Origin of the sequence: Staphylococcus casei, from assembly GCF_030294405.1 — a bacterium.
Taxonomy (GTDB): Bacteria; Bacillota; Bacilli; order Staphylococcales; family Staphylococcaceae; genus Staphylococcus; species Staphylococcus succinus.
The window spans coordinates 1,153,429-1,211,099 of sequence record NZ_CP125718.1 but is presented as its reverse complement, the minus strand read 5'-3'; the positions used below and the strand labels follow the sequence as shown (position 1 = coordinate 1,211,099).

Below are 57,671 nucleotides of genomic sequence, written 5' to 3'. Positions count from 1 at the left end.
AAACGCTATACTAGCTGTCATTGTACAGTTATATAATAACATAACTTATTCAACAATCGTATTCTAATTTAGAAGTCACCGATTTTGAATTTAGTCTGCGTTGTTACTTAATATTTACGTATGCATTCAATTCTTGTTGCAATTGCTTAGTTCTATTTTCCAATTCTTTGGTTAAATATTCTAATTTTTCATTTCGTTTCATATCTTTTGGTAAATGTTTTGTCTCAATGGGTTCACCAAATTTTATAATAGCTTTACCAGTAATAAGTCCTTTAATTTCATTTGGCCCTACATATGCAGCTGGTAATATCGGCGCTTGGGCCATCATAGCAATGGTTACTGCTCCTCTTTTTAAAGGTGCACCCTCATCATATTTTTTACGTTGACCTGTAGGGAAAATACCTACCGTTTTATTTTCTTTCAATAATTTAATTGGTCTTTTTAAAGTACTTGGACCCGGGTTATCTCTGTCTACAGGAAAAGCATTTAATGACGTTAAAAATCTACCAAACCATTTATTATTAAATAATTCTTTTTTAGCCATATAATGGATTTGGTTAGGATATATAGCCGTTCCGAGCATGATTACTTCATTATAACTCTCATGCGTACAAGTAACTACATATCTATGTAACTGCGGTATGTTTTCTTTACCCTGTACTTCTAAAGAATTACTTAGTTTGACTATAATGAGCTTCAACAAGCCACTAATCAGTTTATACATTTCTCCACCTACTTCATTTTCCTTTTAATACCCTATTGATTTTATCATTTAGTTAACTTATGGACAAGAAAATTAATATTTCAGTCTAAAGTCGTATGGTGATATACTAGAAAAAGTATTCAAATCCTATCATAATAGGATTTAGAGAATGAATTGGAGGTTTACTATGTCTAATAATGATAATCACTCAAACGGAAATCAACATTATGAACAAGCACAACAGCCCTTTCAAGGTGAGCAGCGTTCGACAAACAAACCCAAATTTCCATGGTTTAAAACAATGGTCGTCGCATTAATTGCTGGAATTATTGGGGCCCTCATCGTGTTAGGGGTTGGGAAATTCATGGAGCATACCGTATTAGATGATGATGGTTCTTCTGTAAAAGAAACATCTAATAGTACGAATGCTGGTAACACACTTGACGGGAAAAGTGAAAAATATGATTCTGTTAACCAAATGATTAACGATGTATCACCTGCTATCGTAGGCGTAATAAACATGCAAAAAGCGCAAAATTTAGATGCTTTATTAAAAGGTAAATCATCTCAATCACAAGAAGCAGGCGTAGGTTCAGGAGTAATTTATCAAAAAACTAATGGTTCTGCATACATTGTAACGAATAACCATGTTATTGATGGTGCAAGTGAAATTAAAGTACAATTACATAATTCTAAACAGGTTGAGGCCAAACTCATTGGTAAAGATGCATTGACTGACATGGCAGTTTTAAAAATAGATGATACAAAAGGTACAAAAGCAATTGAATTTGCGAATTCCTCTAAAGTTAAAACAGGCGATAGTGTTTTTGCAATGGGTAATCCACTCGGTTTAGAATTTGCGAATTCAGTCACTTCTGGTATCATATCTGCAAGTGAACGTACGATTGATACACAGACTACAGCTGGCGCAAATAAAGTAAATGTATTACAAACGGATGCTGCTATTAATCCAGGTAACTCTGGTGGCGCATTGGTTGATATTAATGGGAATCTTGTAGGGATTAATTCTATGAAAATTGCTAATGAACAAGTTGAAGGGATTGGCTTTGCAATACCTAGTAACGAAGTAAAAGTTACGATAAAAGAACTTGTAAAGCATGGTAAAGTTGAACGTCCTTCAATTGGAATTGGTTTACTCAATTTAAGTGAAATTCCAGATGAATATAAAGCGCAACTTGATACCAAACGTAAAGAAGGTGTTTATATTGCCAAAGTTGACGAGAATAATGGGCTCAAAGAAGGCGACATTATTACCGCTATCGATGACAATAAAGTAAAAGAAGATACAGATTTACGTACGTACCTATATCAACAGAAAAAACCAGGCGACACAGTCAAACTCACTTTAGAAAGAAAAGGTAAAGTACAGACTGTTAAAGTCGATCTTAAAGAACAAAAATCTGCTTCAACACAATCAAGCAGCGAAGATAGTGAAGATAGTTCTGAAAGTACAAACCCTTTTAATTAACGATTCTAAATCAATAAACCATGGGTAAAATAGCTTAATGTAATGCAGATAAACCAAACACTGAAAAGTGTTTGGTTTATTTTTTATTTATTAAATTAAAATTCAGAATAATAACGGTTGTTTTTAGATGATTTGAGCAGACGCTTTCACAAAAATATCTGTTTAAGACCACGTCCCTAAACATGTGCAACAAAAAACTGTCAACAAAATCCTCGACTTTGTTGACAGTTTGAAAGAATTAATGCATTAACTGCAAATCATCATTTTATTTATAGTTAATCATAAAGTATTTCTTTTTGCCTCGACGAATAATTGTAAATTCATTTTCAATTTTATCGTCTGCCGACAACTCAAAGTTTACATCTTGTTGTCTTACACCATTCACGTAAATCGCTCCATTATTCACATCTTCACGCGCTTGACGTTTAGATGGTGAAATACCAGTTTCAACAATAGCTTCTACAATATTGGTAGTATCATTACTTAATTCAACTTGAGGTACGTCTTTAAAGCCTTCTTTCAATTCTTTAGCAGAAAGTGCTTGTAAATCACCAGCAAACAACGCTTTTGAAATACGCATCGCATCATCTAAAGCATCTTGACCATGAATAAAACGTGTCACATTTTCAGCTAAAGCTTTTTGTGCTTCACGTAAATGTGGCGCTTCATTTAATGATTGTTCTAAAGTTTCAATTTCTGCTTTGCTTAAGAAAGTAAAGTATTTCAAGAATTTGATAACATCTTCATCAGTAGTATTAATCCAAAATTGGTAGAATTCATATGGGCTTGTTTTGTCAGCATCTAACCAAACAGCGCCACCTTCAGTCTTACCAAATTTCTTACCATCTGATTTTACAACAAGCGGAATCGTAAGGCCGTACGCTTCTGTTTGACCATACATTCTACGCATTAATTCTATACCGCTTGTAATGTTACCCCATTGGTCAGAACCACCTACTTGAATTTTACAGTTATATGTTCTATTTAAATGCCCAAAGTCTATAGCTTGTAAAATGGTATAAGTAAATTCAGTGTATGAGATACCATGTTCTAAACGTGTCTGAATAGAATCTTTACCCAACATGTAATTTACACCTACGTGTTTACCATAATCCCTTAAAAAGTCTATCAACGATATTTGACTAAGCCAATCTCTATTGTTTACAAGTTTAGCACCTTTATCAGTATCAAATTCGAAAATTTTATGCATTTGCTCATTGATACCTTTCACATTTAATTCAACTTGTTCTTCAGTTTGTAATGTACGTTCTTCAGATTTACCAGAAGGATCACCAATCATACCTGTACCGCCACCAACTAACACAAGTGGTCTATGACCATTCTCTTGGAAACGTCGTAATGTTAAAAATGGTAATAAATGACCTATGTGTAAACTATCAGCTGTTGGATCCGCACCGCAATACAATGTAACCTGTTCTTTATTTAATAATTCTTCAATTCCTGATTCATCTGTCTGTTGATAAATCAAGCCTCTCCATTGTAAGTCTTCTAATAATGCGTTTGTCATTTTATCAACCTCCTATTTTACTTAAGATATCTCTTTGTGTAAGAATTAGTAACCTTTAACAACATTCATAACGTTTACGATGGAACGAATACCAAAAAACATAAAAAACGCCCTTACAAATTAATGTAAGGGCGCATGCGCACGGTACCACCATACTTAAGTCAAACAACTTTATTAATGATACGTTCATTAACTTAAACGTTTGGATTGTTAGATAGTCAAAGGTGTATTCGTATAGAAGAAAATGTTAGTTCACAGCTACCACTAACTCTCTGAAGATTTTCTATATATACTACTTTTCCTTTATCCAAAAACGATATCGAATTGATATTAATTATAAGTAACTCTATTTTAAAAGTCAACATCATAAATTATGTTATAATATTGCATACACAAGGAGGCTGCATATGGCGCACCAAACATATGATAAAAGTGTTCAAGAGAGCAACGAGATACGACCATTTCAGAGATATGAAGTGATTTATAAAAAAATAAAACATATATTCTTAGGCTTGTTTACAATTGTTACATGTACCTTTCTCATACTTATGGCGATCTCAGTATTTTATTTTCAACATTTAACTGATACAACGATTCATATGTCAGATAATGATTTGAGATTGAAATTGTTACATATTGTTGGCGACGAAGATATTGACAATACTAAAAATAATATATTAACAGAGTATAATCACTCAGCCAATACGCTTATTGTCGGACCTAACCAAGTTAGTCCACATGTCATCAAAGCACTTACCGCTTCTGAAGACAGCTTATTTTTTTACCATAATGGCATCTTACCGAAAGCCATAGTGCGTGCCGTTGGGCAAGATATCTTTAATACTGAAGCCCCCACCGGTGGTAGTACCATTACACAGCAACTCGTAAAAAATCAACTGCTGACTAATGAAAGAACTTATGACCGAAAAGCAAATGAACTTGTACTTTCTATGCGTGCCGAACACGTGTTAACCAAAGATGAAATTATTTATACGTATTTAAACATCGTTCCCTTTGGACGAGATCACCATGGGTCTGATATAACAGGTATTGCTTCAGCTTCATATAGTTTGTTTGGAAAATCAGCAACAAACTTGAATATTGCTGAATCTGCTTACCTTATCGGTTTACTTCAAAGTCCATACTACTATACACCTTATACAGAGGATGGTTCATTGAAACCTGATCAAGAGATAAAGATTAGTTTAAATCGTCAACATTATGTACTTAAACGCATGTTAGTCGAAGAGAAAATCACGCATGCCGATTTTAAACATGCTGAAAAATATAATGTGCAACAACATTTAATAACAAGATAAAAGGACGCATGTATTCATTACCATGCGTCCTTTTATCATAATGGTTTCAACTTTAAAATAAACCTACTGCATGTCCATCATCTGTAACATCCATATTTAATGCTGCTGGTTTCTTTGGTAGACCTGGCATCGTCATAATTGCACCTGTTAATGCAACTATAAATCCAGCACCTGTTTTAGCCTCTAATTCACGAATCGTAATTTCAAATCCTTCTGGCGCCCCTAATTGTGTAGCATCATCAGAAAATGAATATTGTGTTTTAGCCATACAAATAGGATAATTGTCCCAACCATTATCTTTAAACTGTTGTAATTGTTTTTGTGCCTTACTACTAAAGGTAACTTTAGCGCCAACATATATTTCTCGTACAATTGTTTCTATTTTCGTTTCAAGTGGTTGATTAAGTTCATATAAATGTTTGAAATTTTGAGGTTCAACAATTGCTTCTAAAACTTCATTAGCTAAATCAATACCGCCATTGCCACCTTTTTCCCAAACCTCAGTTAAGGCTAAACGTATACCATTGTCTTTGGCCCATGCTTGTACAAATTTCGTTTCTTCATCTGTATCATGGATAAATGCATTTAAAGCAACAACCGGCTCCAATCCATATTTCCTAACATTTTTAACATGACGCTCTAAATTAACAATTCCTTTTTCAAGTGCTAACACATTTTCTTCTTTAAGATTATCTTTCTCTACACCACCATGCATTTTAATAGCACGAATTGTTGCCACTACCACGACGGCTGAAGGTGCAAAGCCGGCCTCTCGCGCTTTAATATTAATGAATTTTTCAGCACCTAAATCTGAACCAAAACCTGCTTCTGTTACCACGATGTCTGCCAAATCTCTAGCAGTTTCAGTCGCTATAATAGAATTACAGCCATGTGCAATATTCGCAAATGGGCCACCATGTACAAGTGCAGGCGTGCCTTCAATTGTTTGCACAAGATTAGGTTTAATCGCATCTTTAAGAATCATAGCCAATGCACCTTCAACTTTTAAATCGGCAACTGTAACTGGCTGACGTTCACGTGTATAACCAATAGTAATATGGCTTATTTTCTCCTTTAAATCTTTGATATCATTTGCTAAACATAAAATAGCCATTATTTCAGAAGCAACTGTAATATTGAAACCATCTTCTCGTGGTACACCTTGCGTAGGGCCGCCTAAACCAACAATCACATTACGTAAAGCACGATCATTCATATCTAATACACGTTTCCACTCTATTCGGCGTTGATCAATACCTAATTCATTTCCTTGGTGTATATGATTATCTATAAATGCTGAAAGTGCATTATTTGCAGTCGTAATTGCATGAAAATCACCGTTAAAGTGCAGGTTGATATCTTCCATTGGTAATACTTGTGCATATCCTCCACCTGTTGCCCCACCTTTTATGCCAAATGTTGGTCCTAAAGCAGGTTCCCGTAATGCTACCATAACGTTTTTCTTAAGTTGATTAAATGCATCAGCTAACCCTACAGTAACAGTTGATTTTCCTTCACCAGCCGGCGTTGGGCTCATAGCTGTCACCAGTACTACGTTTCCCTTGCCATTATGCTGTTGAACTTGATTAATATCAATCTTAGCTTTATAGTGCCCATATGGTTCTAATGCATTTGACGGAATACCTGCCTTTTCAGCAATTTCTCCAATTGGTTTTAGTGTTGATTGATTCGCAATATCTAGATCAGATAAATGTGCCAAATTCACTCGCCCCTTCTTAATTTAAATATCCTTCGTATTTGTAACTAAAATGATAAGTCCTTATATCATTATACTAACCAAATTCAGATATATTGTCGATAATTAAAGATAGCGCTTCCATATAAATGATATATAAAATTGTAAACATTATACTATTTAGTATTTTTACTTAACATTTTACACAAAAACCTCTTTTGTACTATATACAAAAGAGGTTTTCTTAAAATAATTAAATACGACTATAGTTTATCTATCATTCGCCTTTAATATCGCTATATTATATTTTAGTCTTCCATCGTACTTAAATCTCCTGCCGGTAAGTCGAGTTCCCAAGCTTTAAGTACGCGGCGCATAATCTTACCTGAACGTGTTTTGGGTAATTTATCTTTAAAATCTATTTCTCTAGGTGCAGCATGTGCGGCTAAGCCTTCTTTAACAAATTTACGAATTTCTTCTTTTAACACATCACTTGGTTCATATCCTGGACGTAAAGCAACAAATGCTTTAATAATTTCACCTCTGATCGGGTCAGGTTTACCAATCACTCCTGCTTCTGCTACTGACTCATGTTCTACCAGTTTAGATTCTACTTCAAATGGCCCTACACGTTCTCCTGCTGTCATAATTACATCATCTACACGACCTTGGAACCAATAATAACCTTCCTCATCTTTATATGCAGAGTCTCCTGAAACATACCAATCTCCAATAAAATATGAATCATATTTTTCAGGGTTCTTCCAAATAGACACCATCATAGATGGCCATCCTTTTTTAATAGCAAGATTCCCCATTCTATTTGCTGGTAGTTCGTTCCCTTGATCATCTACAATTGCTGCTTCAACACCAGGTAAAGGTTTGCCCATAGATCCTAATTTCACATCCATCGTTGGATAATTCACAATCATATGACCACCCGTTTCCGTCATCCACCAGGTATCTAGCACCCGTTTGCCATACACATCTTTAGACCATTTTATAACTTCAGGATTCAATGGCTCTCCTACTGATAAAATCGTTTTAAGTGATGATAAATCATACTTTCCAACAATATCATCTCCTGCACTCATTAGCATTCTTAATGCAGTTGGTGCAGTATACCAAATAGTAACTTTGAACTCTTCAATCATGCCATACCATCCTTCAGGTGAAAATCTTCCACCTGCAATACAATTTGTTACACCATTTAACCATGGGCTAAAAATGCCATATGATGTACCTGTAACCCATCCAGGGTCAGCCGTACACCAATATACATCATCATCGTTAAAGTCTAATACAAACTTACCAGAAATATAATGTAATAACATGGCTTTTTGTGCGTGTAAAACACCTTTAGGTTGGCCAGTTGAACCAGAAGTATAATGTAATATCAGTCCGTCATCTAAAGTTAACCATTCCGTTTCAAAATCATCACTTGCTTTTGCAAATTCCTTATTAAAATCAATATATTCATTTTCAACATTGTCGTCCACGACAACGATAGTTTCTAAATTGGGTAATTGATCTTTAGGTATACGTGGTAATAAATCATTAGTCGTTATTATGACCTTTGCATCGCTATTTTCTAATCGATCTGCAACTGCCTTTTCCATAAATGCTTCAAATAAAGGACCTACAATCGCGCCAATTTTCAATATACCAAATAGAGCAAAATATAGCTCAGGCGTTCTTGGCATAAAGATAAAAACACGGTCTCCTTTTTCAACATTTGCTTGTTCTTTTAAAACATTGGCAGCTTTGTTTGAATTAGATTTCATTTCACTGAAAGTATAGCTTTCTTTACGTTTTTCATCTTTATAATGTAAAGCAATCTTATCACTTTTACCTTCTTCAACATGACGATCAATACATTCATGCGCCATATTCACTTTTCCAGTGTCATACCATGAAAACACCTTTTCAACTTCCTTCCAATCAAAGTTGCCATATGTTTTGTCATAGTCTTGAAGGTTAAAATTTCCGTTTTCCCCTTGATATACTTCTACTTTCATTTTAAATCCCCCTCTTAATGAAATCGTTTACTTAAAATTTATTATAACGAACATTTTCGGAATTTTCAAAATAATACCGTGTAAACAAATACATTTAATGTTATTTTAGCTTTAATTCACTTATAATATAGTTAATTAATATTGTTCGCTGTATTCATATGCGGTAGTTTGGAGTGAAAAAATGGAACATATAAAAACGTATCAATCTCAAACTTATCACTTGGATGAAGGTACCTTTGTTATAGAAGGGCCTATTTCACGCACGAAACTTGACTCAATGACTTTTGACGAGGGCCTAAATGCTTTTCGCCCTCCCATCGATCAGTTTGAAGCAGTAAAAGAAATTAGTGAATTAGACGAAGGAAGAATATTTGTGTTACACCATGAACAGCATATCGTCGGCTATGTCACCTACCATTATCCCGATCCATTAGAACGTTGGTCTACAGGAAATTTAGCATATCTGATTGAATTAGGTGCAATAGAAATTAGTTTACCTTACCGTCGTTTAAAATTAGGCAGTGAGCTCATTAAAATAAGTTTAAGTGCTGATGAATATGAAGATTATATCGTCTTAACCACTGAATATTATTGGCATTGGGACTTGAAAAATTCAAAGCTTGACGTCTATGAATATAAGAAATTAATGCAGAAATTGATGGGATATGGGGGGCTAGAAATTTTTGCAACTGACGATCCAGAAATTACAAGTCATCCAGCCAATTGTTTGATGGCACGAATTGGATCGCGTATTTCAATTGAACAATTACAAGCATTTGACAACATTCGATACATGAATCGCTTTTTCTTTTAAAGGGGAGTCTTATATGAATCATACGCAACAGAAAACGGGCTATGTATATTCAAATGAACTATTACAATATCGATTTAGTAATAGTCATCCTTTTAATCAAATGAGATTAAAATTAACAACTGAGTTACTCACTGATTTGGGTTACTTAAAACCAAACCATATCATTCAACCTAGGATTGCTAATGACAAAGAATTAGCTTTAATACATTCTTATGATTACATTCAAGCTATTCGACATGCATCACATGGCATTTTAAACGATAGTGAAGCCAAAAAATATGGTTTAGATGGCGATGACACATTACAATTTCGCATGATGCATAAGCACAGCGCACGAATTGTTGGTGGTGCATTAAATTTAGCTGACTGTATCATGGACGGTACAGTTACGAATGGTTGTCATTTAGGTGGCGGCTTACACCATAGCTTGCCTGGCCGTGCAAATGGGTTTTGTATTTACAATGATGTAGCCATTACTATTGCTTATCTTATCAAAAATTACAATCAACGTGTATTATGTATAGATACTGATGCGCATCATGGCGATGGTACACAGTGGAGTTTCTATACAAATGATCAATCTTTAATTTATTCTATACACGAAACTGGCAAATTCCTGTTCCCTGGTTCTGGTCATTATACCGAACGTGGTGCTGAAAAAGGATTTGGTTATACAGTGAATGTTCCCTTAGAGCCATATACAGAAGATGTTTCATTTCTAGAAGTGTTTAAAGAAACTGTTGAGCCGGTCGTTGCTTCATTTAAACCTGATATTATCGTTAGTGTGCATGGTGTAGATATTCATTATTTAGATCCCCTCACTCATATGAGTTGTACATTAGATGCGCTATATCAAATTCCATATATCATTAAGTCATTAGCTGATACATACACAGATAGTAAAGTACTTATGTTTGGTGGTGGTGGATACAATATTTGGAAAGTCGTGCCTCGCGCATGGAGTCATGTCTTTTTAGCGCTAATCAATGCGCCGCAACCATCAGGTGATTTACCAAAGAGATGGCTACATAAATGGCAACAATATGCACCTTACAAGCTCCCTATCTCGTGGAGCGATGATATGCAAGATTTCCAACATATACCTCGAACAGAAGAAATATCAGCAACAAATCTGAAACATGCACACCAAGTATGTAGTTGGTTTAAATCATAGCTACGCCAAAAGGGCTATGACCAATGGTCATCCTTCCTTCGAATCATAATTTTTATAAAAAAGAAACCTTATGACAATATCATAAGGTTCAAAGATAGACAAACCAATTGCTATAATTTAGTGTTTGGTTTGTTTTTTTGATTATATCTAAATTCCGACTCCTATCTATAATCTTTTAAAGTCTTTTAAAATGCTTATTCCATTTTATTCTTTGTAGTCGCGGTTAAGACTACTCCTTGAGGAACAGCACTACCCAAAAACATAGCATACGATAACACCTACGAAAACAAACGAAAAAAGTCAACACCATAGGAAGCTTTATCCATATATTGAAAGCAACCTTATTATTAACATAAGGTTGCTTTTTTATTAATTATTAGCCTATTTTTCAACTGACCACTATTTAGTTGTACCTCTATATTCAATTCTATGTGGTAGTATTACATTCGGCTCTTCAATTTCTTCTTCATTCATATATTTTGTTAACAATCTCATGCCTACCGCCCCAATGTCATAAAGTGGCTGAATCACACTAGATAATTGTGGTCTTACCATTTCAACTAATCTCGTATTATTAAAGCTTACAATTTGTAATGAATCAGGAATGCTTACCCCAACATCTTGCGCGGAGTGGACTAATCCAATAGCCTGTTCATCACTGATTGAAAGAATTGCATCTGGTTTTGATGCTTTTAATGTTTCAAAGGCACGCACACCATCTTTATACGTTTCATTACCATTAAATATATTTTCATCATTTAATGTAAGTTGATGTTGTGATAATACTTCTTTAAGACCAGCTAACACATCTTCTTGTGCTTTTTTAGAATAATCTCCACCTACAAAGGCAAATTCTTTAGCGCCACTTTCAATTAAGTGATTTGTAATTTCTTTAGCAGCTGATTTGAAATCGATATTAACTGAGGCTATATCCGCATCCTTACCGTTAGTTCCAGAAACTACTACAGGCACTGAAGATTTACTGATTAGGTCTTTAATCTCTTCAGAAATTGTACCACCTAAGAAAATAATGCCATCTACTTGTTTACTTAATAAATTATTAAAAATTTCTTTTTCTTTAACTGGATCGTTATCAGAATTAGAAATAATTGAATGGTATTTATACATTGTAGCTATATCTTCTAATCCTCGAGCAAGTTGAGAATAGTAAACATTAGAAATGTCTGGAATAACAACTCCAACTGTTGTAGTACGTTTACTCGCTAATCCTCGTGCCACTGCATTTGGACGATAATTTAATTTTTGAATCACTTCATTCACTTTATCACGTGTTTCAGGTTTAACATTTTGGTTACCATTAACTACTCGTGAGACCGTTGCCATAGAAACGCGGGCTTCTCTTGCAACATCATATATTGTAACAGTCATAATTTCCTCCTTGTAAGCGGTTTATTTATTATTATACTCTGTTTTCATAACTTTTCAAATTTTACCATATTTTTTGAATTTGTAAAACAATTTGTTTACAATGTCATAATTATGTCATTAAATATAATTGAATCTAGTTATTATTTATAATATTATTTTTTCATATATAACGCAAAATTTATTATCGAACTTATCTTTGTTAATATACATAGATAGTTTAATAGACGATTGCACTGTGCATTTTTACATATAAAAATGCCCCGATGCATATACTATATCCTAGTACGCGCATCAGGGCATTTATGTTTATCTTAGCTTTAATACTATTTTAATTGTTTATTATTGTACATATCCGCAAGTGGTTTAATTTCGTTGTAGAATTTTTCAAATTCATTGAAGTCCATTTGTTGACCACTATCACTTAATGCTACTGATGGATCAGGGTGAACCTCTGCCATAATACCATCAGCGCCAACTGCTAATCCAGCTTTAGCTGTTGGTAACATAATATCTTTACGACCAGTACTATGTGTAACATCAACCATAACTGGTAAATGCGTACCTTGTTTTAAGATAGGAACAGCAGAGATATCTAATGTGTTTCTTGTAGCATTTTCGTATGTACGAATACCACGTTCACATAAAATAATGTTGTTATTACCTTGAGATGCAATGTATTCAGCTGCATAAATAAATTCTTCAATTGTTGCTGATAAACCACGTTTTAATAATACTGGTTTATTTGAACGTCCTGCTTCTTTTAATAATTCAAAGTTTTGCATGTTACGTGCGCCAATTTGGAATACATCTAAATAATCGTCAGCCACTTCAAAATCAGCTGGATTTACAATTTCACTTACTACATTTAAACCGTATTTATCTTTAGTATTTTTAAGGATTTTCAATCCTTCTACACCTAAGCCTTGGAAATCATATGGTGATGTACGCGGTTTGAATGCGCCACCTCTAATAAATTTTTCACCTCTAGCTTGTAAATTAGCTGCTACAGCATCAACTTGCTCTTGAGATTCAACTGAACATGGACCAAATACAAATGATTTGTTACCATCTCCAATAATGCCACCATTATCAAATTGAACAATTGTATCTTCTGGTTTTAATTTTCTAGAAACATATAAGTGTTTTTCATTTTCAGATTTTTGTAAATCTGTAGAGGCTTTAAAAATTTCTTTAAATAATTGTTTGATTGTATTGTCATTGAAAGGTCCTTCATTTTTATCTAATAATACGTTGATCATTTCTTTTTCTCGTTGAGGGTCATATACAAGCGTACCTTTTTTACGTTTTTCCTCACCGATTTTTTGTGCTAACTTTCCTCTTCTAGATAAAAGTTTTAAAATCTCATCATTAATTTCTACAATTTCGTCTCTGTATTCTTGTAATTTGTCTGTCATTTATAGTCACCTCTATGAAAAATTTAAATTCGATATTTTATTCTGCTTTAAAGCGATAAAACATTTGTTAAACGTAATTCTAACAAGAACTCTATATAAGTTCAAGTCACGATTTTAAAAAAACACTTTTTTAAGTGAATAATTTCAATGATAACTGAATTTTCTGTAACTTACCACCTATATTTTACACTATTCTGACATTTCACTCTATATATTAAGCCCTTGTCACGTGCGGTTTTAAATAAAAAAGAACCGAACAAAACTATTGAACGGTTCTTTTTAATATTGAAACTATTAAGTCGTTATCATAAATATGCTAAATTATTAATTTCAGCCATTACTAGTCATTAAATGTTCTTTTATCGATTTTACTCTTGGCTTTTTCAACTTTTTTAGATTGCGCTCTATTTTTAGTATAAGTTTGTGCACTTTTACCTTGTTTAGGTTTACTGTCTTGAGTTGATTGCTTTTTCAAGCCATTTCCAGCCTGGTCATGCGCAATAATTCCATCATTAAACGTTACACTCTCATGAGTTTGTTTTACGCGCTGTTCAGCCGGTTCTGGTTTAGATTTAAACGTTTGGTTTTTTGATTTATCTGCAGAATTATCTACTTTATTTGTAGATTCCACAGCATGATCAACTTTACGCGTCACTAAGTGAGGAACTACTTTATTATTATTGGATTGTACTGCTTCAGGCTTCAATAAGTTGGCTGTATTATCAGCAACATTTTGATTTTCATTTATTGCTTTATTTTTATTTTTTGCAGCTAAAGCTAATCCAGTAGCTGTAACACTACTTGCTATAGCCGTTTTCTTTGATGATTGTTTTGATGTTGTTCCTTCACTTTCTTTTGAATCTTTAGTAACTAAATGAGGTGCTTGTTCTTTTGAGTTATTACTTGATTCTTCTTGTTGAAGGTTTTTTGTATTTTTAGCAACTTCTTCATTTTCGTTGAGTGCTTGCTTTTTATCACTTGCTGCTTTTGCGATACCAGTCGCTGCAATCGTACCACCTGTAGCTGCTGCAATCTTAGTACCTTTACCTGTAGAATCATTATCTTTATCTGTTACTTCCTCTTTAATCGCTGTTTGTTGTGCCTCGACCTCATCTTTGGTTGGTTGTGCTTCTGCATCAATATGTGTAGGATCTGTATTACTTGTAACAGCTGTAGTTGCCGCCTCATTATCCGCTACTTCTTCTTTAATCGCTGCTTGTTGCGCGTCAACTTCATCTTTGGTTGGTTGTGCTTCTGCATCAATATGTGTAGGATCTGTATCTTTAGATTCTACATTATCTACACCTTGTTGCTCTTGTGCTGCTTGCGCATTTGGTGACATATCCGCTAAATTATTATCTGAAGTTTCTTGTTGAATAGCATTTTTTTGAGCAGTCAATGCTGATGTAGAAACTTCATTATCTTGAGCACTTGCTACTGTTGACTTAATATGGCTAACTTGACGATCAGCATTAGCTTTTTCAATTTCTGATTGTTCAATAATGTGCGACTTGAATTGTGAAGCTTCGTCTGATTTTGGAGCAGCTTTATCATTTGCTTTTGTTTTACTTAATGATACTAACCCTATAGCTGAACCTATTACTGCCCCTACAATAAATCCATAGACAAACTCATTTCTTGCCCCTTTTGTAAAATACTCAGGAACTTCATAACTTTCTAGATTTCTTTCATAATCATCACGGTTGTAATATTTCATAATTGAAGGCCTCCTATAACAAATGCACTTAAATAAGTTTCAAAACCTCATTTAAGTGCATTTGTTTGTTTAAGTATATGATTTATTTGTTATCTACACGTGTAGTATAGCTATGTGTTGAATGATTTGACTCATTTGCATTTGCATCACTAGCTACGCTGCTCGCTTTGTAGTTTGCACTATCTCTACGATTTCTTCTGTTTTGCCATTTATCAGCAACTTCCATTGCTACGTTTGACCATTGAACAACTTGAGAGATTTTATCTTCATTTTGAGAAATATTGTGCGTAATTGAGTTTGTAACTCTATCAACAGATCCATTTAAAGTTTGTACTGAATCACCAATACCTTTAACAGCATCAATAACAGAGTTCAAACGATCTGATTTATCTTGAATATCTTCAGTTAAGCGATTAGCTTTATGAAGTAAGTCAGTAGATTCACGCGTGATACCTTGTATTTGTCCCTCAACCCCATCAAGAGTTTTAGCAACGTGATCTAAATTTTTCTTAACTGAAAGTAAAACTACTACGATACCAATGACTAATACTAGAAATGCAATCGCAGCTATAATTCCAGCTATAGGTAAAATCCATTCCATTTAAAACGCCTCCTAATAAACATATGTTGTTATTTAATATAAATACCCATCTCATTTTAACATAAACATATTAGAATGAGGTAGTGACACCAATATTTTCCATATATGCACGTTGAATTTTTTGAATATCTCCAGCGCCCATAAATAATATAACTGCATCATTATATTGTTCTAAATTATTCACAGATGCTTCATCAATAAGTTTTGCACCATCAATTTTTTGAACAAGGTCTTGAATTGTTAGATTACCACTATTTTCTCTTATTGAACCAAATATTTCACATAAGAATGTTTGATCTGCTACATTTAAACATTCAGCGAATTCATCTAAGAACGCTTTAGTTCTACTAAAAGTATGTGGTTGGAATACTGCGACTACATCTTTCGTTGGGTATTTCTTACGTGCTGTTTCAATTGTAGCACTTATCTCTCTAGGATGGTGTGCATAATCATCAACTAATATTTGTTTACCAATTTTTGTTTCGTTAAAACGACGTTTCACACCACCAAATGTTTCTAAAGCTTCTTTAATATTTTCAATATTAAGTTCTTCTAGATAACTAATTGTGATAACAGAAAGCGCATTTAAAATATTATGATCACCAAATTGCGGTGAAAGGAATGTATCATAGTATTTATTTTCAATATATACATCAAAATGTGTGCCTTTTTCATTAATTTGAATATTGTCAGCATACACATTATCATCTTTTGAGAATCCATAATAATATACTGGTACATCTGATTTTATATTACGTAGATGTGTATCGCCACCCCAAGCAATAATTGCTTTTTTAACATTATGTGCCATCTCTTGGAATGCATCAAAAACATCATTTACATCTTTAAAGTAATCTGGATGATCGAAATCAATATTTGTCATAATTGCATAATCAGGATGATAACTTAAAAAATGTCTGCGATATTCACACGCTTCAAAAGCAAAGTAATCACTTTCTGGAATACCTAATCCTGTACCATCACCAATTAAGAATGATGTTTTTTTATCGCCGTTCATTACATGAGATAATAATCCTGTTGTAGAAGTCTTGCCATGAGCACCTGTAACCGCAACAGATGTGTATTGGTTTATCACATGTCCTAAGAAATCATGATAACGAATTACTTCTAATTTTAATTCGTGTGCTCTTACTACTTCTTCATGTGTATCTGGAAATGCGTTACCTTGAACGATAACCATATCTTCCTTAATGTTATTTGCATCAAATGGTAATATTTCGATACCATTATTTTTTAAAGCTACCTCTGTAAATACGTAATTTTTTATATCTGAACCTTGAACATCATTTCCAAGATCATGCATGATTTGTGCTAATGAACTCATACCGGCTCCTTTAATGCCGACAAAATGATAATGTGTCATCGTAACACTCCTTAATCTCTATATTAATTTTTGTTTTTCTCTAAATTAATTACCATCTAAATCTGATTCTGTAATATACACATCTCTAGGTTTAGAACCATTCGCCCCGGAAACATAGCCAAGTTGCTCCAATTGATCTACAATTCTTGCCGCTCGATTATAACCTATTTGGAAATGTCTTTGTACTAATGAAGTTGAAATATGCCCCTCTTGTAACATAAAACGACATACATCATCGAATAAGTCATCTTGAGACTGAGTTTCAGTTTTCTTCAATAATTCTTTTTCTTCAAATAGATAATCTGGATCTCGTTGTTGCTTAATAAAATCAACGACATCATCAATTTCATCATCGGATACAAATGTACCTTGTACACGAATCGGTTTGTTCATGCCACTACCTAAGTACAACATATCTCCATAACCTAATAAGCGTTCTGCTCCACCACTATCTAAAATGGTTCTTGAATCCACGCTAGATGATACCATAAATGCTATTCTCGTTGGAATATTTGCTTTAATTAAACCTGTAATAACATTGACTGATGGTCTTTGCGTTGCGACTAACATGTGTATACCACAAGCACGTGCTTTTTGAGCTATACGTGCGATAGATTGCTCAACTTCTTGTGGTGCCATCATCATTAAATCAGCAAGTTCATCTATTACTATAACAATTTTTGGCATTCTATCATCGTATGTTGCCTTCTTATTATAAGCTGTAATATTTCTCACATGATATTTAGCAAAAACTTTATAACGACGTTCCATTTCTTCAACAGCCCACTTAAGACTTTGCGTCGCCGCCTTAACATCTGTAATTACTGGTGCTACAAGATGTGGTAAATCATTGTATGGTGCGAGTTCAACCATCTTAGGATCAATAAGTAATAATCTCAACTCTTCAGGGTGATTTTTATATAATAATGACATTAATATGCTGTTAATGCATACTGATTTGCCTGAACCTGTTGCGCCTGCAATTAAAGCATGTGGTGTTTTAGCTATATCCATCAGTAAAGGTTCATTATTAATGCCAAAGCCCATCGCAACATTCAATTTAGATTCTGAATTTTTAAAGCTAGGGGCTTCAATGATTGAACGTAAATTAACTTTGGTTGACGTGACATTTGGCACTTCAATCCCTACTAAACTCGTACCCGGTATTGGTGCTTCTATACGAATGTCCTTCGCTGCTAATGCCATTTTAATATCATCTTGTAGTGCAGTGATCCTAGACACTTTAACACCTTTCTCAACAGAAAGTTCAAAGCGTGTTACACTTGGTCCTTCTGTGACGTTTTGTACCTCAGCTGGTACATTAAAATAATAAAAGGCTTCGTTTAGTTCTTGTTTTTTCTCTTCTATCCATGAATTATCAATTTCATGTTCTTCAGGCTCGTCTAATAAGCTTGCGCTCGGCAATTTAATATTTGGTCCTCTTCTAATAGTTGGCTTATCACTATCGTTATTTGTAACACCCTCGCCTACTTGCTTGGTATCTATATCTGATGGTGATGTCTCTAAATTTTGTTGATCTGGATTTTGTTTGGCATCTTGCTGATGTGTTACTTCTTTTTTAGCAACTTCAGACTGACTCTGCAGACCACCCGTGTCCTGTGGCTGATTAATATTTTCAACTTGAATCGTTGTCTCTGCATGAATATGGGACGAGTCAGAAATTCGGGCATCAGTTTGTGATTCGTTCTCTTTGTCATTATGACTTGCCGCCAATACGTCTGCTTCATCTGGTGCCTGTTGTGTTTCATTCATTTCTGGTGCTTTGTAATCTGATTCTATTACCTCTGCTTCATTCATATCGCTATCTGATACTAGTGCTTTATTATTTGTTTCAGTAATAGGCTCAGTATGATTTTCGACATAACTAGACACATGTTGATCATTTTCTATATTAGATTTCTGAGGTTGTTGTTCTGATGTTTTGTGCATATCTTGTTGCTTCGTTGTATGTCTTTCATTTTGTGATACATCATGCGCTTTACTAGCATGAATGTGGTCAAGTTTGCTTTGCTTTTTAGCATCCATCATACGCTTTTTATCTGATGGAGTCATTACCACATTAAATGGTTTACTTCCTTTTCTAGTTGGCTGTTGAATACGATTTGTTTGGTTAGTACGACTTTCATCTGACTGTTTGCTATTTAAGTCTTGTGTATCTTGTACAGCAGACGCTTCATTTTCTGGATTTTCACTCATTTCAGATGAATGTTGTTCACTTGAAACATCATTTAATTGCGTAGTTACTGTTTCCTCTAATGATTCGTGAATGTTGTTACTATCTTTATCTTCACTGTCTGAAGTTAAATCATCTTCACTGCTAGAATTATTTACACCTTCTGATGTATGCACAGATGTTTCTAAATCATCCTCTGTTTCTGAATGATTATCTTCTTCTTGATTCGTTAATTCACTATGTGATTGTGTTAATTCTCTATATTGTGCATCTGTAAATGGCGTTTCTGATGCTTGATAATGATTAAAATCGCTTGCTTGTTCACTGTTTAGTTCATCTTCCGATAGTGATTGTTGCGGTACATTGTTTTCTTCAAATATAGTATTAGCTTGTTTATTAATTGACTTGTCAACATCATCGTTAGGACTATCGTATTCAGCGATTTCATCATCGTCTTTGTTGTTTATTTGTTCAGTGCTTACATCCACATATTCATCATTTATAGTATGTACATCACTTACTTGATCTAAATCAATTTCTTCATAATTAAATGGTGACGTTGCCCCTACTTGAGCATCTTCATTATTATCATTATTGAAATCTTGTGTATTAGTTTGAGTGTGTTCACTTTCTATTGTGTCTATACTGTCATATGCATCAGCTATCATATTACCTTCTTCATCGAGTGAACTTTCACCAATGTGATTTTGCGCTTGCTTTGCATACATTTCATCAATTGCTTTTTGAATATCATTCTCGTTATTTTCTTGTTGTGCATTTCTCTTTTGTTGTAACGCTTTTTTAAATTGACGCTTTTGTAATACCTTGCGTTCTCTTTCGCGTCGAATTTCTTCTACGATTTGAGAGGCATAGATATTTTCAATACTAATTTTATTATCTCGAGCAATAGACGAAGTTTGTTTAGTAGATTCCTTAGATTCGTCTTCTGTTGAAGTTTGAGATGAATCGTTATCCCAAGTACTTTCTACAGTGTTCGGACTGCTTTGTGAGGTAATTGGTTGCTCTTCATCAACTTGTGTACTTTGATGCGCTTCTGGTGTATTAATATAGGCATCATTATCGTGTACCTTTTCTGTTGCATTACTTTGTGTTTGAATGTTCGAATCATCAGGTTTAGATGTAGGTTGTTTATCTTCTTCTGATTGATCTGAAGTTCGAATTACGCCATTGTCTAAAGGACGTGGTTTTTGAGTGCCAAAAATTGCTGACGGTACTTCACTCGCTTTAAAATCACTATGCTGATAGCTTGGCGTTTTATGACTACTTTTAGTCTCGGCATTAGCTCTCAACACGTCTGTTTGAATTCTCATTCTAGTCCCTCTATGGGGCTTATGCTCACTCACAGCATCAGTAGGTGCAGATTGGTGTTGGGTTGGATGTTCACTTCTGTCTTGTTTCTTAACATCATTAGATTTCGTTGTATCATATGCATGTCTGCGTCTTCTTGGTTTATGATGTGTATGAGGTGCCTCTGAAGAGGGCTCATAGTGTTTTCTGTTTTCATGAGATGACTGATTATTAGAAGTAGATTGTTCTTCTGATTGACTTGCTTCTTCTAAAACACGCATAGGAAATCTGAATTTACCTTTAGGTCTTTCATAAACATCATTGTTCTGGGGAAGTAATGAATCTTGCTCTTCTTGTTGTGTAGCTTTTTGACGTCGTTGGCTTCTTTTATTGAGATAATCTTCTGTTGAGTCATTATCTTCTCCAAATAACTTGTCGAACCAGCTCATTCGCACATTACCTCCTTTTATTCTTCAAAAAATGCTTGTCCTACAGTGTAATCATCTGTTAAGACCATAATACCTTTTTCTTCTGGTGCATTAGGTAAATTTAATTCTTTCATTGAACAAACCATACCACTTGATGGCACACCTCTAAGCTCTGCGTCTTTAATAACCATACCGCTTGGCATCACTGCACCTACTTTTGCCACAACAACTTTTTGTCCAGCTTCAATATTCGGAGCGCCACATACGATTTGTAATTGTTCATTGCCCACGTCAATACGCAATACACTTAATTTATCTGCGTCAGGATGTTTTTCTTTAGTTTCAACATAACCTACTACAAACTTAGGAGAGAAATCTGCATTTAATTCAAAAGTAAATCCATCATTTTTGATAGCTTTTTGCAATGCTTCCACTAATGCTTCAGTTAACTTGATATGACCATTTCCAACGATATCAGCCTTTTTAGATGCATTGAAAATATTGTAGCCCACGACTTTGTTTTCATGTTTGATTTCAACTACATCGCCTTTTGTTTCGTAATTGAACTCACCATTAATAGTTTCAATTTGTAAAAATGCTACATCTCCAACTGCTTCTTTATTATAAAATAAATTCATGGTTATTAATCTCCTTAATCTTTATCTTTATTTTCGTATTTTTTTCGTGTTGCTTCTAATCTTTGTATTACATTGGGATCTCTTTTTTGCTTATTATTTTTACCTAATATAAATATAGGCTCAAAATGACCTTTGTCATAGCCAAGTGATAAAGAGGTAATAGGAACTAAACCTTTTGTAAAGAATTCCATCGTTAGGTGAGCCATTACATCGTAGCCTGTTTTATTGCGAATATCTGCAATAATCAATACATCTTGGTGCGGCACGGCTACCAGCATTTCGCCTTCACATTGGTCTTGGATTTCATTTAAAAAGGTCGTGTTCAAAATTCTACTTGCGTCATAACCATCATTAGAATTGACGAAATAAAATATATTTCCTTTCACTTCATCTGTTGTATATTTATTTTCTAGTTTTCTGATGTTAAATAAAGCCATTTCTTTTAATTGTTGCTTGGTTAATTTCATTTGTTCAAGCATGCGTTCATCAACTAAACGGTATGATTTACCTAAATCAACTGCATAATATATATTTGTTTCTGCAGTATGCTTTTCAATCACAAATTTATTACCATTTTTATCTTTTTTATCGAAACTCGGAGACCTAAGCACCGGCATGATTTGAATATCATCTATACCTGATAGTGTGTCCCCTTTCATTTGTTCAATTGCTTCTTCAACATAATAGACTATTTCATCTACTATTTTTTCTTTTTGGTTATTATATTTAGCTACTATTGTAGAAAGTTTAACAGTAACACCTTCACCATTATCTATTCTAAAAATACGTAGCGTTTCTTCTTCACGATTAAAGCTAAACTTCACGTTTAGATGACTCAATCGATCTTTTAATTTATCTCTCATTTGAAAGACATTCATCTTTAACACTCCTATTTACGTGCCTTATTACAGTTTACAATAAATATACCCTTAGGAACAGAAAAAAAGTAAGTTCTAAGGGTATATATTTGTATAAATCATTTCAAATGATTTTGTCTATTTTTATTTACAATGAAGCTAAAAATTCATCAATTTGTTCAATAGATTTGCGCTCTTTTCCAATATAACTACCAATTTGTTTATCATCTTTAAATACTAAGAAACTCGGTATACCCATAATGTCATGTTCTATACAAATATCTATAAATTTATCTCTATCTACAGATACAAATTTATAATTTGTATATTTATTTTCCAATTGTGGTAAATCGGGTTCAATGACTTTACAATCCGGACACCAATCTGCAGTAAATAAAAATACCGTTTGTTCTTTTTTTAATTCTTCAAATTGTTGAGCGTTTTCTAATTGTTTCATTCTAATCTCTCCTAAGTTATTTATATTGTAATGCTTCGATTTTGTCTTCATTCAAATGTGTGACAGATTGTGTTAATAGATGTCTAGCAGCTGTATAATCTCTCATATCAAACACAGCATCTGTACTGTGGATGTAGCGTGCACATACACCAATAACTGCAGTGGGTATGCCAATATTCGCCTTATGAATCTCTCCACCATCCGTACCGCCTGGTGATATATAATATTGATGAGATATATCAAATTGATTGGCTAAGTCTAGCAAATAATCTCTAAAAGTTGGCTTCAGTATCATTGTGCCATCTTTTATCCTTATCAATGTACCTTTGCCTAATTCTCCGGATAAGTGTTGCTGACCTTTCATATCATTTGCAGGAGAACAATCTACAACAAAAGCTACATCAGGATCTATTAATTCTGCAGAGGCACGTGCCCCCCTTAATCCTACTTCTTCTTGAACATTAGCACCTACATACAAGTCAAAGTTTAAATCTACATCTTTTAATAATTCTAATAATTCAATACCAATTAAACAACCATAACGATTGTCCCAAGCTTTACTTGCAAATCGGTGTTCAGATAATTGGATAAATGGCGTTTCTGGAACAATTGAATCTCCAATATTTATACCACGTGCTAAAACTTCTTCTTGATTTTCACAACCAATATCCAATAGTAAGTCTTCTATTTTAGGGGCACCTTCGTTCCCAGTTCTAAAATGCTTAGGTATATTGGCTACAATTCCAATAATTTCTTCGTTTTTACGTGATTTTACTTTAAGTCGCTGACCTTGCCAAATATCCGTTGCTACACCACCTAAATTTGTAAATTGTAGCATACCATTCTTAGTAATATGAGTAATCATAAACCCAACTTCATCCATGTGCGCAGCCACCATTACACGTTTAGGATTATCTCCTTTCGCACGTTTAACTCCGTAAAATCCACCCATGCGATTATAAACAAATTCATCTACATAAGGTTCCATTTCTGCTTTTAAATATGATTGTACTTCATCTTCAAAGCCTGGGGCACCGTGTAATTCTGTTAATGTTTTCATTCTTGATATTGTTTTATTCTTGTCTATATTCAACGTTGCTCACTCCTTAATATTTATTATATCATCTTCGTTATGGTAAACTATTAATATGACTTTATTGGGGGTAGATGCTGTTATGTTGAATAAAAAGAATTGGATTTTCATCCTATTTATTTCACTAACAACAATTATTGGAATATACTATTTTTATAAACGTCAAACTCATCAAAGATATCAAGATCCAGAAAAATTATTATCAGAAGTAAAAACATATTTTATGAATGTTGTAGGATCTTACATATTAAATGAAACGATAGCTTATAAAGATTCCACGAACAATAATAATATTGTTTTCCAGGGTGGTATCACTACACAGCACAATGGTAAACTAACTTATTATGACTTTTTTGCTGATGCAAAAACTGGGGAAATTATCGATATAATTGAATGCGATTAATATAAGGTTAAAGTTACGAGAAAATGATGTGCAGTGTCTTTTAAATGAAAAAGCCTACACAGTATTTTTGGAGTTACAACACCATGCTAGTAATAGATATCATTAGCATCATGTTGTAAATACTCTTTCACTCATAACTTTAACCTTATTAATTTCTAGTAATATAAGTTTCTATTTCTTTATTGTTGCCTTTATCAAATTTCACTGCGAAGTATGTCACATCATGATAATACAGGAACCAATAATCTTGTATGATAAAATTGGGTATCAAGCGTTCTTTCTCTCTTATAGATTGCATCGGATAATCATCGTACGCCGTCACCCATAATGGATTTCTATGTGCTATCGTTGGAAAGATATCTCCCATATGCACAGCTTTTTCTCCTTCACTTTCAATCATTACAATTGCATGCCCATAACTATGGCCCCCAGTATGGAAGAGTTTTATCCCTGGGTAAATTTCTATTTCTTTTTCAAATAAAATCAATTTGTCTTTAAAATCTCCATCATTCTTCGACCAATATGTAGACTTACTACGGATGTTTGGACTTTGAAATTCATGCCACTCATCTTGCTGTATAACGTGAATAGCATTTTTAAAAATAGCACGTCCTTCATTGTCTGTTAATCCAGCTGCATGGTCAAAATGTAAATGTGTCATTAATACATAATCTATATCATCTACTGTTAATTCTAAAGCCTTTAAATCTTTTTCAATTTTAGATTCATACTCGACACCAAAGTTTTTACGTTCTTTAGCCGTTAACTTATCAGTGCCTATACCAGTATCAATTAGAATAGACTTATCTTTCGTTTGTATAAGAATAGGATGTGTCGGTAAAGGAATTTGATTCTTATCATTCACCTCATATTTCCTTGTCCATAGTGCTTTGGGTACAACACCAAACATAGCGCCACCATCAATTTGTGTTATCCCACCATTTAAATAATGGATTTTAAAATCACCCAATTTCATTTTATTTCCTCCTTTACTCGCAGTAAATTATTTACTTAATTACCATAGTAATACAATACCCTATCTACTTTAAAGCAAGAAGTAAAATAACTGGAATATGCATTAATTTTCATGAAATTTAACTCGTTCACTCTAAATTAAAGCAAAAAAAATTGATAGAAACGAATGTTCTATCAATCAAAATTTATAGTATTTTTAATGAAATTTAGCTTCCATACGATAGATTCTCGAACCTTTCTCAGAAAACTTCGTTTCATATTCTGTCGCTATATTACTGCCATCATCTTCTTGATGGAGATTTAAGTTTATCTTGATAAAATACATACCAAATTGTGACATACTCTCTAAGCTATAGGCAAAGAGACCTCTATTGTCCGTCTTGAAATGCAATTCTCCATCTTTTTGTAAAATTTGTTTATATAATGCTAAATATGTGTGATATGTCAATCTACGTTTCGTATGCTTTTTCTTCGGCCAAGGATCAGAGAAATTCAAATAAACGCGTGCCACTTCACCATCTACAAAATAATCATTAAGTTCTGCAGCATCATTACAAATCAATTTAATGTTAGTTAGATTCTGTTCTAAAACTTTATCTAACACTTTTATCATCACACTACTTTCACGCTCCATTGATATAAAATTAATATCAGGATTTTGCGCAGCTAATGTAGTAATAAATTGGCCCATGCCTGAACCTATTTCAATGTATATCGGTTGGTCTTTATCAAACCATTCCGAGATTTTCCCTGCATGATGACCATCTAAATCTACAATATTTGGATGTGATTTTAAATAATCTTCTGCCCAAGGTTTGTGACGCATTCTCATTCTCATAACTCCTTATATAAACGCATTGTTGTTCATTACTTCATTCAAAAAGTTAAGCCATAAATTCATATCTTTGTAACGTTTCTGTTCTTCATACCATTGCACCATGCCAATAGATTGTATCACTGTATACCATTTCATTCTTTTTTGTAAGTCCATGGAATCTTTTGCACCATATACTTCTAACCATTGAGACCATTTTTTCTCTGGAACGTAATTGTATAGCAGCATGCCTAAATCAATTGCTGGATCAGCAATCATAGCACCTTCCCAATCAACTAGGTACAGTTCATCATGGTCTGATAATAACCAATTATTATGGTTAACATCACCATGAACCACTGTAAAGAAACGCGGATCTAAATTAGGCATATGATCTTCTAAATAGGTTAAAGCTTTTCTAACAACATGATGTGTCAAAACTTCTCTAGATAATGAAGCGTTTATTTTATTTAATAAAATATCTGGTGTAATAGGCTCCATTTCCATACGTTTCAACATATTTAATAATGTTCTAGAATTGTGTATTTTTTTCAATAAATGTGCGACTCGTTGTTCGTGCATTTCATTGAAAGTAAGCTCTCTACCATTTTTCCAATGTTGTGCCGTTACGACTTCTCCGGTTTCAATGCGCTTGGTCCAAACTAATTTGGGCACAATACCTTCAGCAGATAGCGCTGCAATAAAAGGGTTTGAATTTCTCTTTAAGAATAACTTTTGTCCATCTTGTTCTGCCATATAAGCTTCACCCGATGCACCACCTGCTGAATCTAGCGTCCATCCTAATTGATAAAACTGCTCCAACACGTTCACCTCACTTTCAATTAGAAAATGGCTCAAGAAAACAATTTTCGAGAGCCATATATAATAATTTTATTTCAAAATTATAAACTTCAACCAGAATTGTGTAGCCTCACGTCTTATGACATACACATTGTCCCTCCATGGTTCAAGTTCCATTTTTTATATAATATAGATACCATTCCATCCAATTTATAATAACTTATATAGCATATCACAAATCACCTTAGAACAGACCATTAAATTTAACATTTCTCTATCTTTTTTATGAAATTTTTCACTTCAAAATTTCATCGCTCATAAAGATTTTATATTGTTTAGCTTACTATTTCAACCAAAAATGAGAAACAAAAAGTCACATTTTACTTTCGTCATTTTATGGTATTCTTTTAAACGGCTCATTAAGAATTATAACATAATTTATCATCAATTTATGTTACATTTTCTATCCATTTATGGAAATTATGAACTAACCGTGTCAATATATCTATTAAATCCTTCTTGTAATTCTTTAGTTATTGGACCTACTTGACCATCACCAACAGAGTTACCATTTAATTTAATAACTGGTGTTACTTCTATTGAAGTACTTGAAACAATAATCTCATCTGCATTCGCTAAGAAATCTAATGTAAATGTTTCTTCATTAAATGGTATTTGTTTTTCCTCTGCTATAGATTTTATAACTCTACGCGTAATCCCATTTAAAATGTAATTATTAGTTGGATGCGTATAGATTTCGCCATCTTTAATCGCATAAACATTACTTGATGACCCTTCAGTTACGATATCACCACGATGTTGGATTGCCTCTTTAGCATTGTACTTTGTTGCAAGCTCTTTTGCCAATACATTGCCTAGTAAATTCAAACTCTTAATATCACATCTTAACCAACGTACATCTTCTGTAGTTACAGCATTGATGCCTTCTTCTAATTGTTTATATGGACGATCGTACGTTTTTGTAAACGCCATAATATTCGCTTCTACTGATGGAGTTGGGAAAGCATGGTCACGAGGTGCTGCACCACGTGTAACTTGAATATATACACCACCATTAACTACGCCATTCGCATTAATCAATTCTTGAACAAGCTCAATAATCGAATCCACATCGTGTTTCAAATCTAAACCAATTTCTGCAGCACTTCTTAATAGTCTTTCAAAGTGAGGTCTGGCAGTAAATAAGTGATTGTCATAAATTCTTACATATTCATATATACCATCACCAAAAACGTACCCTCTATCGTTATAAGGCACCTTAGCGTCATGCTCTTCTAATAATTGTTCGTTGATTAATACTTTTGTCATAGTTATCCCTCCACACATAATGCATACAATGATTCTAAATAAATACTCGTTGCATTAAATAATTGTTTTTTAGTAATGTACTCATTTTTTTGGTGCATTAAATCTTCTGAATCGCTGAACATTGCGCCAAATGCAACGCCTTTATCTAAATTACGTGCATATGTGCCTCCACCAATCGTATAAGGCTCAGTTTCATCACCAGTTTGGTTTCTATAAGCTTGAACTAGCGTTTGTACGAATGGATCATCCTTTTCTACATAATGCGGGACTTGATTTTTCCCTAATTTCATTGAAAATCCTAATTGTTGAATTTCATTTTCAAATCTTGTCATAGCTTCTTCAAACTCAAAGCCTTCTGGATATCTCAAATTAATACCAAATTTACCACCGTCGTTATTATTATATGAAATAATACCAATATTTGTAGTAACATCGCCCATAATCTCAGTATGATATTTCATACCCATTTTTTCTCCAAAATGAGAATTAAACAAGTATCGCTCACTGAAATTAACAAAGTTAGCTGCAGATTGATCTAAATCGATTGTAGCTAAGAAATTCAATAAATATAATCCTGCATTCACACCTTTAGATGGATCCATACCATGGACTGCTTTACCTTGAACTTTAAGCACTAACACACCACTATCAACAGCACTTTCTCCTTCTAAATGATTTTCATAAAGAAATTGTTCAAAGTTTTGAATTACATCAGTCATATTTTCTTTCACTGCAACATTAGCCACCGCTTCATCTGGAACCATATTATAACGTTGACCTGAAGTGAATGAACGTAACTCGTATTCTGGTTCATCTTGTGCTTCATCTTTTTCATTTTGAGTCACATCGAATGTGCTAATTCCTTTTTCGCCATGAATGGCTGGGAATTCAGCATCCGGAGCAAAGCCAAGCGCAGGCATTTCCTCGGTTTTAAAATATCGATCTGTACATAGCCAATCAGATTCTTCGTCCGTTCCGATTATAATATGTATACGTTTTTTCCAATTGACGTTCATGTCATTCAGAATTTTCACTGCATAATACGCTGCTATTGTAGGTCCTTTATCATCAAGCGTACCTCGTGCTATAACTTTGTCATCAGTAATGACTGGTTCAAACGGATTAGATTCCCAACCGTCTCCAGCTGGCACAACATCTACGTGACATAGAATCCCAAATACATCTTCTCCAGAACCCGCTTCAATTCTGCCTGCAATGTGATCCACGTCATGTGTCCCGAAACCATCGCGTTCTGCAATTTTATACATATAATCTAGTGCTCTACGCGGACCTGGTCCGACTGGGTTATCTGATGACGCTTTACTGTCATCTCTCACACTTTCGATTGATAATAAACCTTTCAAATCTTCAATGATGAGATCTTCGTATTCTTGCACTTTTTCTTTCCACATTTGAGATCAACTTCTTTCTTAAGACTAATGTAATTAATATTTTACATGAAGTAATGAAGAAACTACAGTGAGATGGCACTATTATTTTAAAATTCCGACTGTTTCTTTTTGGCTGAAAACAGTGTGACCGCTATAATATAGTATTTTACAAATGCTGTATTAATCTCAAAAAGCCTAGTTCAACAATTGAACTAGGCTCTTACAATCCACTTATATGATAGAAATATTATTTATCTTCGTGTTTATTACTATTATTTTTTAATTCTTCTTCAGTAACTACGCGAAGGTTATTTGAAGGATCAGCTGCACCTTCGTCAGTGAATCTTGCTTCTTCAATATGTTCATCATCTTTTTTAGCTGAACCTTTGAAGTGTTCTCTTTGACTATTGATAAATCCTTTTGGATCTTCTTTTACTTTAGAAGCATAACCTTTTGGATCACCTTTTACTTCGTTAAAAGTTTCTCCTGCCTTAGAGCTGATTTGGCTTGCAATGTCTTTGGCATTTTGTTTATATGATTCAGGATTAGCCTTGTATTTATTATACTCACCTTTTAATTTATCTCTATTTTCTTTTTTAGAAAGAACAACTGCTGCAGCTGCTCCACCAATTCCTACCACTGCTTTTAAAATTTTTGACATAATAGCACCTCTTCTTTATTTTAATCCTAATTTTTTGAAATCTTCTTGGGTTAATTGACGATACTCGCCTGGCGCTAATGATTGATCCAGTTGTAAATCGCCAATACGCATACGTTTCAATGCTATCACTTCATTATCTATAGCATGAAACATACGCTTAACCTGATGATACCTTCCTTCGTAAATTGTGACAAGTGATCTTCTTTCTTCATCACATCGAACCAAATCAGCAGGCTTCACCAATCCTTCATCCAATGCTATACCCGATTTAAACAATTCTATATCATTTTTTGTAATTGTTTTTTCAGAAATTACTTCATATGTCTTAGAAACGTGCTTTGACGGGCTCATCAAGTCGTGATTAAATTGTCCATCATTAGTAATTAAAAGTAACCCTTCGGTATCTTTGTCTAGTCGCCCTACAGGGAAAACATCCAAGTATCTATATTCATCTACTAAATCAATAACTGTCTTATGTTTATCATCTTCTGTTGCTGACACATAGCCTTGTGGTTTATTTAGCATTAAATAAATTTTATCTATATATTGTACGATTTCTTCTTGAACTTTAACTTTGTCTACAGATGGATCAATATGTGCTTTGGGTGATTTTTCTTTGATTTCATTGACTGTAACTTCACCCTTTTTTAATAATTGCCTCACTTCTGTACGTGTACCTATTCCCATATTAGCTAAAAACTTGTCTAATCTCATGAAGCAATTCCTAACTTACGTCTGATTTTATTTGGAATATCACCTAAAAATTCATCGGCAAGTCTTGTCTTCATTGTCATACTTGCATAAACAAGCATTCCAATTGCAACACTAACAATTATAATTGTTAACGAACCAAATTTTGATTGCACGGGAATGAATATTTTAAGAACAAAGAATACTGCTTCAACGACAATCATCATGATAAGTCCATATAAGAATATCTTACTAAAGTGTAACCAAGTCTCACTAAAGTTGAATTTAGCATATTTTTTAAGAATAACAAAATTACATGATATAGCGAATAGTAAAGCTAAAGCTGTACTTAACACTGCACCTTGTGAATGGAAAGCAACAATAAGTGGTGTATTTAAAATAATTTTTATAACAACTGCTGCTAAAATAACGTAAACCGTTAATTTTTGTTTATCAATACCTTGTAACATAGATGCCGTTACACTTAACAAGGCAATCAATATCGCTACAGGTGCATAATAGAATAAGACATTACTTCCATCAACATTATAACTATAGAAAACTGTGTAAATCGGTAAAGAAAGTGCCATAATACCTAAACTTGCCGGCACAGTAATAAACATTAACACACCTAAAGATGTACGTATCTGTCTATGCATTTCTTGTATTTCACCAGCTGCATACGTTTTTGTAATAAACGGAATCAAACTTACTGCAAACCCAGCCGATAAAGAAGTTGGAATCATCACAATTTTATTAGTGGTCATATTTAATATTGTGAAGAAATAGTCATGCATGCGACTTGGTACACCTGCAATATCTAAAGCACCATTATGTGTAAATTGGTCGACTAAGTTAAATAGTGGGAAATTCAAACTAACAATAACAAATGGAATACTATAAGAAATAATTTCTTTATACATTTTTCCATAAGATACATCAATACCTGTTGTATCACTATCTACCATTTTCTGTATATTAGGTTTTCGTTTTCTCCAGTAATACCATAATGTAAATATCCCTGCTATTGCACCAATCGCTGCTGCAAACGTTGCAACACCATTAGCTGCTAAGATACTTCCATTAAAAACGTTAAGCACTATGTAACTACCTATTAGAATAAATAGGATACGTGCAATTTGCTCAATAACTTCTGACACTGCTGTAGGTCCCATCGATTTATAACCTTGGAATACACCACGCCATGTAGCAAGTAAAGGAATGAAAATAACAACCATACTTATAATTCTAATAATCCAAGTAATATTTTCTACTGACCAACCACCTTTAGCACCTGATTCATGCGCTAAAGTTATCGTTGCGATACTTGGAGCTAATAAATATAAAATAATAAAACCTATAAATCCTGTTACTGTCATTACCATAAAACTTGATTTATATAACTTTTCACTAACCTTATATGCACCTATAGCATTATACTTAGACACATATTTCGAGGCCGCTAATGGGACTCCAGCAGTCGCAATTGCAATTGCAATGTTATATGGGGTATATGCATAGTTGAAAGGCGCCAAATTTTCTTCTCCACCTATAATCGCGTAGAATGGAATAATATAAACCACACCCAATACTTTGGTAATTAGTATACTAAGCGTGATTAAAAAGGTTCCCCTCACTAATTCTTTACTTTCGCTCATTCAGATCTTCCTATCTCAAATTAATTTTTACACTCATAACTTCAATAATAACGTTATAACTACTTTTTTTCAAAACTATATTACTATAAAATAACACAAATGATTTCATATGTGTTAGCCATTGTGTAAAAAGACCGTTATATCAGAAGCTTTGGGGCTTTTAACATAAATGAATATTCCTAAGTGTTTGCCCTTTTAAACTTAATCTGCCCTTTTTCTGCCCTTTAGTTTATACTTTAGATAACTTATTAAAAAATGGAGGGATATTAATGGAGAAATTAGAAAACTATACTGATGAACAATTAATCGAGGACTTAAAAAGAATATCGGGGGATACAAAGGAAGCTATTGATAAAAAGGATTTCGATAAAGCTATGATGGTCAAAGAAGAAGTACATGGCAAATGGGGTTACTTAAATAAAGTCAGATTTAGTAATACAGGGTCACAAACATTCAAAACGTATCGTGACGCTTTACAAGAAGCAAGCGCAAAATCTAGAGGAAGATGGTATGAAAACACTCGAAACCCCGCTGCTAGTTATTTAAATAAACTAGACGAAATCCGTATTGAAATTGGACACCGTCTAACCTTCTTAGACAAATAGCGAATGCTTTTAGCCCACCATTTTAGGTGGGTTTATTTTTGTTCTATTTTCCTCTTTAGTCTTTTTAGGTTATCTCTGATTTCTATTTCTTTCAAACCATCTTCAATTAACTTACTAATTACCTCTCCTCTACTATCTATGCTTTGCTGTATGTTATTTATTTCTTTATTTAAATCATCAATTAACTGTTTCTTATCCATTATAACTAACCCCTTTATTTTATTTCCACAATATCCTTCAAATTAATCTTACTTAAACCAGTTCCTTCATATAAATAGAGTAACTGTGTGTGAACATCTACTTTGTGTATGTAACCTTCTATTGTTTGAATATAACCTTTTACAAAGTATCTAACTTCTATCGCTGGATCGTTGTACATTTTAAATATCAATGTATCGTTGAGTTCATTCAATTGATCGTCACTTAAAATAGGTTTATCTATTTTATTTTGGTCTTGCATATATTCCTTCAAACGCTCATGCTGTTCGGGTATTGTGGAAAAGGGTGCCCACTTAACGATTCCTCTACCTTCTGGAATACGTGGGTTTAAATATTCACGTGGTATATTACGATAATCGGATTCATATTTATATTCATCTGGTGCGTCTTGGTTAATAATCATTTTAATCACCTCATAAATATAATAGAACACTTGTTCGCATATAGCAACAAAAAATAGCCACCCTGAAGGGTGGCGTTGTTAAGAGGAGGTGATATGAATCACCTATCATTAGTCTAACATAAAAAAACAGGGCAAGTGCATGACGACACTTACCCTTAGTATGATAGCTATTTATATTGTAACATATTAACTAATATATCCCCACAATTGACCTACCCCATGATTAGGTGGTGCTACTTTATTCCACGTTCTAATAGGCATATAGTAGCGAGTGTTGTTCCAATCAAAGCCAATCCATACATGGCCGTCTTGTAAACAAACTTCATCATATGGAGTATATCCACTAGGTTGGAACCAATAACCGAAAATATTGTCGTTTAATTTTGGAGAACCAACACGTGTAGCAATTGCAGTGTTACCACATGTGAATGTAGCTGATTCTGGTTTGTACCATGTACCATGTTGGTTTTTCTTCCAACCAGTAGAACCTACATTATTTTGTTCTCCTTCTTCAGGTTTTGTACTTGGAATTGTAGGTCTATCTGGAACATCACTACTTGCAGGTGCACCAGCTTTTAATGATGGATCCTTGTAGTATTTTTTAATCTCTTTAATGAAGTAATCTTTCAATTGATTTTTAATATTAGTTGGTGCAGCACCTTGTCGAACCGGGTCGAAACCTGTATGAATTGCCATACTTCTGTGTGGACAAGCTGTTGGCACAAATTGATTATGCAACATTACTGTATCCCTATTAACTGGTAAGCCATAATAAAGCATGTCTGCTGCAGCCTTTTTAAATGTTGCCTGTTCATTTGCCATGAAATCTTTGTTACTAGCATTCATTGATTCATTAACTTCATAACCGATATAACTATTATTACCATTAGCATCAGCCACATGCCAAGCTACACTATACGTGTCTATCGCACGCCACACTGTGTTTCTATCAATATAGTAATGTGCTATACCTGCCTCATAACGTGCTACTGATGCATTGCGTAAGTTATTATAATCTTGCTTCGCTGTGGCATTACCTGCTGTATTGTGGATTACAACACCCTTAACACTACCACTACGGTTAGCCATTTTATAATTGATTGTGTGGTTAATCGTTTCAATTTTAGTTGACTTCTTACTTGCACCTTTATCTGCGTCTTCATAAGGTGGACGAATAATTCCTAAGAAATTGCTATAGTCATGGTCTTCAATAAATGCTGCCGGACTACCTTTAGTTAAACTTTCGTTGTACCAGTTTTGATCTATACTATTAAAGTATGTTCCGTTTGCTTCTGTAACTATTCCTGTATGTCCATATTTTCCACCGAATACGAATATATCACCCGGTTGTGGTATTTGATTCTTACCTTTAATAACTTGGAAACCTTTAGGCCATTTATAATTGATGAAGTCTTTTGCGTCTCCCTGTGGATGCACATCCCAATATTTTTTAGTGAATTCAATAATGAACGTTGCACACTGCGCACCGTATGGTTGTCCATCAGTAAGTCTATTACCGATATTTTTAACTGCCCATTTAACTCCATCTTGTTTCTTCATATATAAACCTCTCCTTATTTCATATTATTATCTTTAGTATTACCTGTACGTCTGTTGAAAGTTTCCCAAATGCCTGTAGCCATTAGCCCACTAATTAATCCAGCTAACAAACGACCGGCAATAGATAATTCGGTTACTATCTCTGGTATAAAGGCAGTAACACCTCCGACTGCTACACCTATTACCATTGAAATAATTGGTATGATATTTTTAGGTACAACACTCGCTTTCTTAATAACTTGTGTTAATGCAATTGTGATTACTGAAATTATTCCTGCAAATGCTATAATTTGTTCCATATCGTTATCTCCTTTTATATATAATAAAAAGCCGACTCAATGAGCCGACTATTTAAAAAATGTATTTGCCATCCATAAAACAAGTGGGCCAAGTACAACACCAGCTACACCAATCCAAGCGAGTAATACATCACGATTGCCTTTTGTTTCTGCTGCAAGTGTGCCTTGTAGTCCACGTATATCTTTATCATGTGTCCGTGTTTCATATTCTAATTCAGTAACACGTGTGCCCACTGTGGTTAAAGATTCACTGATATTTTCAAGATGTTTCTCTGATTTCTCTTGTGATTCAAATGCTTTTTCTTGTAACAAAGTTTGTCTATCAACCGTGTTTAACAGATGGTTGTAATTTTCTACATGCTTATTGTCCACTTCATTTATTCTTTCGTGAAACTTCCCTTTCGACTTCTCCCACTCGTGTCTGCGTACATAATCATCATTTGTCATACAACTTCAACCCACCTAAGAAACCAACAAATCCTAGCCATGCTGTTAAAACAACGAATTGCATAGGAGAAAGCCAGTTTATAGAATTATAAATAGCAGCAGATGCCATTAAGAAATGGATAATAGAGCTACCTGTACCACCCACTAACATAAAGTAATAAGTTGTATTGTTTACGGAACGTTTACCAAAGAATACACTTGCGATCATTAATGATGTACCGAATACAATAAGTAATATTCCCCACAACCAAATAGGCATTACGTTGTGTAACGCTTGGTAAAACTCCGATTCACTCAATACAGAATCTTGATTAATTGCCCAATAGAAACCACGTATATCGGTAAACACACCTAAACCAAATAATGATAGGGTTCCTAATTTATCCGATGTTCTAAATTCTCCGTTCCCCATTCATTCACCCACTTTCTATAAAATAAAACCACAAGCCTAAGCCTGTGGTTGTTCTTTATAATATTCTCCTGTAATTTCTGTATATTGGTCTCTAGTCAAAGCACCATATTTCGTATAAAAATGTATATCTTCAATTGTATAACAGTTTAAATCATAATAACGTTTGATTGTCTCATATCCCGGATATTTCATTATTTTAACCCCTCTTTCATTTTAAATAATTCTTTAGCTGTTTTTGCGTTTTCTTGTCTTGCTTCTTGTAACTCTAATTGAGTAGCAAAGAGTTGCATTTGAGATTTAGCCAAATCTTTTTCTAATCCTGAAGGTTTATAAGATACTGTGTCATTTTGATTTCCTTTCCATTCTTCGTATGCAACACCTATCCATTCGTTTGAATCTTCATCGAAATGAATAGGTTGATATAAATTATTAGGAGGCATTGAATCGGTATATTTTTCTTTATCATATTCGAAAATGCTTACACCACTTTTTTCATCGTAATTATCTTGAATTAACTTCGGTTCTCCATTTAGTTTATTATAAATCTGTTTATACATGTTTAGCCTCCTATAAAATTAATGTGCTACTAAAATCAATCGTGTTTGTTAAAATCCAATCTACTGGAGTTTGTACTTTTAACTCTCCATCATTTTCAATCCACATTTTTATATTACTAGGAAATGTGTTGATTATATAAGGGACGCCAATAGTTTCTATACTTGGTATTTTTCCAAAATTAACTTCACTACCAGCAGCAACATTCGATATACTACCCTTTATACTTAGTTGTTTCGTGTTGTTCATGGTAACTATTTTATAATTCACTGGATTAATGGAAGTAACATTATTTTTTAACATTACTTCTAACCAACCTGTATCTTCTGTTGCATTAGTTAACTCACGCCAGTTACGTTCAGCACCACCAGAATAGAATGTTTTAACAAACATTCTATTTTGATAAGAGTGTGTAGCGTATATGACCTTGCGACCGTTTTTAGATTTTGTTACCATAACTTCATAAAATCCCAAATCTTTTAAAGGGTCGTTTTTTAAACCGCTACCTTCATACATACCTACATCCAATGTATTTATATCTCTTCCATCTGGTAACGATATAACGGTACCATCACTATTTGTAAAGGTATATTTCTGCCGTTTTTCACTTTGTGTTTGTGTTACATAAGTAGCAGGGTTAATTTCTTCTTTGATATTTGCAATTTTTTGATTTAATTCTTCATCTACTTGTTCAAATTGAGTTTTATAACCTTCCCCAATTGCTTGTAAATTACTTTTTTCCGTATCGAATAAAGTTGTCATTTCTTCCAAAATATTGATTTTACTTGCATCTATCTGCGACAACGCAATATCTTTTTCTTCAATAACTTTAGTTACATAATCCTCTGAATTTGCAATCGCCTGTTCAATTGATTCTACTCGTTGACTTATTTCAGCCTCTAATTTATCAAACTTTCTGATATAAACAAGTTTTGTTTCAGCATCGAATGAATTAATTAAACTATCCTCAATATCAAAAGAGAACAACCGTTGTACAACAGTGTCCTCTTTTCCTTTTATACCTATATAAATTTGACCTGTAACTTTACCAGGTCTTTCAAGTATGTCATCTGGCAATGTATAAGTTAATATACCGTTCATCCCATCTTTTATTTTAACTTCGTCAGATATTTTGAATTTATTAGATGTTAGTACAATTGTTGCTTCGATATTATCAATACCTAATGGAATTGGGTCACTATTACGTGTGACAATAAAGTCCAATACGGAAGTGTTTATATCTTGATTGAAAAACCTAACATTCAAATCAGATATAGGCTGATATTGAGCTGTTGTTTCAAGTCTAATTTGTTTTACTTTACTAATACTCATGTGTTATCCCAATCCTTTCGTTTCTCGTCTGTAAATTTCACCGTTTATATCAACGTTCCAATAACCAATTTTAGCAGAATCTGTACCATTGATAGATACTTCACCGTAACCACCATTGTTGAATAAAACAGTGTTATTTGCATTGTCTATTCTAATAGCATAGGCTTTATCGTCTCCCCAAATCATGTTGCCTGAAATGTCGCCTGCATCTAATTCATATCCATATATGCCACCACGTCTTGTCCCGTCTACATTGTAATCATTTGTATTAGTAATCGTGTTATTTTTAACAAAGAAATTACGCATGTATTGTAAATAAAAACCATTTCTTCCTGTTACGTTAATAATATTGTCTGAAATGTAGATGTGTCTACACAATGCAGAGTAACCTGTATATGGTGATACTTGGTTAATTATTGCCTCTGTTTTAATATTGTTAATATAGTTACTGTTGATAACAATTGTGTGGCAACCTATGAGTCTTATACCTCTGTATGCGTAACCAATTGTATTTGTTTTGATATGAACACTTGCACATAGACTCAAAACTATAGCTTCACCCACATCGTTGTTATCTGATACGAAGAAGTTATTTGTAATGTTTATTTCAGTAATACGTGCAGTAATATCATTGTATTGATTACCATATGCTGTAATTCCTTTGGATTTGTAATCTTGGAAGGTATTACCTTCTATTGTGTATAACATACCTGTTTGTGGTTGACCACTAGGCACACCATTTACATCGTTAGCGCTAATATCATCACCGTCAACAGAAGATATACGAACACCTTCATTACATCTTAGGAACTCATTATTTAAAACTTTAACGTTGTTCCATTTGTATGGTCTAACGGCTATTTGTTTAATATCTTCAAATACACAGTTTTGTATTTTAAAATTCTTTTGCCATATATTGTGTCTGCTTAAATGATTACCGATTGCCACATTAAAACTATCTAATATGTCTGATTTTTTGAAAACACAATTGTCTATTACAACGTCACGTGTTGGTGTACCATCTTCATAACCTGCACCACCAATACTATCATTTGTATATTCGCTTAGTTGAACAGCCTCTTTATATTCTTTACCGTTTAAGTCAATATATCCTTCAAATATACAATCTCTAATTTTAATATTTCTCGAACCGTTAATGTCAGTTACATGGAAACTGATCGCATTTCTAAACTTAATGTTAGAAAGTGTCACATTATCATTGTGGCGCATTTGTATAAAATTCATTTCGGTAGTAGGGTATTTACTTAAATTTTCGTAGTTACTATCTAACGTACCACCTGTAATTTGAACGTTGTGGACACCTTCGTACCCGTAATAAGCATCATTTTTATGACCAATATCAAAAAAGCCACCACTCCATCCACGATAGAGAGTGACATTTTTTTCCATTTTTATTTCAGTGTTTGAGTAAACAGCTACCCTTGCGTCCATTAAGTAATCGCCATTTTTTATATGAAGTATGCCCCCTTTAGCATCTTTCAGACGATTCAAAGCGTGTTGCAACTTATTAGCAATACCTACTTCACCTGTTTTATCTGGTTCATATTCATCAAAATTAATCTCTATAAAACGGTTTTCAACTTCATTGATGCGGTTCGTCATGTTGTCATACTGTGCATTTAAACGCTCTGACAATATAGGGTATTCGTTTCCATCATTATCGACTCTAGCGTCTTTTACTTCTTTCAAACTGTCTTTGTCCGAACCTAATACTAGATTTCTAATTCTACTCATTTGATAAATTAACATCTTATCTACTGTAGTGTTCCCATGAGAAACTTGTTTACTGTCGTGTTTTACCTCATCATCTTGTTGGTGTTTTTTTAAAAGTTTGTATAATTCATTAACACCAACCTCTAACTTTTTGAAGTTGCTTATATCTTCACTTCTATATGTTTGGTCTAATTGATTACTCATGTTCGTTTGTAAACGTATCAATGTTAACCCTCCTCAACTTTAACAGTGCCTAATTCCCCGCCATTATCTACAGTTAGCATGAACTTTTGACCTTCGGGAGAACGCAATATAATAGCATCTGTTTCATTTTTTTGTATTTCTTCTTGTATTTTTTCTTCAATACCAATGACACCTTCCGCATGTGTTTGAATAAATTCAGTTTCTCCGTCGTTAGGATTAACCCAACTACGTATCTGTATTTCTTTAGTCATTGATTAACACACTCCCTACGATTGGTCCTTCTACATATCCAGTAGCAGGAGAATAAATATTGTTTATAGCGCCTTTCTTAATTGCGTTATCAACATTCTTTATCTGATTAGTTATTTTATTTTGAATTTTTATGATATCGTCATTGTTGTTACTAAATGATATTTCGTCTGGTTCTGTGTTAAGAGGGTGCTTACGATTGAAAGAAACAACTTTTAATTCTGTATCGTACTCCAGTGGTTCATGAATAAACCAAATAGCATCGTTTTCGTCTATTTGTTCTTTGTCTATATAATTGATTTCTAAACCTATTTTAGGTTGATCGTTCAATTCACTTTTTAATCTTTTAACCAGTTCAGTTTTATCTGTTATATTATCGTCGAACACATCAGGCGCTTGTCTGTGACCGAACACATTGTAATTAGGTGATTTATATTCACCTAGTGTATGGTAAACTTCCGACCCTTTAAGAACAGCTGTTAAATTCAAAACATTAGATTTCTCTGTACCTACATACATCACAGGTTCTGTTTTATACTCTTTAACATTGGGGTCTGCACCTCTGAAAATTGCTTTGAATGTGTGGTTACCCTTACTTAAATTTTTAGCTATTATTATTTGTTCAGAACGTGCAGTGTGACTATAACAACTGTATCTGCCTAGTAAATCGCCATCAATATAAACATCTAGCAAACCACCACGTGATAACTTTTTAAGTGTCCATGTAAGTGTTTCGTTACCCCATTTACAGTTAAATGTTTTTTGATAACTCGCACCCACTATCTGCGTTCGCCATGTTCCTTCTTTAAAAAAAGCCCCGTTAAACTCCAAGTTAGGAGGTTTAACAGGACTATAGTTCTTAGTTTCTGTTTTGTTTTTCTTTTTACCATAACCCTTGATATAAGTTTTCATATCTTTTGTATCGATGGTCGCTTTAACTTCATCATTGTTATATCGATATCTAACAACTTTTTCAGATGCATTATAAAAAGTATTGTGGTCGTAGAAAGTTATTTTTTTGTTGTCTGCAAAGTAAATATAACCAAATATTTCAGCGCCTTCTACAATATGCTCAATACCGTTTTTACCACCTAATTCGCTAATGGGTAACGACTGATTAAAATTACCTTTAATTGAATAGGAATAATCTAATTTGTTATCTTTAAATGCAAATTTCAGAAATTGGTCAAGCGTCATCAATAACTCGACTTCTTCGTCCGAGCCTTCTTCGTTCAATTCTTCATCTGTAATATCCTTACTCACAAAATGATTTTGAAATTCGTACATGATATGAAAAGCTGTTATTTCTTTTGTATGAACAAACCCATCATAATTAGCGTCAGAATCTTTTATGACATACCTTTGACCTTGATAATCAATATAAGATTCGTTTTGTAACATATTGAATACATCTTCATTCTTAGTTGTTTTATAAGCTGTGAATGATATCTGTCTACTATTGTTACGTTCATATTCATATACAAAAGTATCATAGGCAAAATCGAGTAGTAACTCTGACATCTTGTTATTAAAATCGGTAACTATAATATCATAATCTTCCAATTTATCACCTACCTATATATGAAAGGAAAAACAAACTCAATTTCAAATTTTGATATTTTCCCCCATACTTCAAATGTGTTATAACCCGGTGCTAGTCTAATTATTCCATGATTAGTCTGTCTACCACATCGTTTTTGGTCTTTGTATGGATAACCGCCATCAATTAAAAAACTTTGGTTAGCTTTCAACTCACCGATATACTCAAATACATCACCTGTTTTTTTATTGATGATTTTGAAACCCGTTTCAGTGGCTAATCTAATTCTTATTTTCAATTTATGGCTATGTCTTGGGTCTATGGTGTCGCTACTTCCGTTAAATATTTCAAACAATGTACGTGTATGTTTATACTTAATATCGCTATCAGGTACTAATCCGTTTTCAAACTGCCATTTTCCATCACCTAATGAAAACTGATCTGTTAAATAGAGCGATTCTGAATAACCTTTGTAAACTTTAAACGTAAGTTCGAACTCTATAGTGCTGCTATCTTTGACGCTTGGTGCTATTTGAGGGTTCTCAACCGCATATTTTTTATTTGGAGAATCTGAGGTTATAATGTAATAATACTCTCTTCGAAAAAATAATTTTCTTAAAGCATCTTCTGCTAAATATGAATCTATAGAATCAAATCCATCGAAGCCTAACCTGATAATTAGATTGAAAGAAGAATACGTAATACTACCGGGAAGTTCTCCATCTATCCCTTTTATTTCAATACTGTTTGAATTAGCAATCGGATATTCCTGTTTGGCATCTAAAAAAATAAGTCCAGGAATTTCTTCCTGAACGTTTATTGTTTCACTATTAGTGATTAATTTTAAGAATGATACTTTATTCAATTTAAGCTAGTCCCCCTATAATAACTTTGATGGTTTAATTTACTTCCATTTTTCTTATTAAATGAGTTATTTAATTTATTAGCATCGATACCTACAGGTAAGTTCTGTACAACATTAATCAGTGTGGAAGTAAGCTTATTGTTATACTCGTTAAGTATTGTAATTTGTTTCAATAACTTTTCAATAGTTGAGTTGTCATTATTCACTGTTACATTAGTTTTGCCAGTATCCATACCAACATATTGCATAGCTTGTTCTATAAGTTGTACGGCTCTGTTACGTTTAGTTAAAGGTATAACCATTTCAGCTTTATTTCCTTCTCCTATTTCAGCCATTTGATGCTTAGTAACCATACCACCGTTTGCGTATGGTCCCCCTACACCAATTTGTTTTAGCATTCTTCCTCCGTAAGTAGCTTTTGCATAACGCATACCGGCAATCAAGTTATCAAGACCATTGAATATATTCCCATGACCACCTAACTTATAAGCGTTAAACGTTCCTGGCTTAACTTGTACCAATCCTTTAGGATTACCTTCTGAGCTACCTGGACCAATAGCTTTAGGGTTACCTGTAGATTCTGTATTAATTTGTCTTAGCCAAGCATTAGCGTAAGCTGAAGTTTGAGGTAACCCTGCTAATCCTAATGCTTTCATTACTTCTGGTTTCCACGCTTGAACTGCTTTTGGTCCAGAGTTTCCGCCACCTTTACTGCCTAGGTTATGCAACCATTGTTCCGGATCTTTGGGTACGCCATTTTTGTTTAATTGGAAATGTAAATGACCAGTTCCAGCAGTAAATGCACCGGTGTTACCAGATTTGGCTATTAAATCTCCAGCTTTAATTCGTTGACCTTGTTTAACTAGTTGTTTTTGTAGATGCATATACCAGTTTGTTAGACCGCCACCAAGGTCAACTTCAATTGAATTACCACCGCCATAGTCATGCCATACTCTACTTGCTTTTCCTCCTGCAACAGCATAAACATTTGTACCAGGTAACATTCCAAAATCCATACCATAGTGCTTACCTCCGTTAAAACCTAGCCCGCCAGTATAGTTACCGAATTTTTGCCAAATATCATGTTTAAACAACCAAGCAGCATCACCATCGCCACCGCCTACTTCATCAAACATTGATTTAACTTTATCAATAAATGAGGTTTTAATTTTTGAATAAGCGCCTTTTGCCATTGATACTGTTGCGTTTTTGCCTTCACCAAATGATAAGCCTAGACTGTTAAAAACTTTGTTCACTAATTTTCCTGGTTTATCAATCCAATCCATTACATCGCCAAAAGTATCACCTAACCAAGAAACACCTTTATCTTTTAAATCAGCTGCTTTTTCTAAACCTTGTTCAGTTTTCTTTTTAATACCATGAGCTGTATCTGAAGCGCCGTCTTTTACATTCCCTGCGATGCTACCAACTTTATCACCAATAATATCCTGAAGTTTTTTCTTCTTCTTAGTTCCACTAGCAAATCTAGGTAACAGACCCATATCTTTATAACGTTTTGTGTCGGTTGCATTGTGAACTTTATCGCCAGGATCTAAAGGAACCACTACGTTTCTGCCTTGTGGTGCATGTAATGAACCATCAGCTTTCTCTATTACTTCTTGAACGCCACCGCCTGGTGCATTACCTGCGCCCTTATCATTTACAACAGCTAAAGTTGATTGTCTTAATCCACCTTCACTATCTGTTGCAACTGATGCGCCATTATAAGTACCAGTAGATAAAGGTGTAATAGGCTTGATTAAAGTCTTATCAGTAATTGCTTTAGCAATTTTGTTAATACCGCCAATCATACCGTTAAGTCCGTCAATTGCTTTATTAGCAACCGATTTACCTAAGTCTGATGCTGCGCTACCAAAATCTTTCTTGATATTTTTAATCCAATCTAGTGTTTTACCTAACCAACTCTTCCAGCTACCATGCGTTTTCTTAGATTTGTCTTCGCCTTCACCAGCAATTTTGCCAAAAATATCCTTAGCTTTGCCCCACATTTTTGAAAGTCTGTCACCAGTTGAATCTTTCATTTTACCGAACCATTTTCTTGCACTGTTGTAGCTATCTTTAGATTTACCAGCGATTTTACTTCCAATTTTATTCCAAAATTTATTAGCCCCGCCATGCGTATCTTTAAAATAGGCTATGCTCTTATCTTTTGTTTTACCAAACCATTTTTTGGAACTGTTATAACTATCTTTAGATTTATTAGCTATTTTACTTCCTAACTTACTCCACCATTTGTCAGCACCTTGTTTAGTGTCTTTGAAGTAATTAACAGAGCGTGTTTTAGTTTTACTAAACCACTTACCCGTATCTTTCCAAGCTCCTTTTGACTCACTAGCAATTTTAGAACCTAGTTTATTCCACCATTTGTCGGCGCCTTTCTTCGTATCCTTGAAGTATGCTATAGATTTGTTTTTCGTCTTACTGAACCACTTTTGAGCCCCATTGTAGCCTTCTTTTGATTTATTGCCTACAGTTTTCCCAACTTTACTCCACCATTTATTAGCGCCTTGGTGTGTATCTTTGAAGTATCCAACTACCTTTTTCGATATTTTTTTAGCCCCGCCAATAGATGAATCTTTCATAACTTCCCATTTAGATTTAACATGGCCAGTTTGAGAATCGATGTTTTTCTTAACACCTTTATTTTGTTTCTGTGCTTGACCTACAACAGCTTTATGTTGTTTCTTAGCTTTGCCTTTCGATTCGTCGTATTGTTTCTTAGCGTCCTTTATAACTTTATCAGCTTGTGATTTAGATAAGGTTCCTGTTTCATCTCGTTGTTTCACAGCTTCAGCTACAGTTGCTTTATATTTTTTCTTCGCATTAGAAACAGTATTGTCACGTTCTTTAGCGCTTTCTTTAATAACACTAGCTGCCGCTTGCATTGAAAGTTTTCCTTTGTTTTGTTTCATTCTTTCAAGGATAGCTTTTTGTTCTACTTCACCTTTCGATAATGATTTAACCACCGTATTATCTAAACTGCTTTGTAATTTCGCAATCTTATCATTTTCTTTTTTAGTTAAAGAACGTTTTTCTTTATGAGCAACACTGTAAATGCCTAGTATTTGGTTATTGATTTTTTGGGCTTCTTTTGATTCTTTTTTATTACTGTTTTTAGTGTTTTCTAATATTTTAGCTTCTTCTGATTTAGAAAGACCGCTCGTATCCTTAAATATCTTTTCTAAGCCTTTAACTTCACTGTCATGTCGCTTATTAAGTTGTTTTGTTACTTCTTCATTGATATTTCCATAAAGTGAAGTAATTTGTTGAAGTTGCTTATCTCCAATTTTTTCATGGGTAATTTGAATTGTTTCGAGTTTTACTTTTGCTTTTTCAGATAAATCGTTATAGGAGCTCAAAGCTTTCTTAGTACCTTTTGATACACTTTTACCAAATACATTATTTGTATCAGTAGCTTTTGAAACTGCAGAATGTAGGCCGTCAAAACCTTTCTTTATGCCTTTAAATAAAGCACCATCTTGTAGACCTTTAGCCATATCATCTTTGAACTTATCCCATTCTTTGCCTAATTTTCCAATCCATGAGAAATCGATGTTGGCGCCAATTTGGTTAACAAATTTGCCCATATCTTTAAAGCCTTGTTTGAACCAATCCATCTTTTCATAAGCAACACCAAATATTGTTGTAAGTATTGTTAATGGTATTGTTGCTTTACCAATTAGCTTTCCACCAATTTTTACTGCGTTACCTAATTTACTGTATTTACCAGTAGTTACAGTTAGCACATTTCCTAGTTTACCAAATAGGCCTTGTTGTTCTTTAGTTGCTTTTCCTGTTGTAGCCAAGGTTCCAGCTGCAGCTTTATTAGCGCCTGCATTAACAACTGCTTCTGCGCTGTTAACTGCCATTTGTCTATTTAGCACTGCATATCCTTTTGCTGCACTGCCTATAGCTCGTAAAAGTAAACCTATACCTAAAGCTAGAGGACCAATTGCAGCTGTAACACCCAATAAACCAGCAACCGCAACCTTAGCACCACTTGGTAACTTGTTTAAGTAATCGACACTTGCTTTTAATCCACCAACCATACCTGACAGAGCAGGTTGAATCGTCTCAAATACTGATAAACCTAATTCTTCAGCTGCTGAACGTAGTTCTCTTAAACTACCACCTAACCCTTTTTCCATTGTATTAGACATTTTCTTAGCTGAACCTTCACTGCCATCTATCGCTTTACTTAATTTGTTATAATCTTTTTCTGATGCGTTAACCACTGCCAATGCACCACTCATAGATTCTTTACCAAATATAGTTGCTGCTGCAGCTGCTTGTTGATCTTTTGTAAGACCACTGAATTTTTCTCTAAGATCTCCCATAACATCACGCATAGGTTTCATTTTCCCATTGCTATCTGTTATAGATATTCCGAGTTCATCCATTTTATCTTTCATAGCTTTTGTAGGCTTAGCAAGGTTGGTAAACATTGTACGTAATGCAGTACCAGCTTTTTCACCTTTTATTCCCGCATTACTCATTAATCCTATGGCAATAGAAGTATCTTCAATAGTGTAACCTAAGGCTCCAGCTACAGGAGCGGCATATTTGAATCCATCTCCCATCATTTGTACATTTGTATTAGCGTTAGCACTCGCAGAAGCTAACACATCTGCAAAATGCCCACTATCTTTGGCTTGTAAACCAAAAGCTGTTAAACCATCAGTCACAATGTCGGAAACTGTGCCTAGTTCTTCACCTGATGCAGCAGCTAAGTTCATAATACCTGGCAAACCACTTATCATATCTTGCGTTTTCCAACCTGCCATAGCCATATAATTCATAGCTTCAGCACTGTCAGTAGCACTGAATTTAGTTGTCGCACCCATTTCACGAGCTTTAGCTTTTAAAGCGTCTAAGTCTTTACCTGTAGCACCTGAAGTAGCCTGAACTTTACGCATACCATCATCAAATTCAACGCCAAGTTTACTCGCATAGCCCATTGCACCAACAATTGGCGTAGTTACATACATAGACATGCTTCTACCAAATGAGCTCATACCAAGACCAACTTTGCCGAATTTATCAGACATTGCATCCAAATTGTTAGCCGTTTTAGTAAAATGACTATTAGCAATAAGTTGTTCTTTATTAAAAGACTTCATCTCATTTTTAGTTTTATCAATAGTTTTTTGAAGGTTGTTCATAGAAGCTCGTTCATTATTAACTGCATTTTTAGCCTTTGCTAAGTTTTGGTCGTGATTTTTTATAGTAGAATTTAGCTTGTTATACTCTTTTTCTGTTTGCTTAAGCTCAGTATTAGTTTTATCGTAACTGTCTTTAACTTTTTTATTAGTAGTAGCTAGATTCTCATTTTTATTTTTAAGGTTCTTAACTTGTGAACCCTCTTCTTTGTATCTTTGAACTAATTCTTTATGCTTTTGAGATTGTTTTTGGGTAGCTTCTGAAGCCTTTTTAAGCTGTGCTGTTGTGGCTTGATTTGAATTTTTCAATTCTTTTTCAGCTTGTCTGAGTTGCTTTAATTTTTGGTAAGCTTTATCTTTTTGCTCCGTAGTACGCTTATACTGAGTCTGGGATTTCTTTAATTCAGCATTAGAGGATTTAACAGCGTCATTAGATTTATCTAGTGCAGCTTTTTCTTTTTTTGTTGCATCGGCTAATGATTTGTATGCTTTTTCTACACTTGAAACCGTTTGTTTAGCTTTAGTGTAATTTGCATTTAAGTCTTTTAACTCCTGTTCTGCTTGATTAAACATTTGCTTTTGGATTTTCATTTTATTGTTAAGGCCATCTATTCTTGTTTGGTACTGCTTCATAGATTTTTCTGATTTATCAAAAGCAGATAAATTTGCTTTCAATTCGCTGTTAGCTAAACCTAATTGACGTTTCAGTCCTTTAAACCCTTCTTCTACTTGCGAATTGTCCATGGTGTTACGTATCGTTACACCTTTTATGTTATCACTCATTATTTTCCTCCTTTCTAGCTTCCAAATAATTGTTTAAGTGCAGAACCAGTTATCACTTCTGATTGTTTCTGACTTTCTTTTTCTTCACCTTTATCAATTATCATTCGGCACAAAGTTTCATAAGGTTGGCGTTTTACTTCGTCTATCGTCCAACCATATTCACGCATACAAAAATGCATGATTGAATCTACATTTTTTCTAAACTCATCAAAAGAGACTACTTTCCCGATTCTTCATCCTCTTCATCTGGAAACTCTTCTGGAGAAATTTGAGCAAAGATATCTTTACAAACGTCATCGAATTCAGCTGATTTAATGCCTTTTAAAATTTGTTCTTCTGAAATATCAAATAAAGATGCTAAAAATTCAGTACGGATTTTAATAGCTTTAACTTGTGTCATCGTTTCTTCTCTAAGTTCTTTAGTAAAGTTATCTTGCATTTGTGCGAAATCTAATTTGTCTTGAACTGTTAATTCGCTCTCTCTTGTGTGAACTTCTACCTTGTTTGTTTCTGGATTAATTAATCTAATTTCTACTTTTTTAGTCATTTTTGTAATCTCCTTTGATAATTTTATAAATAAAAAAGAGGGCCATAAGCCCTCAATAACTTCTTATACTTCTGGTTCAACTACTGCGCTAACAGTGATAACAGACGTATCTGTTTTAATTCCGTCTTGTGCTGTAACTGTGATTGTGGCTTCACCTTCTGCCACACCTTCTACAGTGCCATCAGCTGTTACTGTAGCAATATTATCAGCAGATGAACTGTAAGTTACCTTCTTGTTAGTTGCTGTTGATGGCGCTACTGTGCTTGACAGTTTAGTTGTGCTACCTACGTCTACACTTGCTGTCTTAGGTGCAATAGTTACACCGGTTACTGAAATAGGTTTTGTTTTGAAAGCAGGTACATCTACTTTATCTGACTCTCCATGTTCATTTTGTCTCGCAATTTGATAAGTACCTAATGGATAATCAGTGTTTGCTTCTAATTCATTGATAGTCACTGTAGCTTTACCTTCTGCATATGCAGAACTACTTACTAATGACTCACCTTTATATACGTTTAATGTATCAGCCATGTTTTCACCTTCCTATTTATAATTTGAAAACCCCTATTCTGCTGAAATAGATGCAGATTTACTGTTTGCACTTACTTCAACTTTTTGGGGAACCTTAGGGTGTTACTGGTTCTTCAATAGATCCTGGGAAAACTAATGCAAGGAAAGCTTCTGCGCCTTCTTCTCCTTCGTGGTAACCAACTGCACGAGATTTACCGTCAATATTACGGTTCATCCAATCGCCTGTGAGTTTCGTTGCTTCAGGTGCTTCAGCTTTTTCTGCTGCTGTTTTAAATTCAACTTGGTCTAAACTGAAAGTACCTTTAACTAATGCACAATAAATCGGATTACCATCTGCATCTTCTGATTCTCCAACTGCTGCAACATATGGTGCGCGAGTATCGTCGCCAATCCATGAAGTGCCGTTTTCATCTTTTTCACGCCCTAGAACCGAATCTAAATCTTCTGTAGGGATATTGAATAAATCTGTATCTGATTTAACTTCATTAGTTCCTTGTTTCTTCATCCAAACACGCTTATTTGACGCCCACATATCAACCATTTCTGGTGCCAAACCAGTGATATTCATGTTGACAGTACCACCTTTGTCATCTTCCCAAGTCATCTTTTTAATAATTTTTTCTGCTTTATCGTCGAAAACACCTACGTGTAACTTTTTAAATCCTACTGTTGCTGAACCCATTTGAATTCCTCCTAATTTTTGGTACAAAAAAGAACGCATCTATTCGACACGTTCACCCTTGTAGTATATATTTTTCGGTATACCTTCATATCTTCTTGATTTGACATACCGTTTTGTTTGTTTAAAATATGCATCTAAAACACTTGACGCTTGATAAAAGCCGTATTCTTTAAGCAAATAGCGTACTCTCTTTGTTATATCTATAGTAAATTGATCTTTGTAACTTTCCACATCGACTTGTATTGTAAAAGTTTCTGATAGATACTTATCTGAAGCAAATGAACTTGGACTGTCTACAACTGGCGAAAGAATAATGAAAGGCTTTGTTGTATCAGCATTTTCACTCACTTCATAAAAATAGATTCTATTTGAAACATGATTTTTAATCAGCTCATCGTTTATTATTATTTCTCTTATATATGAAAGTATATTCATAAGCCTTTCCCCAATTCATCAATTACAATTTTCCTGTATCTTGCTTGACTTGCTTGTAGCGTTTTAGCAATGACTCCAAACCCTCTAGGTATAAACTTTTTACCATTACGATCATAACCATGTTCGTTTAAATGTACTAGATTATACCTATCTCTAGGACCTACCCATTCAATGACCACAGTTCTTTGTCTGTCTTTGGCATCAGTAAAAGGTCTTGTTCGAGTCATCTCTTCTATTGAAGCACCTGTATCTTTAAAAGCTTTGAAATGTGTTTTCATTTCCCCAAGCATATAATCAGAAGCTTCAGTCAAAGCTCTATCACTTTTAGCCCTCATAGAACTAGTGCCAAATCGCTTTTCTAATTGATTTTCCAGCTCTTTAATCCCCTTAATTTCAACACTCATTATTTCTCACCTAAAATCACAGTTATAAAGCCACGTTCAGGTGTATCTAGTCTTACTTCATATATATTGAATAAGGGTTGTTCTAGCCTAAAATCTTCTACAAAAACGATGTGTTTGTTGTTGGGGGTAAATGACTGATAAGCATCTCTGATTACCAAACTTAGACCATGCATAGACTCATTTACACCTAGAATTTCTCTATCTTTCATAGATGGATTATAAGTTTCGGCATAACATCGATGCACTTCAACTTCTTTTACATCGTCTGGGTAAGGTCCTTCATTCTTATACTGATAAAATATTACGGGTGTGCGTAAATCGCCTGACTGTACTTTCTTACTCTTGTATCTCATCGACGCCAAACTCATCACCACCAAACACTTTATTATTAAGTCCAAAATCAAGTAATAATGTAGAAAAGTTTTTATGGAAAAACTGCAACTGCTCATTATAAACATATCGCGAACGTTCCATCACTAACTCTTGACCTATTGGACTATCTTCAATATCAAAACTTCCACAGATTGATTGAATCGCTATATAGGATTTGTTTAAAATCTGTTTTAGCGATTCATCTTCAGAACTGTGAAATATATGCATGCGTTGCTTGAACTCTTTTAGTAATTCGTCCATTCTCCCACACCCCTAATCCGCTGTAATTGAGGCTGATTTTGCATTAACTACAACTTCAACGTTTTGGGGTTCATTAGGGCGAACCTTCCTCTGAATTGATGTTTAAGTCGTAAACAGCTGCTACTTTATCATCTTTAGCTTTACCATAGGCAAATTGCTTAGCAGTGTATAAATCCATATCCTCAATTGCTAAAGTTTGGTCGAATTTTTGTAAGTTAATACCACCAGCTAAATAACCGTCGTAACGACCTTTAACGTATGTTAAAACTTTACCTGCAGGTTGTGCGACAGATTCAATTACATTCAAGTTGAATGGTAACGCTGTTACATACACACCATTAGCATTTAAATGAGTATATTGTGCTTGAATATCAAATGCATCAGATGGATTAACTACCATAGTCACATTACCTTTAACTGCTACTGATTTTCCTTTTTCATCTGTTGAGTGGTTTTTAAATACTTTTGTTAACTCAAGTACAGTAGTACGTGGGTCTTTGAATGTTAAAGTACCTAAAGATTCTTTTTCTGGGTACACATCGCCTGTAACTGATACACCTTCTTGAACTTGACGACTCAAACCAATTGGTTGTTCTTTACCAGTACCATTTAAGAAAGCTGCTTCAAGCGCAACTGCAAATGCCTCTTCGATTTGTAAACGAACAAAACGTTCTACCCATGCAGGACCAAAGTCTTTTAAGTCTTTTGGTAAAACTACGAAGGCTGTCAATTTGTTTTGAATTGCAGTTTCTTCACTGAATGCTGCATCTAATTGACCTTTGATTTCTCCAAAGATTTTACCCCATACAGCTACGCCACTTGTTTCAGATTTCAAGAATTTAAGACGTAAGCCAGCATTCTTAATACCTAAATCTGCAAGTAATGGGTGCTCTGTAGTAAGATTTTCAAAGATACGATCAATCGTTTCTTCTGGTATTAATTTTTCTTCTTTATATCCAACTTCTGTGTTGATTTCATTAAAGAATTTACGTTGTTCAGCAGTTAACTTGCTTTCTGCTGTAGGTAAGCTAGAAACTCTTTCTGCTTCAGCTTGTGCTTGTGCTTTTGATTCCTCGAATAGTTCATTAATCATTTTGCCATATAATTCGGCTTGTGCTTTTTCGTCTTCGCCATTTTGAATTGCATTTAAGAATTCCTGACGTGCTGTTTTAAAATCATCTGATAATTGTATAGTCATTTAAATGACCCTCCTTGTTTTTTGTATTAAAAAAAGAACCTAGACTTATTGTCTTCTACTGTTTTTCCTTTAGTAGAACTATCAATAACGGCTTCTTTTTTATCTTCTAGTTTTTCTATAACTTTATTTGCAATTTGCTCAACATCAATATTTACTTCTGGTGTTTTACTCATTAATGTTGCAATACGACTTACTGCATCGTTAGATAGCATTTGTCCTGAAGTAGCAACCAATCTCGGTGCGCTTTCATCAAACATCTTGCTATCTGCAAATCCTTGCTCAACTGCTGTATCTGCGCTAAACCATGTTTCTTCATTCATTAGATCAGTAATTTCTTGTTCTGATTTTCCTGTTTTAGCAATATAGGCATTAGCAACTGCTTTATTAGCTGAAGTTAGCATGTTATAAGCAGTTTGCATTTTTCTATTGTCTCCAACAGCTATAGAACTAGCATTGTGAATCATCATTTGTGCTGTAGGACTCATTTCTATTTTTGAGCCTGCCATCGCAATTACAGATGCTGCACTTGCAGCGACACCAACAACTTTGACATTTACATTGCCCGGATATTCTTTCAACGATGTGTAAATTTCACTTCCACTAAATACATCTCCACCACCTGAATTGATGATAACTTCTACATCTTCATTAGTAGAGGGTAGCGCATCAAACACGTCTTTAGGCGATGTGGCGTCCATTTCTAACATGTCGTATATCCATTTGTCATTGTTGGGCACGATTGCGCCTTTAACGTTTATTTTCATCATTTATCACCCCCTTCTAGTGGTTCTTCATTCACTACATTTTCATTTGCTTTTGTGTAGTTTTTTGTTACAAAGTATTCATCCATCTTAGGATCATCAGAAGGTTCTTCACCTAGTAAGACAAGCACCTGATTAGGTGTGAATGTACTTGAAGCGACAAGTTTATCAATAGCTTCTGCCATTTCAAGTGGGTCTTTCTTGTCTATACCTATAACTTTTAGGTTCTTACCTTTAATAACTTCTTTTTGAGTTAACAGTTTTGCTTTTAATTCATCTTCTATCTTTTTATTTAAAGGTTTAGTGCAGAACTTACTAAATGACTCTAAGGCATTTTTTAAGTCTGCTAACTCACCATGTATCAATGACGGCGGTATGCCAATAGCTTTCGCTACTGAATCAACCATAGCTTTTTGTAATTTCGTTAATTCATCAAATGATGCGTTATTTCCTTTTGTATTTGCTGACACGTCTTGAAAGTCAAACCCTTTTGTTAAGGGGGTAATTGCAACACCGTTTTTACTGAAAGAATCTACGACCTTATTTACATATTTCTGCATTTTTTCTATTTCTTTTTCACTGTTTACGTTTTGTGAATCTACATTTATGATTCCTCGTATTTGATAGTTACGCATTTGAGCATTTATCATTCTGCCAAATATTTCACCATAATCTGCAAATAACCCCTCTGTAAACTTATTAAGTTTCTCATTGTTGTAAGTCAGATAAAGCACATCATCCATCTTGAATGAGCGTTCAAATTCATACTCTCCAATAGTTACGCCCTCAAATACATCGGGATATAAAGCAAAACGTTTACGGTGGTAGTCATCTGCTATTACTAAATCTTTTGTATCTGTAACAATAATTAATACTTCATTATCGTAAATAAGTTTAAAAATAACGGACTGCCAAAAATCTGTAGATGATAAATCTGTATTTGGTCTCGTGTTTAATTTGTACCAAACACTATCTTTAATCACTTTATTATTTTCATCTGTAATTCTAAATTCAGATTGTGAAATAGTACGTGCTAAAAATTCAATACAAGTATTTAAAGCCATTTGTTTGAGATAGGCTTTTTGTGATGTATCTTGAAATAATTCAAGATCATACATCCAACTTGCTTCTTCATGTCTGTTAAAAATTCTGTCGAAAAAGCTAACCATCTTTTTCCTCCTTTCAATTAAAAGTTAATTGCATTTAAGAAATCTAAACTGTTGCCTATGTCCGCTTCTAATAGCTCGTCTGCACGATATAGTGAATGTACGAGTGCTTGAAAGCCATCCGTTTTACGACGTATTTCATCTTTTTTAATATATTCTTTGTTGCCATCAGGTCTTATTTTGACAGCAACATTGTTCGTGTACCACCGCATCAAAGGATTGTCATCAAATACTAGATTATGGTTAGCAAACATCGTTTCAATACGTGGAGCAAGTAATGATTGTATTGCCCTAGGATTTTTAATTACTTCAATCTCTATACCGAATTCTTCAAATACAGGTCTGAGTAAATCCATTCTAAAATTATCAGCAATTACTTTTTCTAATCCATAGTTTTCTCTCATAGTGTCAAACCATCTGACAATGTGGTAAGGGTTTATAGAGGGTTCATCAACAATTGTAAGTAGTCCATCTTTTTCCCAATCATGTATTGGCGCTTTTAATTTAACGGAATCTAAAAAACCTTTACGAACAAACGAATGTGATTTCCATATATAATCATCACCATCTCTGAATAACAATCCAACTGCTGCAAAATCTTTTATACTCGCGTAGTCAAGGCCACCTATACATTGTCTATTTTCTAATATAGGAAATGGACGGTTAGTTGCAAGGATATCTTCCCACGGAGCGACGACTTTCTCTAAATCAACTTCAGGTAGATTCATGCGCTTAGTCATGAACTCTTGACGTTTAGTAGGACTGAAAGTCATTTCATTGTATTGGTTTTTTACTTTTCTGAATAAACCTCTAGCATAATCACTCATAGGTTCACTAAACATAGGATTAGCTTTCTCCCACATAGTTGAATCGTCAACTTCTAGTGGGTCATCAAGCTTACAAATGAATGGGAATATTCTATCGTCAGGTGTATCTCCATTTAATAATGACAATGATCGTTCTTTCATTTTGTCTAAAAAACCTTCTCGAACATAACCGTCAGTTCCTATAAAGAACTCACGTGGATGTTTAACTTTACCTAAACCTGAACTAAACACATCTACTGTTTCACTATTCTCATATCGGTGTATTTCATCATATATTACGCAACCTTCACGTCCACCATCTTTAGTACCAGCGTTCGATGTTCTAAACCTAAATCGTGATTTAGTTTCTTGGTCTGTAATGACAAGCTTAGTTAAATAGAACATATCTTCTAGCTCGTTACGTTCAATCATGTTATATGCTTCTTCAAATGAGGTCTTTGCTTGTTCTTCTGAATTCGCTACAACTGAGATATCATAGTTAGGAATATCATGTAGGTAAGATATGAAATAATTAGATAAGGCAGTTATTAAACCATTTTTCCCACCACCACGTCCAAGCGTAATAAAAAACTGCTCGTAATAAAGAAAGTTACCTTCATTCTCGAACAGAAATACAAACGGAACTATGAACTTTTGAAAGGATTGTAATGGGAAGTACCAACGTTCTGTAAATTTGATAAAGTTTTCAATTTGTTCTTCATCAAAGTGTAGATCATCTCGACTTAACACGTCTCTTTCTAAATATGCAATAAGTAATATACGTTCTTTGTTTAGCATTATCTTGCCTGATTTCCATAAGCGTATATATTCATCAACATGTTTATTGCTAATCATAATAAATCACGACGAACTATTTTATCAGGTTCATCATCTTTCTTAGGCAATAAGTCTGAGAGTTGTTTAATGATACGTTGGTAAGATTGGTCTCGCGTAGTATACAACCTCGCTACAGGTCTTTCTCTCTCATATGGTGGGGCTTTATCTGATTGTTGGAATAAATCATATTCTCCATTTTGTTGGAGGTCCTCCCACATATAATCAAGCATTATCCTCAGTCTTGCAGCTTGGATAATAAGGCCTTCTGCAACTTGTAATCTGTCTTTCGGTATATCTTTGTATAAAGCGAGCAACCTTTTACGTTCTTTAACAACTTGTT

At 34.1% G+C, this 57,671-nt stretch carries 55 protein-coding genes (1 of these 55 running past the window's edge); 6 read left to right on the top strand and 49 right to left on the bottom strand.

Translation table 11 applies throughout. The annotated features are described in order from the left end of the window. Window positions 1–103: 103 nt before the first annotated feature. Window positions 104–724 carry a lysophospholipid acyltransferase family protein gene (locus tag QMO72_RS05905; protein ID WP_069823818.1) on the bottom strand — a complete coding sequence of 207 codons (621 nt, stop codon included), beginning with the start codon at window positions 722–724 and terminating at the stop codon, window positions 104–106. Between the two features lie 166 nt (window positions 725–890). On the opposite strand from QMO72_RS05905, the gene QMO72_RS05900 reads away from it, so the two are divergent. Continuing rightward, window positions 891–2,192: a S1C family serine protease gene (locus QMO72_RS05900; protein ID WP_103267709.1), complete on the top strand. Its 1,302-nt coding sequence runs from the start codon at window positions 891–893 to the stop codon at window positions 2,190–2,192. 265 nt (window positions 2,193–2,457) lie between these two features. Here the strand turns inward: QMO72_RS05900 and tyrS are convergent, their stop codons facing one another. Beyond that, window positions 2,458–3,720, bottom strand: coding sequence for a tyrosine--tRNA ligase (gene tyrS, locus QMO72_RS05895; protein WP_103267708.1), 1,263 nt, complete (start codon window positions 3,718–3,720; stop codon window positions 2,458–2,460). Between the two features lie 407 nt (window positions 3,721–4,127). Here tyrS and QMO72_RS05890 point away from each other — a divergent pair, with 407 nt between their 5' ends. After that, on the top strand, window positions 4,128–5,039 hold the full coding sequence (locus QMO72_RS05890) for a biosynthetic peptidoglycan transglycosylase (protein ID WP_103267707.1): 912 nt from the start codon (window positions 4,128–4,130) through the stop codon (window positions 5,037–5,039). A 52-nt stretch (window positions 5,040–5,091) separates the two neighbouring features. On the opposite strand, the gene QMO72_RS05885 is transcribed toward QMO72_RS05890, so the two are convergent. Together QMO72_RS05885 and acsA are read right to left on the bottom strand one after the other, a co-directional pair. Further along, the gene (locus QMO72_RS05885; protein ID WP_103267706.1) at window positions 5,092–6,759 is read right to left on the bottom strand and encodes a formate--tetrahydrofolate ligase; all 1,668 of its coding nucleotides are present in this window, start codon (window positions 6,757–6,759) and stop codon (window positions 5,092–5,094) included. 284 nt (window positions 6,760–7,043) lie between these two features. Continuing rightward, window positions 7,044–8,753 (bottom strand): acetate--CoA ligase, encoded by a 1,710-nt coding sequence (gene acsA, locus QMO72_RS05880; protein ID WP_103267705.1) that lies wholly within the window; start codon window positions 8,751–8,753, stop codon window positions 7,044–7,046. Between the two features lie 181 nt (window positions 8,754–8,934). On the opposite strand from acsA, the gene QMO72_RS05875 reads away from it, so the two are divergent. Together QMO72_RS05875 and QMO72_RS05870 are read left to right on the top strand one after the other, a co-directional pair. Next, window positions 8,935–9,567: an N-acetyltransferase gene (locus tag QMO72_RS05875; protein WP_103267704.1), complete on the top strand. Its 633-nt coding sequence runs from the start codon at window positions 8,935–8,937 to the stop codon at window positions 9,565–9,567. 13 nt (window positions 9,568–9,580) lie between these two features. After that, window positions 9,581–10,741, top strand: a complete 1,161-nt coding sequence (locus QMO72_RS05870) for an acetoin utilization protein AcuC (protein WP_103267703.1) — start codon at window positions 9,581–9,583, stop codon at window positions 10,739–10,741. A 399-nt stretch (window positions 10,742–11,140) separates the two neighbouring features. Here QMO72_RS05870 and ccpA read toward each other — a convergent pair whose 3' ends face one another. From ccpA to QMO72_RS05820, 10 genes are all read right to left on the bottom strand, one after another. Then, window positions 11,141–12,130 (bottom strand): catabolite control protein A, encoded by a 990-nt coding sequence (gene ccpA, locus QMO72_RS05865; protein ID WP_103267702.1) that lies wholly within the window; start codon window positions 12,128–12,130, stop codon window positions 11,141–11,143. A 323-nt stretch (window positions 12,131–12,453) separates the two neighbouring features. Continuing rightward, on the bottom strand, window positions 12,454–13,545 hold the full coding sequence (locus QMO72_RS05860; protein WP_046836725.1) for a bifunctional 3-deoxy-7-phosphoheptulonate synthase/chorismate mutase: 1,092 nt from the start codon (window positions 13,543–13,545) through the stop codon (window positions 12,454–12,456). 340 nt (window positions 13,546–13,885) lie between these two features. After that, window positions 13,886–15,262, bottom strand: a complete 1,377-nt coding sequence (locus QMO72_RS05855) for a hypothetical protein (protein ID WP_103267701.1) — start codon at window positions 15,260–15,262, stop codon at window positions 13,886–13,888. 82 nt (window positions 15,263–15,344) lie between these two features. Continuing rightward, window positions 15,345–15,863, bottom strand: a complete 519-nt coding sequence (locus QMO72_RS05850) for a DUF948 domain-containing protein (protein WP_046836727.1) — start codon at window positions 15,861–15,863, stop codon at window positions 15,345–15,347. Window positions 15,864–15,933: 70 nt separating this feature from the next. Next, a complete protein-coding gene (gene murC, locus QMO72_RS05845) occupies window positions 15,934–17,247 on the bottom strand; it encodes a UDP-N-acetylmuramate--L-alanine ligase (protein ID WP_103267700.1) in 1,314 nt (437 codons plus the stop codon). 45 nt (window positions 17,248–17,292) lie between these two features. Beyond that, window positions 17,293–21,198: a DNA translocase FtsK gene (locus QMO72_RS05840; RefSeq protein ID WP_103267699.1), complete on the bottom strand. Its 3,906-nt coding sequence runs from the start codon at window positions 21,196–21,198 to the stop codon at window positions 17,293–17,295. Between the two features lie 17 nt (window positions 21,199–21,215). After that, a complete protein-coding gene (gene ytpR, locus QMO72_RS05835) occupies window positions 21,216–21,815 on the bottom strand; it encodes a YtpR family tRNA-binding protein (protein ID WP_069823805.1) in 600 nt (199 codons plus the stop codon). A 14-nt stretch (window positions 21,816–21,829) separates the two neighbouring features. Continuing rightward, window positions 21,830–22,693 carry a DUF1444 domain-containing protein gene (locus tag QMO72_RS05830; protein WP_103267698.1) on the bottom strand — a complete coding sequence of 288 codons (864 nt, stop codon included), beginning with the start codon at window positions 22,691–22,693 and terminating at the stop codon, window positions 21,830–21,832. 127 nt (window positions 22,694–22,820) lie between these two features. Then, window positions 22,821–23,129: a thioredoxin family protein gene (locus QMO72_RS05825; protein ID WP_103267697.1), complete on the bottom strand. Its 309-nt coding sequence runs from the start codon at window positions 23,127–23,129 to the stop codon at window positions 22,821–22,823. Between the two features lie 16 nt (window positions 23,130–23,145). Next, on the bottom strand, window positions 23,146–24,222 hold the full coding sequence (locus tag QMO72_RS05820; protein WP_103267696.1) for a M42 family metallopeptidase: 1,077 nt from the start codon (window positions 24,220–24,222) through the stop codon (window positions 23,146–23,148). A gap of 82 nt (window positions 24,223–24,304) precedes the next feature. Here QMO72_RS05820 and QMO72_RS05815 point away from each other — a divergent pair, with 82 nt between their 5' ends. Continuing rightward, complete coding sequence (locus QMO72_RS05815; protein WP_069823801.1) at window positions 24,305–24,625, top strand: hypothetical protein; 321 nt, start codon at window positions 24,305–24,307, stop codon at window positions 24,623–24,625. A gap of 148 nt (window positions 24,626–24,773) precedes the next feature. On the opposite strand, the gene QMO72_RS05810 is transcribed toward QMO72_RS05815, so the two are convergent. From QMO72_RS05810 to QMO72_RS05775, 8 genes are all read right to left on the bottom strand, one after another. Then, complete coding sequence (locus QMO72_RS05810; protein WP_103267695.1) at window positions 24,774–25,601, bottom strand: YtnP family quorum-quenching lactonase; 828 nt, start codon at window positions 25,599–25,601, stop codon at window positions 24,774–24,776. Between the two features lie 195 nt (window positions 25,602–25,796). Further along, complete coding sequence (trmB, locus tag QMO72_RS05805) at window positions 25,797–26,432, bottom strand: tRNA (guanosine(46)-N7)-methyltransferase TrmB (protein WP_069823799.1); 636 nt, start codon at window positions 26,430–26,432, stop codon at window positions 25,797–25,799. A gap of 12 nt (window positions 26,433–26,444) precedes the next feature. Further along, window positions 26,445–27,236 carry a phosphotransferase family protein gene (locus tag QMO72_RS05800; protein ID WP_046836737.1) on the bottom strand — a complete coding sequence of 264 codons (792 nt, stop codon included), beginning with the start codon at window positions 27,234–27,236 and terminating at the stop codon, window positions 26,445–26,447. 459 nt (window positions 27,237–27,695) lie between these two features. Continuing rightward, window positions 27,696–28,544, bottom strand: a complete 849-nt coding sequence (dat, locus tag QMO72_RS05795; protein WP_103267438.1) for a D-amino-acid transaminase — start codon at window positions 28,542–28,544, stop codon at window positions 27,696–27,698. Between the two features lie 2 nt (window positions 28,545–28,546). Continuing rightward, window positions 28,547–29,956: a dipeptidase PepV gene (gene pepV / locus QMO72_RS05790; protein ID WP_103267437.1), complete on the bottom strand. Its 1,410-nt coding sequence runs from the start codon at window positions 29,954–29,956 to the stop codon at window positions 28,547–28,549. A gap of 226 nt (window positions 29,957–30,182) precedes the next feature. Next, window positions 30,183–30,596 (bottom strand): YtxH domain-containing protein, encoded by a 414-nt coding sequence (locus QMO72_RS05785; protein WP_046836740.1) that lies wholly within the window; start codon window positions 30,594–30,596, stop codon window positions 30,183–30,185. 15 nt (window positions 30,597–30,611) lie between these two features. Then, window positions 30,612–31,310, bottom strand: a complete 699-nt coding sequence (locus QMO72_RS05780) for a pseudouridine synthase (RefSeq protein WP_103267436.1) — start codon at window positions 31,308–31,310, stop codon at window positions 30,612–30,614. Further along, window positions 31,307–32,944: a putative polysaccharide biosynthesis protein gene (locus tag QMO72_RS05775; RefSeq protein WP_069823794.1), complete on the bottom strand. Its 1,638-nt coding sequence runs from the start codon at window positions 32,942–32,944 to the stop codon at window positions 31,307–31,309. Before QMO72_RS05775 ends, QMO72_RS05780 begins: the two co-directional genes overlap by 4 nt. A gap of 269 nt (window positions 32,945–33,213) precedes the next feature. Between QMO72_RS05775 and QMO72_RS05770 the strand changes: the two genes are divergently transcribed. Beyond that, complete coding sequence (locus QMO72_RS05770) at window positions 33,214–33,549, top strand: hypothetical protein (protein ID WP_103266705.1); 336 nt, start codon at window positions 33,214–33,216, stop codon at window positions 33,547–33,549. Window positions 33,550–33,581: 32 nt separating this feature from the next. On the opposite strand, the gene QMO72_RS05765 is transcribed toward QMO72_RS05770, so the two are convergent. The 27 genes from QMO72_RS05765 to QMO72_RS05635 form a co-directional block, all read right to left on the bottom strand. Next, window positions 33,582–33,749 carry a hypothetical protein gene (locus QMO72_RS05765; protein ID WP_286093255.1) on the bottom strand — a complete coding sequence of 56 codons (168 nt, stop codon included), beginning with the start codon at window positions 33,747–33,749 and terminating at the stop codon, window positions 33,582–33,584. A gap of 14 nt (window positions 33,750–33,763) precedes the next feature. Then, window positions 33,764–34,171, bottom strand: coding sequence for a YolD-like family protein (locus tag QMO72_RS05760; protein ID WP_103266704.1), 408 nt, complete (start codon window positions 34,169–34,171; stop codon window positions 33,764–33,766). Window positions 34,172–34,357: 186 nt separating this feature from the next. After that, on the bottom strand, window positions 34,358–35,731 hold the full coding sequence (locus tag QMO72_RS05755; protein ID WP_103266702.1) for an SH3 domain-containing protein: 1,374 nt from the start codon (window positions 35,729–35,731) through the stop codon (window positions 34,358–34,360). A gap of 14 nt (window positions 35,732–35,745) precedes the next feature. Further along, entirely contained in the window at window positions 35,746–36,030 is a 285-nt protein-coding gene (locus QMO72_RS05750; protein WP_069827449.1) for a holin, read from the bottom strand. 48 nt (window positions 36,031–36,078) lie between these two features. Further along, window positions 36,079–36,477 (bottom strand): hypothetical protein, encoded by a 399-nt coding sequence (locus tag QMO72_RS05745; RefSeq protein WP_103266701.1) that lies wholly within the window; start codon window positions 36,475–36,477, stop codon window positions 36,079–36,081. Beyond that, complete coding sequence (locus QMO72_RS05740) at window positions 36,467–36,889, bottom strand: hypothetical protein (protein ID WP_103266700.1); 423 nt, start codon at window positions 36,887–36,889, stop codon at window positions 36,467–36,469. Before QMO72_RS05740 ends, QMO72_RS05745 begins: the two co-directional genes overlap by 11 nt. A gap of 36 nt (window positions 36,890–36,925) precedes the next feature. Next, window positions 36,926–37,081 carry an XkdX family protein gene (locus QMO72_RS05735; protein WP_103266698.1) on the bottom strand — a complete coding sequence of 52 codons (156 nt, stop codon included), beginning with the start codon at window positions 37,079–37,081 and terminating at the stop codon, window positions 36,926–36,928. Further along, window positions 37,081–37,446, bottom strand: a complete 366-nt coding sequence (locus tag QMO72_RS05730; protein WP_103266697.1) for a hypothetical protein — start codon at window positions 37,444–37,446, stop codon at window positions 37,081–37,083. Before QMO72_RS05730 ends, QMO72_RS05735 begins: the two co-directional genes overlap by 1 nt. A 10-nt stretch (window positions 37,447–37,456) precedes the next feature. Further along, complete coding sequence (locus QMO72_RS05725; protein WP_103266696.1) at window positions 37,457–38,776, bottom strand: BppU family phage baseplate upper protein; 1,320 nt, start codon at window positions 38,774–38,776, stop codon at window positions 37,457–37,459. A 3-nt stretch (window positions 38,777–38,779) separates the two neighbouring features. Then, a complete protein-coding gene (locus QMO72_RS05720; protein WP_103266694.1) occupies window positions 38,780–40,735 on the bottom strand; it encodes a glycoside hydrolase family protein in 1,956 nt (651 codons plus the stop codon). A 2-nt stretch (window positions 40,736–40,737) separates the two neighbouring features. Beyond that, the gene (locus tag QMO72_RS05715) at window positions 40,738–40,965 is read right to left on the bottom strand and encodes a hypothetical protein (RefSeq protein WP_103266693.1); all 228 of its coding nucleotides are present in this window, start codon (window positions 40,963–40,965) and stop codon (window positions 40,738–40,740) included. Then, window positions 40,958–42,526: a phage tail protein gene (locus QMO72_RS05710; RefSeq protein WP_286093254.1), complete on the bottom strand. Its 1,569-nt coding sequence runs from the start codon at window positions 42,524–42,526 to the stop codon at window positions 40,958–40,960. The genes QMO72_RS05715 and QMO72_RS05710 overlap by 8 nt, the downstream gene beginning before the upstream one ends. Before the next feature lie 8 nt (window positions 42,527–42,534). Further along, complete coding sequence (locus QMO72_RS05705; protein ID WP_103266691.1) at window positions 42,535–43,368, bottom strand: phage tail domain-containing protein; 834 nt, start codon at window positions 43,366–43,368, stop codon at window positions 42,535–42,537. Next, window positions 43,365–49,331 carry a phage tail tape measure protein gene (locus QMO72_RS05700; protein ID WP_103266690.1) on the bottom strand — a complete coding sequence of 1,989 codons (5,967 nt, stop codon included), beginning with the start codon at window positions 49,329–49,331 and terminating at the stop codon, window positions 43,365–43,367. The genes QMO72_RS05705 and QMO72_RS05700 overlap by 4 nt, the downstream gene beginning before the upstream one ends. Before the next feature lie 14 nt (window positions 49,332–49,345). Next, entirely contained in the window at window positions 49,346–49,510 is a 165-nt protein-coding gene (locus tag QMO72_RS05695) for a hypothetical protein (RefSeq protein ID WP_286093281.1), read from the bottom strand. 38 nt (window positions 49,511–49,548) lie between these two features. Continuing rightward, a complete protein-coding gene (gene gpG / locus QMO72_RS05690; RefSeq protein WP_103266688.1) occupies window positions 49,549–49,878 on the bottom strand; it encodes a phage tail assembly chaperone G in 330 nt (109 codons plus the stop codon). Window positions 49,879–49,941: 63 nt separating this feature from the next. Next, entirely contained in the window at window positions 49,942–50,409 is a 468-nt protein-coding gene (locus QMO72_RS05685; RefSeq protein WP_103266687.1) for an Ig-like domain-containing protein, read from the bottom strand. A 94-nt stretch (window positions 50,410–50,503) separates the two neighbouring features. Continuing rightward, complete coding sequence (locus QMO72_RS05680; protein WP_103266685.1) at window positions 50,504–51,091, bottom strand: major tail protein; 588 nt, start codon at window positions 51,089–51,091, stop codon at window positions 50,504–50,506. A gap of 39 nt (window positions 51,092–51,130) precedes the next feature. Next, a complete protein-coding gene (locus QMO72_RS05675; RefSeq protein ID WP_103266684.1) occupies window positions 51,131–51,526 on the bottom strand; it encodes a hypothetical protein in 396 nt (131 codons plus the stop codon). Beyond that, a complete protein-coding gene (locus tag QMO72_RS05670; protein ID WP_103266682.1) occupies window positions 51,523–51,930 on the bottom strand; it encodes a hypothetical protein in 408 nt (135 codons plus the stop codon). The genes QMO72_RS05675 and QMO72_RS05670 overlap by 4 nt, the downstream gene beginning before the upstream one ends. Beyond that, entirely contained in the window at window positions 51,930–52,283 is a 354-nt protein-coding gene (locus tag QMO72_RS05665; RefSeq protein ID WP_069854513.1) for a hypothetical protein, read from the bottom strand. Before QMO72_RS05665 ends, QMO72_RS05670 begins: the two co-directional genes overlap by 1 nt. Next, the gene (locus QMO72_RS05660; RefSeq protein ID WP_103266681.1) at window positions 52,267–52,563 is read right to left on the bottom strand and encodes a hypothetical protein; all 297 of its coding nucleotides are present in this window, start codon (window positions 52,561–52,563) and stop codon (window positions 52,267–52,269) included. The genes QMO72_RS05665 and QMO72_RS05660 overlap by 17 nt, the downstream gene beginning before the upstream one ends. Window positions 52,564–52,636: 73 nt before the next feature. Continuing rightward, the gene (locus QMO72_RS05655) at window positions 52,637–53,761 is read right to left on the bottom strand and encodes a phage major capsid protein (protein WP_103266679.1); all 1,125 of its coding nucleotides are present in this window, start codon (window positions 53,759–53,761) and stop codon (window positions 52,637–52,639) included. Between the two features lie 26 nt (window positions 53,762–53,787). After that, complete coding sequence (locus QMO72_RS05650) at window positions 53,788–54,525, bottom strand: head maturation protease, ClpP-related (protein ID WP_103266711.1); 738 nt, start codon at window positions 54,523–54,525, stop codon at window positions 53,788–53,790. Beyond that, the gene (locus QMO72_RS05645; RefSeq protein ID WP_103266677.1) at window positions 54,525–55,691 is read right to left on the bottom strand and encodes a phage portal protein; all 1,167 of its coding nucleotides are present in this window, start codon (window positions 55,689–55,691) and stop codon (window positions 54,525–54,527) included. Before QMO72_RS05645 ends, QMO72_RS05650 begins: the two co-directional genes overlap by 1 nt. A 17-nt stretch (window positions 55,692–55,708) precedes the next feature. Beyond that, the gene (locus tag QMO72_RS05640) at window positions 55,709–57,349 is read right to left on the bottom strand and encodes a terminase TerL endonuclease subunit (RefSeq protein WP_103266675.1); all 1,641 of its coding nucleotides are present in this window, start codon (window positions 57,347–57,349) and stop codon (window positions 55,709–55,711) included. Next, a protein-coding gene (locus QMO72_RS05635; protein ID WP_103266673.1) for a hypothetical protein crosses the window boundary here: on the bottom strand, window positions 57,346–57,671 show its 3' portion. The gene runs 22 nt beyond the window's last position; 326 of the gene's 348 nt are visible here — the last part of the coding sequence; its start codon lies beyond the right edge, outside the window — the gene reads right to left on this strand; it ends in the stop codon at window positions 57,346–57,348. Before QMO72_RS05635 ends, QMO72_RS05640 begins: the two co-directional genes overlap by 4 nt.

Excerpts from the sequence above, each read along its gene's own strand:
- QMO72_RS05905 (WP_069823818.1), bottom strand. The coding sequence starts at position 724 with ATGTATAAACTGATTAGTGGCTTGTTGAAGCTCATTATAGTCAAACTA.
- QMO72_RS05900 (WP_103267709.1), top strand. The coding sequence starts at position 891 with ATGTCTAATAATGATAATCACTCAAACGGAAATCAACATTATGAACAA.
- tyrS (WP_103267708.1), bottom strand. The coding sequence starts at position 3,720 with ATGACAAACGCATTATTAGAAGACTTACAATGGAGAGGCTTGATTTAT.
- QMO72_RS05890 (WP_103267707.1), top strand. The coding sequence starts at position 4,128 with ATGGCGCACCAAACATATGATAAAAGTGTTCAAGAGAGCAACGAGATA.
- acsA (WP_103267705.1), bottom strand. The coding sequence starts at position 8,753 with ATGAAAGTAGAAGTATATCAAGGGGAAAACGGAAATTTTAACCTTCAA.
- QMO72_RS05875 (WP_103267704.1), top strand. The coding sequence starts at position 8,935 with ATGGAACATATAAAAACGTATCAATCTCAAACTTATCACTTGGATGAA.
- QMO72_RS05870 (WP_103267703.1), top strand. The coding sequence starts at position 9,581 with ATGAATCATACGCAACAGAAAACGGGCTATGTATATTCAAATGAACTA.
- ccpA (WP_103267702.1), bottom strand. The coding sequence starts at position 12,130 with ATGACTGTTACAATATATGATGTTGCAAGAGAAGCCCGCGTTTCTATG.
- QMO72_RS05860 (WP_046836725.1), bottom strand. The coding sequence starts at position 13,545 with ATGACAGACAAATTACAAGAATACAGAGACGAAATTGTAGAAATTAAT.
- QMO72_RS05855 (WP_103267701.1), bottom strand. The coding sequence starts at position 15,262 with ATGAAATATTACAACCGTGATGATTATGAAAGAAATCTAGAAAGTTAT.
- QMO72_RS05850 (WP_046836727.1), bottom strand. The coding sequence starts at position 15,863 with ATGGAATGGATTTTACCTATAGCTGGAATTATAGCTGCGATTGCATTT.
- murC (WP_103267700.1), bottom strand. The coding sequence starts at position 17,247 with ATGACACATTATCATTTTGTCGGCATTAAAGGAGCCGGTATGAGTTCA.
- QMO72_RS05840 (WP_103267699.1), bottom strand. The coding sequence starts at position 21,198 with ATGAGCTGGTTCGACAAGTTATTTGGAGAAGATAATGACTCAACAGAA.
- ytpR (WP_069823805.1), bottom strand. The coding sequence starts at position 21,815 with ATGAATTTATTTTATAATAAAGAAGCAGTTGGAGATGTAGCATTTTTA.
- QMO72_RS05830 (WP_103267698.1), bottom strand. The coding sequence starts at position 22,693 with ATGAATGTCTTTCAAATGAGAGATAAATTAAAAGATCGATTGAGTCAT.
- QMO72_RS05825 (WP_103267697.1), bottom strand. The coding sequence starts at position 23,129 with ATGAAACAATTAGAAAACGCTCAACAATTTGAAGAATTAAAAAAAGAA.
- QMO72_RS05815 (WP_069823801.1), top strand. The coding sequence starts at position 24,305 with ATGTTGAATAAAAAGAATTGGATTTTCATCCTATTTATTTCACTAACA.
- QMO72_RS05810 (WP_103267695.1), bottom strand. The coding sequence starts at position 25,601 with ATGAAATTGGGTGATTTTAAAATCCATTATTTAAATGGTGGGATAACA.
- trmB (WP_069823799.1), bottom strand. The coding sequence starts at position 26,432 with ATGAGAATGCGTCACAAACCTTGGGCAGAAGATTATTTAAAATCACAT.
- dat (WP_103267438.1), bottom strand. The coding sequence starts at position 28,544 with ATGACAAAAGTATTAATCAACGAACAATTATTAGAAGAGCATGACGCT.
- pepV (WP_103267437.1), bottom strand. The coding sequence starts at position 29,956 with ATGTGGAAAGAAAAAGTGCAAGAATACGAAGATCTCATCATTGAAGAT.
- QMO72_RS05785 (WP_046836740.1), bottom strand. The coding sequence starts at position 30,596 with ATGTCAAAAATTTTAAAAGCAGTGGTAGGAATTGGTGGAGCAGCTGCA.
- QMO72_RS05780 (WP_103267436.1), bottom strand. The coding sequence starts at position 31,310 with ATGAGATTAGACAAGTTTTTAGCTAATATGGGAATAGGTACACGTACA.
- QMO72_RS05775 (WP_069823794.1), bottom strand. The coding sequence starts at position 32,944 with ATGAGCGAAAGTAAAGAATTAGTGAGGGGAACCTTTTTAATCACGCTT.
- QMO72_RS05770 (WP_103266705.1), top strand. The coding sequence starts at position 33,214 with ATGGAGAAATTAGAAAACTATACTGATGAACAATTAATCGAGGACTTA.
- QMO72_RS05765 (WP_286093255.1), bottom strand. The coding sequence starts at position 33,749 with ATGGATAAGAAACAGTTAATTGATGATTTAAATAAAGAAATAAATAAC.
- QMO72_RS05760 (WP_103266704.1), bottom strand. The coding sequence starts at position 34,171 with ATGATTATTAACCAAGACGCACCAGATGAATATAAATATGAATCCGAT.
- QMO72_RS05755 (WP_103266702.1), bottom strand. The coding sequence starts at position 35,731 with ATGAAGAAACAAGATGGAGTTAAATGGGCAGTTAAAAATATCGGTAAT.
- QMO72_RS05750 (WP_069827449.1), bottom strand. The coding sequence starts at position 36,030 with ATGGAACAAATTATAGCATTTGCAGGAATAATTTCAGTAATCACAATT.
- QMO72_RS05745 (WP_103266701.1), bottom strand. The coding sequence starts at position 36,477 with ATGACAAATGATGATTATGTACGCAGACACGAGTGGGAGAAGTCGAAA.
- QMO72_RS05740 (WP_103266700.1), bottom strand. The coding sequence starts at position 36,889 with ATGGGGAACGGAGAATTTAGAACATCGGATAAATTAGGAACCCTATCA.
- QMO72_RS05735 (WP_103266698.1), bottom strand. The coding sequence starts at position 37,081 with ATGAAATATCCGGGATATGAGACAATCAAACGTTATTATGATTTAAAC.
- QMO72_RS05730 (WP_103266697.1), bottom strand. The coding sequence starts at position 37,446 with ATGTATAAACAGATTTATAATAAACTAAATGGAGAACCGAAGTTAATT.
- QMO72_RS05725 (WP_103266696.1), bottom strand. The coding sequence starts at position 38,776 with ATGAGTATTAGTAAAGTAAAACAAATTAGACTTGAAACAACAGCTCAA.
- QMO72_RS05715 (WP_103266693.1), bottom strand. The coding sequence starts at position 40,965 with ATGACTAAAGAAATACAGATACGTAGTTGGGTTAATCCTAACGACGGA.
- QMO72_RS05700 (WP_103266690.1), bottom strand. The coding sequence starts at position 49,331 with ATGAGTGATAACATAAAAGGTGTAACGATACGTAACACCATGGACAAT.
- QMO72_RS05695 (WP_286093281.1), bottom strand. The coding sequence starts at position 49,510 with ATGCATTTTTGTATGCGTGAATATGGTTGGACGATAGACGAAGTAAAA.
- gpG (WP_103266688.1), bottom strand. The coding sequence starts at position 49,878 with ATGACTAAAAAAGTAGAAATTAGATTAATTAATCCAGAAACAAACAAG.
- QMO72_RS05685 (WP_103266687.1), bottom strand. The coding sequence starts at position 50,409 with ATGGCTGATACATTAAACGTATATAAAGGTGAGTCATTAGTAAGTAGT.
- QMO72_RS05680 (WP_103266685.1), bottom strand. The coding sequence starts at position 51,091 with ATGGGTTCAGCAACAGTAGGATTTAAAAAGTTACACGTAGGTGTTTTC.
- QMO72_RS05675 (WP_103266684.1), bottom strand. The coding sequence starts at position 51,526 with ATGAATATACTTTCATATATAAGAGAAATAATAATAAACGATGAGCTG.
- QMO72_RS05670 (WP_103266682.1), bottom strand. The coding sequence starts at position 51,930 with ATGAGTGTTGAAATTAAGGGGATTAAAGAGCTGGAAAATCAATTAGAA.
- QMO72_RS05665 (WP_069854513.1), bottom strand. The coding sequence starts at position 52,283 with ATGAGATACAAGAGTAAGAAAGTACAGTCAGGCGATTTACGCACACCC.
- QMO72_RS05660 (WP_103266681.1), bottom strand. The coding sequence starts at position 52,563 with ATGGACGAATTACTAAAAGAGTTCAAGCAACGCATGCATATATTTCAC.
- QMO72_RS05655 (WP_103266679.1), bottom strand. The coding sequence starts at position 53,761 with ATGACTATACAATTATCAGATGATTTTAAAACAGCACGTCAGGAATTC.
- QMO72_RS05650 (WP_103266711.1), bottom strand. The coding sequence starts at position 54,525 with ATGAAAATAAACGTTAAAGGCGCAATCGTGCCCAACAATGACAAATGG.
- QMO72_RS05645 (WP_103266677.1), bottom strand. The coding sequence starts at position 55,691 with ATGGTTAGCTTTTTCGACAGAATTTTTAACAGACATGAAGAAGCAAGT.
- QMO72_RS05640 (WP_103266675.1), bottom strand. The coding sequence starts at position 57,349 with ATGATTAGCAATAAACATGTTGATGAATATATACGCTTATGGAAATCA.